Annotated in this window: 57 protein-coding genes and 1 tRNA gene (1 of these 58 running past the window's edge); 34 read left to right on the forward strand and 24 right to left on the reverse strand. The window is 40.2% G+C overall.

Annotated elements, in window-relative coordinates; all coding sequences use genetic code 11:
• Positions 1-57: 57 nt before the first annotated feature.
• Entirely contained in the window at positions 58-453 is a 396-nt protein-coding gene (locus ACFI34_RS13245; protein ID WP_462673836.1) for an MmcQ/YjbR family DNA-binding protein, read from the reverse strand.
• Between the two features lie 193 nt (positions 454-646).
• Between ACFI34_RS13245 and efpL the strand changes: the two genes are divergently transcribed.
• Together efpL and ACFI34_RS13255 are read left to right on the forward strand one after the other, a co-directional pair.
• Positions 647-1,219: an elongation factor P-like protein EfpL gene (gene efpL, locus ACFI34_RS13250; RefSeq protein ID WP_006793345.1), complete on the forward strand. Its 573-nt coding sequence runs from the start codon at positions 647-649 to the stop codon at positions 1,217-1,219.
• Positions 1,220-1,442: 223 nt separating this feature from the next.
• Complete coding sequence (locus ACFI34_RS13255) at positions 1,443-1,637, forward strand: hypothetical protein (protein ID WP_010555963.1); 195 nt, start codon at positions 1,443-1,445, stop codon at positions 1,635-1,637.
• On the opposite strand, the gene ACFI34_RS13260 is transcribed toward ACFI34_RS13255, so the two are convergent.
• Together ACFI34_RS13260 and ACFI34_RS13265 are read right to left on the reverse strand one after the other, a co-directional pair.
• Complete coding sequence (locus ACFI34_RS13260) at positions 1,634-3,892, reverse strand: putative bifunctional diguanylate cyclase/phosphodiesterase (protein WP_462673837.1); 2,259 nt, start codon at positions 3,890-3,892, stop codon at positions 1,634-1,636. The two genes, ACFI34_RS13255 and ACFI34_RS13260, sit on opposite strands and share 4 nt — an antisense overlap.
• A gap of 53 nt (positions 3,893-3,945) precedes the next feature.
• Positions 3,946-6,669, reverse strand: a complete 2,724-nt coding sequence (locus ACFI34_RS13265; RefSeq protein WP_462673838.1) for an insulinase family protein — start codon at positions 6,667-6,669, stop codon at positions 3,946-3,948.
• A gap of 190 nt (positions 6,670-6,859) precedes the next feature.
• Here ACFI34_RS13265 and sixA point away from each other — a divergent pair, with 190 nt between their 5' ends.
• From sixA to ACFI34_RS13280, 3 genes are read left to right on the forward strand one after another with little or no spacing between them, the layout of a single operon-like run.
• Positions 6,860-7,330, forward strand: a complete 471-nt coding sequence (gene sixA, locus ACFI34_RS13270; protein WP_462673839.1) for a phosphohistidine phosphatase SixA — start codon at positions 6,860-6,862, stop codon at positions 7,328-7,330.
• Between the two features lie 14 nt (positions 7,331-7,344).
• Positions 7,345-7,698 carry a RidA family protein gene (locus ACFI34_RS13275; protein WP_462673840.1) on the forward strand — a complete coding sequence of 118 codons (354 nt, stop codon included), beginning with the start codon at positions 7,345-7,347 and terminating at the stop codon, positions 7,696-7,698.
• 6 nt (positions 7,699-7,704) lie between these two features.
• Entirely contained in the window at positions 7,705-8,442 is a 738-nt protein-coding gene (locus ACFI34_RS13280) for an SDR family oxidoreductase (RefSeq protein ID WP_462673841.1), read from the forward strand.
• Position 8,443: 1 nt separating this feature from the next.
• Here ACFI34_RS13280 and ACFI34_RS13285 read toward each other — a convergent pair whose 3' ends face one another.
• Both ACFI34_RS13285 and smrB read right to left on the reverse strand, forming a co-directional pair.
• Positions 8,444-9,373: an AEC family transporter gene (locus ACFI34_RS13285; protein WP_462673842.1), complete on the reverse strand. Its 930-nt coding sequence runs from the start codon at positions 9,371-9,373 to the stop codon at positions 8,444-8,446.
• 27 nt (positions 9,374-9,400) lie between these two features.
• Positions 9,401-9,958: an endonuclease SmrB gene (smrB, locus tag ACFI34_RS13290; protein WP_462673843.1), complete on the reverse strand. Its 558-nt coding sequence runs from the start codon at positions 9,956-9,958 to the stop codon at positions 9,401-9,403.
• Between the two features lie 152 nt (positions 9,959-10,110).
• Between smrB and prmB the strand changes: the two genes are divergently transcribed.
• The 8 genes from prmB (at position 10,111) to ACFI34_RS13330 (ending at position 17,265) form a co-directional block, all read left to right on the forward strand.
• Positions 10,111-11,046: a 50S ribosomal protein L3 N(5)-glutamine methyltransferase gene (gene prmB, locus ACFI34_RS13295; protein WP_006793354.1), complete on the forward strand. Its 936-nt coding sequence runs from the start codon at positions 10,111-10,113 to the stop codon at positions 11,044-11,046.
• A 103-nt stretch (positions 11,047-11,149) separates the two neighbouring features.
• Positions 11,150-12,247 carry a chorismate synthase gene (gene aroC / locus ACFI34_RS13300; RefSeq protein ID WP_462673844.1) on the forward strand — a complete coding sequence of 366 codons (1,098 nt, stop codon included), beginning with the start codon at positions 11,150-11,152 and terminating at the stop codon, positions 12,245-12,247.
• A gap of 121 nt (positions 12,248-12,368) precedes the next feature.
• Positions 12,369-12,761: a DUF4112 domain-containing protein gene (locus ACFI34_RS13305; protein WP_462673845.1), complete on the forward strand. Its 393-nt coding sequence runs from the start codon at positions 12,369-12,371 to the stop codon at positions 12,759-12,761.
• A 68-nt stretch (positions 12,762-12,829) separates the two neighbouring features.
• Positions 12,830-13,477 (forward strand): glutathione S-transferase family protein, encoded by a 648-nt coding sequence (locus ACFI34_RS13310; protein ID WP_305397855.1) that lies wholly within the window; start codon positions 12,830-12,832, stop codon positions 13,475-13,477.
• A gap of 107 nt (positions 13,478-13,584) precedes the next feature.
• Positions 13,585-14,139 carry an elongation factor P hydroxylase gene (locus ACFI34_RS13315; protein WP_462673846.1) on the forward strand — a complete coding sequence of 185 codons (555 nt, stop codon included), beginning with the start codon at positions 13,585-13,587 and terminating at the stop codon, positions 14,137-14,139.
• Complete coding sequence (locus ACFI34_RS13320; RefSeq protein WP_462673847.1) at positions 14,129-15,292, forward strand: ATP-NAD kinase family protein; 1,164 nt, start codon at positions 14,129-14,131, stop codon at positions 15,290-15,292. Before ACFI34_RS13315 ends, ACFI34_RS13320 begins: the two co-directional genes overlap by 11 nt.
• Positions 15,289-15,564 (forward strand): YfcL family protein, encoded by a 276-nt coding sequence (locus ACFI34_RS13325; protein WP_006793362.1) that lies wholly within the window; start codon positions 15,289-15,291, stop codon positions 15,562-15,564. Before ACFI34_RS13320 ends, ACFI34_RS13325 begins: the two co-directional genes overlap by 4 nt.
• A 144-nt stretch (positions 15,565-15,708) precedes the next feature.
• Positions 15,709-17,265, forward strand: coding sequence for an AbgT family transporter (locus ACFI34_RS13330; protein WP_462673848.1), 1,557 nt, complete (start codon positions 15,709-15,711; stop codon positions 17,263-17,265).
• 227 nt (positions 17,266-17,492) lie between these two features.
• Here the strand turns inward: ACFI34_RS13330 and ACFI34_RS13335 are convergent, their stop codons facing one another.
• From ACFI34_RS13335 to ACFI34_RS13345, 3 genes are all read right to left on the reverse strand, one after another.
• Positions 17,493-19,295, reverse strand: coding sequence for a DEAD/DEAH box helicase (locus tag ACFI34_RS13335; RefSeq protein WP_462673849.1), 1,803 nt, complete (start codon positions 19,293-19,295; stop codon positions 17,493-17,495).
• 159 nt (positions 19,296-19,454) lie between these two features.
• Entirely contained in the window at positions 19,455-19,718 is a 264-nt protein-coding gene (locus ACFI34_RS13340) for a GrxA family glutaredoxin (RefSeq protein ID WP_010555975.1), read from the reverse strand.
• Between the two features lie 127 nt (positions 19,719-19,845).
• Complete coding sequence (locus ACFI34_RS13345) at positions 19,846-20,340, reverse strand: TlpA family protein disulfide reductase (RefSeq protein WP_462673850.1); 495 nt, start codon at positions 20,338-20,340, stop codon at positions 19,846-19,848.
• 300 nt (positions 20,341-20,640) lie between these two features.
• On the opposite strand from ACFI34_RS13345, the gene ACFI34_RS13350 reads away from it, so the two are divergent.
• Entirely contained in the window at positions 20,641-21,168 is a 528-nt protein-coding gene (locus tag ACFI34_RS13350; protein ID WP_462673851.1) for a redoxin family protein, read from the forward strand.
• Between the two features lie 309 nt (positions 21,169-21,477).
• Positions 21,478-21,924, forward strand: coding sequence for an Hsp20 family protein (locus ACFI34_RS13355; protein WP_462673852.1), 447 nt, complete (start codon positions 21,478-21,480; stop codon positions 21,922-21,924).
• A gap of 65 nt (positions 21,925-21,989) precedes the next feature.
• On the opposite strand, the gene ACFI34_RS13360 is transcribed toward ACFI34_RS13355, so the two are convergent.
• Positions 21,990-23,546, reverse strand: a complete 1,557-nt coding sequence (locus ACFI34_RS13360; RefSeq protein WP_462673853.1) for a cryptochrome/photolyase family protein — start codon at positions 23,544-23,546, stop codon at positions 21,990-21,992.
• Between the two features lie 163 nt (positions 23,547-23,709).
• A complete protein-coding gene (locus ACFI34_RS13365) occupies positions 23,710-24,171 on the reverse strand; it encodes a globin (protein ID WP_462673914.1) in 462 nt (153 codons plus the stop codon).
• Between the two features lie 391 nt (positions 24,172-24,562).
• On the opposite strand from ACFI34_RS13365, the gene ACFI34_RS13370 reads away from it, so the two are divergent.
• From ACFI34_RS13370 to ACFI34_RS13450, 17 genes are all read left to right on the forward strand, one after another.
• A tRNA-Met gene (locus tag ACFI34_RS13370) sits at positions 24,563-24,639 on the forward strand.
• A gap of 282 nt (positions 24,640-24,921) precedes the next feature.
• Positions 24,922-25,377 carry a ribosome maturation factor RimP gene (gene rimP / locus ACFI34_RS13375; RefSeq protein WP_006793371.1) on the forward strand — a complete coding sequence of 152 codons (456 nt, stop codon included), beginning with the start codon at positions 24,922-24,924 and terminating at the stop codon, positions 25,375-25,377.
• Between the two features lie 39 nt (positions 25,378-25,416).
• Positions 25,417-26,916 carry a transcription termination factor NusA gene (gene nusA / locus ACFI34_RS13380; protein WP_008128091.1) on the forward strand — a complete coding sequence of 500 codons (1,500 nt, stop codon included), beginning with the start codon at positions 25,417-25,419 and terminating at the stop codon, positions 26,914-26,916.
• Between the two features lie 25 nt (positions 26,917-26,941).
• On the forward strand, positions 26,942-29,599 hold the full coding sequence (gene infB, locus ACFI34_RS13385) for a translation initiation factor IF-2 (protein WP_006793373.1): 2,658 nt from the start codon (positions 26,942-26,944) through the stop codon (positions 29,597-29,599).
• 109 nt (positions 29,600-29,708) lie between these two features.
• Positions 29,709-30,155, forward strand: a complete 447-nt coding sequence (rbfA, locus tag ACFI34_RS13390; protein WP_462673854.1) for a 30S ribosome-binding factor RbfA — start codon at positions 29,709-29,711, stop codon at positions 30,153-30,155.
• Positions 30,156-30,169: 14 nt separating this feature from the next.
• Positions 30,170-31,114: a tRNA pseudouridine(55) synthase TruB gene (gene truB, locus ACFI34_RS13395; protein WP_462673855.1), complete on the forward strand. Its 945-nt coding sequence runs from the start codon at positions 30,170-30,172 to the stop codon at positions 31,112-31,114.
• Between the two features lie 109 nt (positions 31,115-31,223).
• Complete coding sequence (gene rpsO, locus ACFI34_RS13400; RefSeq protein ID WP_006793376.1) at positions 31,224-31,493, forward strand: 30S ribosomal protein S15; 270 nt, start codon at positions 31,224-31,226, stop codon at positions 31,491-31,493.
• Positions 31,494-31,823: 330 nt separating this feature from the next.
• The gene (pnp, locus tag ACFI34_RS13405) at positions 31,824-33,950 is read left to right on the forward strand and encodes a polyribonucleotide nucleotidyltransferase (protein ID WP_462673856.1); all 2,127 of its coding nucleotides are present in this window, start codon (positions 31,824-31,826) and stop codon (positions 33,948-33,950) included.
• Positions 33,951-34,162: 212 nt separating this feature from the next.
• Complete coding sequence (gene nlpI, locus ACFI34_RS13410; protein ID WP_010555983.1) at positions 34,163-35,041, forward strand: lipoprotein NlpI; 879 nt, start codon at positions 34,163-34,165, stop codon at positions 35,039-35,041.
• A 1-nt stretch (position 35,042) separates the two neighbouring features.
• A complete protein-coding gene (locus ACFI34_RS13415; RefSeq protein WP_462673857.1) occupies positions 35,043-36,152 on the forward strand; it encodes a hypothetical protein in 1,110 nt (369 codons plus the stop codon).
• A 200-nt stretch (positions 36,153-36,352) separates the two neighbouring features.
• The gene (locus ACFI34_RS13420) at positions 36,353-39,145 is read left to right on the forward strand and encodes a monovalent cation/H+ antiporter subunit A (protein ID WP_462673858.1); all 2,793 of its coding nucleotides are present in this window, start codon (positions 36,353-36,355) and stop codon (positions 39,143-39,145) included.
• On the forward strand, positions 39,145-39,498 hold the full coding sequence (locus ACFI34_RS13425; protein ID WP_006793383.1) for a Na+/H+ antiporter subunit C: 354 nt from the start codon (positions 39,145-39,147) through the stop codon (positions 39,496-39,498). Before ACFI34_RS13420 ends, ACFI34_RS13425 begins: the two co-directional genes overlap by 1 nt.
• Positions 39,495-41,012 carry a monovalent cation/H+ antiporter subunit D gene (locus ACFI34_RS13430; RefSeq protein ID WP_462673859.1) on the forward strand — a complete coding sequence of 506 codons (1,518 nt, stop codon included), beginning with the start codon at positions 39,495-39,497 and terminating at the stop codon, positions 41,010-41,012. The genes ACFI34_RS13425 and ACFI34_RS13430 overlap by 4 nt, the downstream gene beginning before the upstream one ends.
• On the forward strand, positions 41,012-41,548 hold the full coding sequence (locus tag ACFI34_RS13435) for a Na+/H+ antiporter subunit E (protein WP_462673860.1): 537 nt from the start codon (positions 41,012-41,014) through the stop codon (positions 41,546-41,548). The genes ACFI34_RS13430 and ACFI34_RS13435 overlap by 1 nt, the downstream gene beginning before the upstream one ends.
• Positions 41,542-41,811 carry a K+/H+ antiporter subunit F gene (locus ACFI34_RS13440; RefSeq protein WP_006793386.1) on the forward strand — a complete coding sequence of 90 codons (270 nt, stop codon included), beginning with the start codon at positions 41,542-41,544 and terminating at the stop codon, positions 41,809-41,811. The genes ACFI34_RS13435 and ACFI34_RS13440 overlap by 7 nt, the downstream gene beginning before the upstream one ends.
• Before the next feature lie 9 nt (positions 41,812-41,820).
• A complete protein-coding gene (locus ACFI34_RS13445; RefSeq protein ID WP_006793387.1) occupies positions 41,821-42,153 on the forward strand; it encodes a Na+/H+ antiporter subunit G in 333 nt (110 codons plus the stop codon).
• Between the two features lie 190 nt (positions 42,154-42,343).
• Positions 42,344-42,559: a TIGR02450 family Trp-rich protein gene (locus ACFI34_RS13450; RefSeq protein WP_462673861.1), complete on the forward strand. Its 216-nt coding sequence runs from the start codon at positions 42,344-42,346 to the stop codon at positions 42,557-42,559.
• A gap of 157 nt (positions 42,560-42,716) precedes the next feature.
• Here ACFI34_RS13450 and ACFI34_RS13455 read toward each other — a convergent pair whose 3' ends face one another.
• Positions 42,717-42,959, reverse strand: a complete 243-nt coding sequence (locus tag ACFI34_RS13455; RefSeq protein WP_006793389.1) for an RNA recognition motif domain-containing protein — start codon at positions 42,957-42,959, stop codon at positions 42,717-42,719.
• A 220-nt stretch (positions 42,960-43,179) separates the two neighbouring features.
• Here ACFI34_RS13455 and ACFI34_RS13460 point away from each other — a divergent pair, with 220 nt between their 5' ends.
• Positions 43,180-44,457: a VCBS domain-containing protein gene (locus tag ACFI34_RS13460; protein ID WP_462673862.1), complete on the forward strand. Its 1,278-nt coding sequence runs from the start codon at positions 43,180-43,182 to the stop codon at positions 44,455-44,457.
• 85 nt (positions 44,458-44,542) lie between these two features.
• Here the strand turns inward: ACFI34_RS13460 and lipA are convergent, their stop codons facing one another.
• From lipA to leuS, 13 genes are all read right to left on the reverse strand, one after another.
• Positions 44,543-45,508 carry a lipoyl synthase gene (gene lipA / locus ACFI34_RS13465; RefSeq protein ID WP_004585911.1) on the reverse strand — a complete coding sequence of 322 codons (966 nt, stop codon included), beginning with the start codon at positions 45,506-45,508 and terminating at the stop codon, positions 44,543-44,545.
• Complete coding sequence (lipB, locus tag ACFI34_RS13470; protein ID WP_462673863.1) at positions 45,505-46,158, reverse strand: lipoyl(octanoyl) transferase LipB; 654 nt, start codon at positions 46,156-46,158, stop codon at positions 45,505-45,507. Before lipB ends, lipA begins: the two co-directional genes overlap by 4 nt.
• 19 nt (positions 46,159-46,177) lie before the next feature.
• On the reverse strand, positions 46,178-46,456 hold the full coding sequence (ybeD, locus tag ACFI34_RS13475) for a DUF493 family protein YbeD (protein ID WP_006793392.1): 279 nt from the start codon (positions 46,454-46,456) through the stop codon (positions 46,178-46,180).
• Between the two features lie 169 nt (positions 46,457-46,625).
• A complete protein-coding gene (locus ACFI34_RS13480) occupies positions 46,626-47,789 on the reverse strand; it encodes a serine hydrolase (protein ID WP_008128128.1) in 1,164 nt (387 codons plus the stop codon).
• A gap of 100 nt (positions 47,790-47,889) precedes the next feature.
• Positions 47,890-48,654, reverse strand: coding sequence for a septal ring lytic transglycosylase RlpA family protein (locus ACFI34_RS13485; RefSeq protein WP_462673864.1), 765 nt, complete (start codon positions 48,652-48,654; stop codon positions 47,890-47,892).
• Complete coding sequence (gene rodA, locus ACFI34_RS13490) at positions 48,654-49,760, reverse strand: rod shape-determining protein RodA (RefSeq protein WP_006793395.1); 1,107 nt, start codon at positions 49,758-49,760, stop codon at positions 48,654-48,656. Before rodA ends, ACFI34_RS13485 begins: the two co-directional genes overlap by 1 nt.
• On the reverse strand, positions 49,757-51,637 hold the full coding sequence (gene mrdA, locus ACFI34_RS13495; protein WP_462673865.1) for a penicillin-binding protein 2: 1,881 nt from the start codon (positions 51,635-51,637) through the stop codon (positions 49,757-49,759). Before mrdA ends, rodA begins: the two co-directional genes overlap by 4 nt.
• Positions 51,638-51,646: 9 nt before the next feature.
• Positions 51,647-52,117: a 23S rRNA (pseudouridine(1915)-N(3))-methyltransferase RlmH gene (gene rlmH / locus ACFI34_RS13500; RefSeq protein WP_462673866.1), complete on the reverse strand. Its 471-nt coding sequence runs from the start codon at positions 52,115-52,117 to the stop codon at positions 51,647-51,649.
• A 37-nt stretch (positions 52,118-52,154) separates the two neighbouring features.
• The gene (gene rsfS / locus ACFI34_RS13505; protein ID WP_006793397.1) at positions 52,155-52,472 is read right to left on the reverse strand and encodes a ribosome silencing factor; all 318 of its coding nucleotides are present in this window, start codon (positions 52,470-52,472) and stop codon (positions 52,155-52,157) included.
• 55 nt (positions 52,473-52,527) lie between these two features.
• Positions 52,528-53,163: a nicotinate-nucleotide adenylyltransferase gene (gene nadD, locus ACFI34_RS13510; RefSeq protein ID WP_462673867.1), complete on the reverse strand. Its 636-nt coding sequence runs from the start codon at positions 53,161-53,163 to the stop codon at positions 52,528-52,530.
• A 24-nt stretch (positions 53,164-53,187) separates the two neighbouring features.
• The gene (gene holA / locus ACFI34_RS13515) at positions 53,188-54,225 is read right to left on the reverse strand and encodes a DNA polymerase III subunit delta (RefSeq protein ID WP_008128152.1); all 1,038 of its coding nucleotides are present in this window, start codon (positions 54,223-54,225) and stop codon (positions 53,188-53,190) included.
• On the reverse strand, positions 54,225-54,716 hold the full coding sequence (locus ACFI34_RS13520) for an LPS-assembly lipoprotein LptE (RefSeq protein ID WP_006793400.1): 492 nt from the start codon (positions 54,714-54,716) through the stop codon (positions 54,225-54,227). The genes holA and ACFI34_RS13520 overlap by 1 nt, the downstream gene beginning before the upstream one ends.
• 1 nt (position 54,717) lies before the next feature.
• On the reverse strand, positions 54,718-57,306 hold the full coding sequence (leuS, locus tag ACFI34_RS13525) for a leucine--tRNA ligase (RefSeq protein ID WP_462673868.1): 2,589 nt from the start codon (positions 57,304-57,306) through the stop codon (positions 54,718-54,720).
• 290 nt (positions 57,307-57,596) lie between these two features.
• Here leuS and ACFI34_RS13530 point away from each other — a divergent pair, with 290 nt between their 5' ends.
• Positions 57,597-57,671 carry the beginning of a zinc ribbon-containing protein gene (locus tag ACFI34_RS13530; protein WP_006793402.1) on the forward strand. It continues 384 nt past the right edge of the window, so the window shows 75 of its 459 coding nt (coding positions 1-75); the start codon lies at positions 57,597-57,599; its stop codon lies beyond the right edge, outside the window.

The raw sequence follows: 57,671 nt of genomic DNA on the forward strand, positions 1-57,671 counted from the left end.
TTTATATGCGGTTTTTTTGTGTCCTAACTAGGCTAAATAACAGGCTTATAAGTAAGCTTAATCAGCATTTAAATGTTGCGCTATCATGTTACGGTCTTTTTCAGGCATGTTTTCCACGACTAAATTAAACGAATTATCAATCATGCGTTCAATTTCACCTTGTGGGATTGAACCGTCTAAAATAACCGTATTCCATAGACGCTTATTCATGTGGTAGCCGGGGATAACCGCGGGGTAAATATCGCGTAACGAAAGTGCCTCGTCGGGATCGCACTTTAAATTAAGCCACCAAATCACTTCACCGCTTTCGTTAGTTTCACCATCGTTACCAACAGCAAGCGTGGCGAACATTTTATGATTCACTTTATAGACATCAACCTCTTGAGCAAATGGTTTGGTAACCAACACAAGCGGCTTTTTGATTAAATACTCATGTACTTTTATTTGATCCATGATCCATTCCTTGAAGTCATACTAGGTAGATACACCATAGCAGTTTTTTTATGAATTGATTATATGTATTTTAGTATAAATATAGATTTTACAAGTCAATACAAGGTATAAGCCGTTTTAGCTCACTTTATTGTTGAACAAAGTTCAGTTCGTGGTATGTTTCTGGCAATCAAAAAAATAATAGGATTTACACATGCCAAAGGCGAGTGAAGTAAAAAAAGGCACAGCTATTGAGTTTAATGGTCGTGTATTAGTAGTAAAAGATATTGTGCGCTCGGTTCCTCAAGGCCGTGCTGGTGGAAGCTTATACCGTATGCGTTTATACGATGTAGTGACCGGTGGCAAGGTTGATGAAACGTTCAAAGACAGCGATATGCTAACGCTTGCTGACTTAATTCGTCGTGAAGCTATGCTGTCGTATATAGATGGCGACGAATACGTGTTTATGGATAGCGAAGACTACACGCCGTATAACTTGAATAAAGATGCCATTAGTGAAGAAATTTTGTTCATCAATGAAGAAACCCAAGGTGTGCACGTTATTGTTATTGATGGAGCGCCAGTAGGGCTCGATTTACCTTCAAGCGTTGAGCTTGTTGTTGAAGAAACTGATCCGTCTATTAAGGGCGCTTCAGCCAGTGCTCGTTCAAAACCAGCACGCATGTCTACTGGTTTGAATATATCTGTTCCTGAGCATATTTCAACGGGCGATCGCATTCGTATCAATACGGTTGAAAACAAATTTATGGGGCGTGCTGAAAAGTAGCGCTCATCAAATTATTAATTAAATTAAAAATCAGCGGTTTTTATTTAGCCCACTAGGTTGCAAACCTCGCGCCTCGATTAAATAGCCGCTGATTTGAACAAAATTTAATCCAAAAGATCAACGGCCCTAAATACACTGCTTTTTTGTTAAAGGTGTATTGCTTTAAATTTAATCGAAGAAACGCTAAACTGCGCGCCAATTTAATTAGATAAGGTATGTGGTTTTGTGGTTTGTTTTACTTAGCAGTTTGTTTATCCCGCTTATGTACTTAGACACAATACAAAAAGGAATGCCCGTAAAGCGTTGGCTTGTGCTCAGTGCGCTGCTTGGTCCCTTGGCTTGGTTTTTATTTAACGTTCATTACAGGCGAGCCTGGTTGAGATATGTCGGTGTTAATACCTGCATGTGGCGCGCTTAGCTTATAGACGCCACATTACTTTTTTTAGAGCTAATTAAGCTTGGCGTTGCTTTACTTTGTTGTTGTTTTAAAAACTCAGTAAATTCGTCTTTAGATAACGGTTTTGAGTAATAATAACCTTGTACCGTTTCGCAATTAAGTGTTTTTAAAATGTCTATTTGATGTGCTTGTTCTACGCCTTCGGCCACGACATGCAAGTCAAGGTTGTGAGCAATCGTGACGATTGAATCGACCATATTTCGGCCGCGCTCGTTTTTCATATCATCAATAAACGCTTTGTCTACCTTTAGCGTATTTAGCGGAAACTGTTTTAAATAAGCCAAAGAAGAATACCCAGTACCAAAGTCGTCCATAGCTAAATGAATACCTCGGGCGCTTAACGAGCGCATAATATTAATGGCTTCGTTTGGATCATCCATTACTGTGCCTTCAGTAATCTCTAATTCTAAAAAGTACGATGGCAAAGCATTTTTTTGCAAAATAATATCAATACGCGACGTTAAATCGGGAAGGCTAAATTGCTTTGCCGATAGGTTAACGGCAACACGACCATTAAACAGTCCATCGTCCAGCCATTTTTTTACATCGCGACAGGCTTTGTTTAAAACAACTTCTCCAATATCTATTATTTGACCTGTTTCTTCAGCAATAGGGATAAATACGCCAGGACTTATTATTCCTTTTTTAGGAGTAATAAAACGGACTAACGCTTCCATGCCTGTTAACTTGCCCGTGCGTATATTCATTTTTGGCTGGTAGTAGACTTCAAAGTGATCTTCTTTCAAACCAAAACGCATTAGGTTTTCAATTTGTAAGCGTTTGACTGCTTGGCGGTTCATGGTGTCGTTAAAAAACAGGTAGCTATTACCTTTCTTTTTGGCATGGTACATTGCGGTGTCGGCATTTTTAAGTAGTACTTCGGGTGTGTTTCCATCTTCAGGAAACAACACAATACCGACACTTGAGGTAATAGCCAGCTCGTGCCCTGCCATTTTAAATGGGGTGGAAATAGCCGCTAAAAACTGTTTTGCAGTGCGAGTGATTACATGAAGGTCGTTCGTATTTGACATTACAAGTGCAAATTCATCGCCTCCCAAGCGATAAAATACATCGTTTTCGCGGGTGAGTTTATTTAATCGCATAGCAAGTTTTGCCAGTAAACTATCACCTAGTTGATGACCTAATGAGTCGTTTATTTTTTTAAAGTTATCTAAATCAAAAACAAGTAATGCATGGTGAGCGTCTTGCTGAACCAGTTTATGTAAGTTAGTAAAAAATAAATTACGGTTAGGCAGGCTTGTGGTGCGATCTCGATTTGATAAATTATGCAGCTGCGACTCTGCTTTTTTTCGCTCTGTTAAGTCGGAATAAACAACCACGTAGTTAGTAATTTGGTTTTGCTCGTTTTTAATTTCATCAATTGATATTTCTATTGGCAGCAATACACGCTCATTATTGCGCAGTTTAATTTCTTGCTGAATATGCTCAGTTTGGCGCACTACATCGATGATGTTTTCAACGTAACTTGTATCGTATCCAGGCAATTTAAAATCTTTATTTAGGTATTGTTCGCGCATACCACCAAATAACGTTAAAAAACTGGGATTTATATCGACTAATTTAAAGTTCTTATCGTAAATTGCCAGCGCATCAGTAAACGACTCAACACATTTAGCAAACAGATTTAATCGTTCTTCGGTTGATTTTAACTGTGAAATATCGCGAACAGTGCCTGTCATTCTGAGCGGGGCTAGATTTGCATCTTTTTCAATAACCTTGCCGCGGTCAAGCACCCAATGCCACTTGCCAAATGTATCTTTAATTCGGTATGTGGCTTCAAAAAAAACGCTTTGCTCTGCAAAATGTTTTTTTAGTAGATGCTCAACATGAGGAATATCTTGTGGGTGTATAAGGCCTTTATTTGGTGGGAAACCCATAATAGTGGGGGAGTGCATCATGTATTTATCGTTAATACGAATAACTTCGCCTGTTTTTATATTCCAATCCCACAAGGTGTCACCACTGCCTTCAACGGTACTTTTTAAACGTTTTTCAGAGAGGCGAAGTTGGCGACGAGAGCGCCTAAGCTTGTATATAACAAATAATAGGTATGGCAAAGCGAGCGCAATAATAGCGCTCGACAATAACAGCAGAGTGTCTGAATTGTATTTAAATGAAGACTCAAAGGCGTAAGTATCAAACGAGTAAGCAAGTAATACAGCGAATAGGTTTAGTTTTATTGTTTTTATTATCATTTTTTATTACTACTAATTTACTAATGACAATTTAAAACAAGGACATTCAAGAGTCAAAGAGAATGCGAGTAAACCGGTGTTTTTTGAGATTTATTAGCTTTAGCGTTACTTAAAAGCTCGTATCTTGGCCTATCTTCATCAAAAAGTACCAGAGCATAATCTTTAATTTCTTGTAGAGTCAGCATGTTCAGTGCACAAAGCAATCGTTTTTGCATATCAAAATTATGATCTCTATTACCTATAGCAAGCCATAATCGTTGTGAGCGTAAACGTAAGTTTTTGTCTTTTTCTGCAATATGCGTTTTTAGACCATGTTTTTGTTGCTGCCAGCTATGCTCGTCTAGCTCATTGATATTACTTAAATACTGATTCATAAAGTGAGTATGGCGATGCAGCAAGGTTTTTGAATCAAATTTAGGGGACTGTATATAAAAAGCAATGCCTGCCCGGGTGTTAAAAGGCGCGTAACCCGCACCAACCAAATAGCCTAACTGTTGTGTTGTGCGCAACTCGTTAAAGTAGTCTTGGTTTATTAAATGATTTAACGCCATCATTTTAACTTTTTCGTTCACGTCATTGGTTTGTGCCTGGTAATACACAACCATGGCATGATCGTTACACGGTAATTCAATTTCGTAACGTGTTGCTTTTTTTATTTCAAATAGAGGGCGTCTTAAATCGTCGATAGTTGTGGCATTCTGCAAATGTGCAGCCACCTTTTTTTGAAATTCTAAAGCATGATTTTCTTGCCAGTTACCATGTAAAAAAGACTCTACATGTAACGCCTTAAAAAAGTCTTGTCTAAATTCATTAAATTGCTGGAAACTTGTTGCTTTTAAAGCTGCTGCTAAATCGTTAGGCTGAGGATTCCAAGGCATTAGTTTTGCACCTAAAATACTAAACAGCTCACTAACAGGTTTGTTTTGGTTGCTGTTACGCCAATGCCTAACAAGTTGTTTTTTATACTCGGCAAAGCGCTTTGCACATATATCTACATTAAATAACGCATCTAAAAGTTCATCGACGAGTTCTAATTGGCTCGATGATAACCCTGCAGTATGTAGTGTAAGTCCTCCTTGGTGGGAGGTTAAATGATAACTTAAACCAGCCAGTTCTGCTGGGTAAAACTGTTCGCCAACGCTATCCATAAATAAATCGGTAAATAAACGTGTTAACGCCATGTGCTTTACGTCTTTTACCGCAAAATCAGAGTCCATAGCTAAATAAAAATGACCTTTCGCTACTCTAAATGTACTGTCTTGTTTAAACCAAAAATCAAACCCCGGTTCTTTTACCAAAAGTGTGGGTTGCTCTTGGGGCTTTTCTATTTCGAAAAGCTCAACCTCTTTAGTGAGATATGGGTTTGCAGTGGGTAGGTACATATCTTTAAGTGGTTTATTGATATCACTAAGGGCATCAAGCCAACTAGGTGATACTTTTTCTACTTTATAAGGTGTGTTGTACCACGCAGTTTTATGCTCGGGTTCTACGTCAGGGTGAATAAGTACAATACGCATATTGTTAGGTTTTAACCATTGCATTGCCATTTCGTGCGTTGCTTTATTAAAGCCTTCCATTAGGTAGTCACCTTGTACATAATTGCATTCGTCATAATGCTGCATATTGATGCTTAAACTACTTACCCAATCAATAAGTCGTGATTTTTCTTGATTATCAAACGCAATTTGTAAAAGATTCTTTTTGTCTTGATATAAGCGGGGTAGCTTTTCTGTGTTGGCATTAATTAAACATATGTACTCAAAAAGCATTTCGATAATATCTTCAAAATATTCTATACCCTCATCGGTAAGCGCCATGCTGACGTTAAAATCTTTAAAGTTACTGCCGTTAATGCCCCCTCCCGCTGAAAGGGCATTTATCCAACCTTGCTCTTTTAAAATAGAATACAGTGAGCCTTGCCCTTCGTAACCGAGTAAATGTGCAATAAAACTTACGGTTTTATGTCGGTAAAAGTCATCAATATTAGGCATTGCAAAACTAACGATCAGTTTTTGCATGTGTTTGTGTGGCTCTATATGTAATATTTTCCCTAGGTCTTGTTTTCGATAAAGTGGCTCCCTGATCTCAGGTTTTACAGATGCTTTATTTCCTAAAATTTGGCTAAAGTGAGCTTCAACCCAAGTTTGAAGAGTGTCTAGCTTTTCGTTTGCACATACAACTAATGTCATCCATTGTGCTTGGTAATGATCATTAAAAAAGTCACAAAGTTCGTCGCTAATGCAGCGTTCTCTGTCTGCGAGTGTTTGCAGGTTACCAACAGAAAATTTTGCGAAAGGATGCGCAGGGTTAACCGTTTCTTTATGGGCTTGATAAATGCGACGGGCATCGTCCTTAATTTTTAATTTAAATTCTGCATCTATGGCATTACGTTCTTTTTCTGTTTCATTAGCACTTAACAGAGGGGCAATAAAAAAGCGGCTAAATTGTAATAATGCGTGTTCAAATTCTTGATTGTTTATATCAAAAAAGTAGCAGCTGTGTTCTGTACCGGTCCATGCATTCGTATTTCCACCTGCTTGCGAAACAAAATTATTAAAACTTCCAGAGTCTGGAAATTGGTCTGTGCCTAAAAAAAGCATGTGCTCTAAAAAGTGAGCAAGACCTTGCCTATCAGCAGGATCGTCAAAGTGGCCAGCATTTACAGCCATTGATGCAGCAGCCTTTGTTGAATCTTTATCTTGCACAAGCAATACTTTTAGACCATTGTCCAGTGTAAGGGCGCGGTATGCTCTATTATCATTGCGGCTGATATTCAAATGGTGCTCCTGAAACTAAACGTTTACTTGATAACAACAGAGGATAACTTCAGGGCAGCAAGGGTGTGCTAAAAGATTTACCTGAATGTCGTGAAAGAACTATTTTAGAAAAAATAAGTTTATGTTGTTAATATAGCTGACAAGTGAGCAAACTGGCTACTATTTATATTCTTTAATCGGTTGATTTTTTATGAAAACAATCTTAATAATGCGCCACGGCGAAGCTGCACCTATGCAGGCCGATGATGCGGCAAGAAATTTAACCCAAGTGGGTCATTTAGAAGCAAAAAAAATGGGGCAGTGGCTTGCCAATACGCAAAAACCGGATGCATTGTTAGTTAGCCCTTACGTACGAGCTCAACAAACAGCAAAGGGGGTCGCTGAAAGCATCACGTTTAAATATAGCGAAACGTGTGCCGATATTACCCCGGAAGGCAAACCGCATGTTGCAGCTGATTACCTTGAAACACTCATTCAAATGCACCCCGAGTGTAACAGCTGGTTAATTGTAGCGCATATGCCAATAGTGAGCTATTTGGTTGATCAGCTTTGCCCTGGAAACATGCCTATATTTAATACAGGTGCTGTGGCTGTCATTCATTACAACGAAAATACGAATCGTAGCGAATATATAAATATAAACGCTCCTGCCGATTTATAAATTAAGAGACTAATATGACCATTGAACGTCTTCAAACCGGTGCGCGAATGAGCCGCATTGTAAAACACAACGGCACTGTTTATTTGTGTGGACAGGTATGCGCTGATGCTGAAAAGGGAATAACAGAGCAAACGCAAACCATGCTCGATAAAGTAGAAGCATTGTTAGATGAGGCCGGTAGCTCAAAAAAGCATATGTTAAGCGCAACAATTTATGTAAAAAGTATGGAATATTTTGCCGATATGAATGCTGTGTGGGATGCATGGGTACCAGAAGGTTATGCACCGGCACGCGCCTGTGTAGAAGCTAAAATGGCGCGCGGTGCGCTATTGGTCGAAATTTCGGTAGTGGCAGCGCTAAAGGACTAATTTTGTATGAACAAAGCGCGGGTGGTACTCATAACCGGTTCTAGCCGAGGTATAGGGGCAGCCACCGCTGTTTATTTTGCGCGCCACGGATATGATGTATGTATTAACTACAAGACCCGTTTAACTCAAGCAGAATACGTTGCTGATAGAGTAAGAAGTTATGGTGTACGAGCCGAACTAGTAAGGGCCGATGTATCTCAAGAGAGCGATGTTAGCGATTTATTTTCACGTATAGATAAAGTATTTGGCCGGCTCGACGTACTTGTAAATAATGCCGGTGTGCTTAAACCTCAAATGCCCCTGCTAAACATGGACGCAAAGCGAATTAACGAATTACTCACTACAAACATTACCAGCACATTTATATGTAGCCGAGAAGCCATAAAGCGTATGTTACCTGGTAGCAGTATTGTTAATGTGTCATCGGTAGCGGCTAAAACAGGTTCACCTAATGAATACATTGATTATGCAGCGACAAAGGGCGCTATTGATACATTGACCATGGGTCTCGCCAAAGAGGTTGCTTGCAAAGGCGTGCGCGTTAATTGTGTCAGGCCAGGCCTTATTTACACTGATATGCACACAGATGGTGGTGAAGAGGGGCGGGTAGAGCGGCTTAAAAGTAACCTTCCTCTGCGTAGGGGGGGGCAACCTGAAGAAGTGGCTGCTGCAATATACTTTTTAGCCTCACATTCTGCTTCATTTACCACAGGCACTTTTATTGATGTTGCTGGTGGCTTATAAATTAAAGTAAAACCGCTAACCAAAACGTTAAACTCACTACACTTAAAATAGTAGATAGCACCACCGCTCCTGCAAGCGTTGCTTCATGTTGTTTAATTTGACTCGCTATTAAATAGGCGTTTACGCCAACAGGTGAAGCACTTAATAAAACCAGTACGGTAAGTATTTGCGGGTCGAGCTTAAATATATACGACCCAATAAATAGTACGCCTGCCGGCAATATAATAATTTTTAAAATCGAGGCAATTAAAGCAGGTTGCCAGTTTGCTGCTATTTTATAAAACGCTAGGTTTGCGCCCAATACAAATAGTGCACAGGCAATTGCGGGGGTTGCTAATAATGCCAAACTGTCCGTTAAATTTTTAAATAATACAATGCCCGATACGTTAATGATTAAGCCACAACCAATACTTAAAACAATAGGGTTAAGCACCATGCTTTTGCCAAACTGTGGCCACGAGAACGAACTGCTATTGCCCTTTGCCCCAATTAAATAGGTCAGTGCAAATAATAAAGTGCTGTGGAAGGTGATGATCATAAAAGCAATGGCTATTTTCTCTTTGCCCAGCGATGCAATAATGATAGGAATACCTACCAACACCATGTTTGAGTAACTAGCCGCAAGACCAAATACGCCGTGTTTTTGGTAATTTTTACTTTTATTTATATTCAAATAAAATCGGTCGACTAAAATACCTAATCCAAAAATACACAAAACCGGCATATAAAAACTTAAAAATGCAGAAAGACTAATGCTTTGCTTTAAGTCTATTTGCGACATATTCAATAATAAAAAAGCCGGCAAACTTATGTAAAAAGTAAATTTACTCAGCCCTGTAATGTGCTGTTTGTTAAAAAACGAAAGCCGGCAACAGCCATAACCCAATGCGACAATGAATATAAGTGGAAAAATAATAGAAACAATATGCACGTAATTACTTCCTAGTAATGTGTTGGGTTAGCGTCTAAATTCATCGCTTTGTGGTAAGTTTATTAAAATAAGTACCGCGCCTTTACCACCGTATTCAAGTGGCGCTTGATGCATTGCAATAACGTCTGGATGCTGAACTAGGTACTGAGGAATTTTATGTTTAAGTATTCCTCCACCAATTCCGTGCACTACGCATGCACAGTAATAATGTTGCTTTTTACATTCGTGAATGAGTCCTGCTAATTCATCTTTAGCAATTTCTTTGTTTAAGCCATGCAAATCAAGTGTTAAATCAGGTGCAAAGTCACCTCGGCGTAATTGTTTGGGTAAATAAGTGTCGTGCCCTTCTTTTACGTAATTGACAGTGCCATGGGTGTCTATATCGGGAATATATTCATCTGAGAAATAAAATTCAGATTGAGCCTGCTTTTTTTGCTGGGCAAATTGCTTTGCTTGTGACACCTTAGGCTTTGTATCAAAACGATGAGTATCTTGTTTAAATACTTTAGCGCCTGTGATCGTTTGACGAAATAAGTCTATGTCGTCATTGCTTAGGGACGATGGTGATGGAGAGTCTTTTTTCATAACAATTACCTAAACAAAAAAACGTAAAAACGCAGCGCAAAAGGCGGTACAATACTTAAATGAGAGGCAATTGTAATTTGCTAAGCCAATATAGGCAATGCAATCGTCTTAAAGACTCAAAACAGTCAGTAAGCTAATACAGGTAAAAATATATGAGCGATTTACAAATTGAAGAAGCAACACTCGAAGAAGCTGTTGCAGAACTGTCAACTTTACATGACTGGTTACGTTGGACTACAAGCCAATTTGCAAGTAGTAGTATATTTTTTGGACACGGAACAGATAATGCGTGGGATGAAGCTGTGAGCCTGCTTTTACCAGCCCTTAGCTTACCCGTTGATGCACCAAAAGAATTAATGCATGCGCGCTTAACAAGTACGGAAAAAAACCGACTAGCGAGTCTTATTGCTGAGCGTATAAACGACTGCACTCCAGTTCCTTATTTAACTAACATTGCATGGTTTGCAGGTATGCCGTTTTACGTAGATGAACGTGTACTAATTCCTCGTTCACCATTTGCAGAACTTATTAGCAATCGTTTTACGCCTTGGCTTGTTGAGCCAAACTCGGTAAATCGTATTTTAGATTTATGTACAGGGTCGGGTTGTATAGCCATCGCACTTGCACAAGCATTTGAGCAAGCGCAAGTAGATGCTGTTGATATTTCGTATGAAGCGCTTGAAGTAACTGATATCAACATTAATGACTACATGTTAAGTGATCGAGTACTGCCTATTCAATCAGATGTATTTAGTGGCGTAGAAGGCCAAAAGTACGACTTAATTGTGGCTAATCCACCGTATGTGGATGCTGAAGACATGGCAGACTTACCGCGCGAATTTCACCATGAGCCAGAGCTAGGCCTTGCATCAGGGCACGATGGTCTTGATGTAACGCGTACTATTTTAAGCGAAGCCAGCAATCATCTAACCGATAACGGTTTGTTATTTGTAGAAGTGGGGAACTCTATGGTACATATGGATGCTTTATATCCAAATGCGCCATTTGAATGGATTGAGTTTGAACAAGGTGGTTTAGGCGTATTTGTTATTAGCAAAAAACAGCTAGATGAGTATTTTTCAAAATAACACGACTTGCTTTAGGTTAATATGAGCTAACTTAAACGTAAGTGAATACATGGCTGGGCATATTAGCCCAGCTAATGGTCGTCATTAGGAATGAGGAAAGTTAATGGCAGGTAATAGCATTGGACAGTTATTTAAAGTGTCCACTTTTGGAGAGAGCCATGGCGTTGCTTTAGGCGGCGTTGTTGACGGTACTCCCGCAGGTCTTGAATTAACAGAGGCCGACTTACAAATAGATTTAGATCGCCGTAAACCAGGCCAAAGCCGATATACCACGCAGCGCCGTGAGAGCGATCAAATAAAAATATTAGCAGGCGTTTTTGAAGGTAAAACAACCGGTACAAGTATTGGTTTATTAATCGAAAATACCGACCAACGTTCACAAGATTACGGCAAAATCAAAGATGTGTTTCGCCCAGGTCATGGCGATTACAGCTACTGGCACAAATATGGCCTTCGTGATTATCGTGGAGGAGGCCGCTCTTCAGCACGCGAAACAGCAATTCGCGTTGCGGCAGGGGCCATTGCTAAAAAGTACTTAAAACAATTTCATGGTATTGAAGTAAAAGCATGCTTGAGCCAGCTAGGGCCAATAAAAGCCGAAAGTTACGATTGGGATGAAGTTGAAAACAACTTGTTCTTTTTCCCTGATGCTAGCAAGCTAGAAGCACTTGACGAATATATGCGAGACCTTAAAAAACAAGGTGACTCAGTCGGCGCTAAAGTGAAAGTCGTGGCGAGCAACGTACCTGTAGGGCTAGGCGAACCTGTATTTGATAGGTTAGATGCTGAAATTGCGCATTCATTAATGAGCATTAACGCAGTTAAAGGTGTTGAAATTGGTGATGGCTTTGATGTAGTAGAGCAAAAAGGTTCAGAGCATCGTGATGAACTAACACCTGAGGGTTTTACATCTAATCATGCTGGTGGTGTGCTTGCAGGTATTTCTACAGGGCAAGACATAGTAGCGTCTATTGCGTTAAAACCGACGTCAAGTATTACTATCCCTGGTAAGAGCATTAATACAAGCAACGAAGCGGTTGAGATGATCACCAAAGGTCGTCACGATCCGTGTGTGGGCATTCGTGCCATACCCATTGCTGAGGCAATGATGGCCATTACGCTAATGGATCATTTATTGCGTCAACGCGGTCAAAACCCGCATGTAAACCACGAACACGGGCCTATTAACGGCTCTGTATAATGGTTTGAATTTAGTCACTATAAAAGCGCGTTTTTCGCGCTTTTTGTTTATGTAAAATAGTTAATGTAGTTTAAGGCGCAGTTCAACTTTACCGTTATATAATTTTCCACAGAGGTAAATTATGCAGAATTCAATTCAAACACACACTAAATACGCTAAACAAAAAGCAACCCTTGCGCGCCTTGCGCGTTTTAGCCAATTAACCGACAGTAGTATTCGTTTTCCTTTTACAAACTTTAGGTTTGGTATTGAGGCGGTGATTGGTTTTGTGCCCGTTGTAGGGGATGTGATAGGGCTTATTTTATCTAGTTACGTATTATTTGAGGCTCAAAAGTTAGGTATTAGCTGGCATGTTAAACTGCGGATAATTATTAATATGCTGATAGATTTTTTTGTCGGATCTATTCCTATTTTTGGCGATATATTTGATGCGTTTTTTAAAGCTAATACCCGAAATACACTCATACTGAAAAAGTATATTACTAAGCAACTAAATAAAAACAGTAACGAGTAATTTTTAGTATTTATTTTACGATTAATTAATGTACAGTTGGGAAGTTCGTTTTTAACAAGGAATAGGTAATGGAATTATTTATCGGCAATAAAAACTACTCAAGCTGGTCATTGCGCGCATGGTATTTAATGAGTAAATTTGAATTGGAGTTTGATGAAATTCAGCTTGTACTCGATACTCCAGACTTTTACAGCGAGTTAAAAAAACATTTTACAGTTCAAAAAGTGCCAGCATTAATTGATGGTGATTTACATGTGTGGGACTCACTTGCTATTTGTGAATACATTAACGATGCGTACCTTTCGCAAGTTGCCTGGCCTAAATACGTAACGCAGCGTGCAACTGCACGAGCTTTAAGCGCTGAAATGCACTCAGGCTTTATGGCTCTTCGAAGTGAAATGCCAATGAATATAAGGGCAAAGCGAAAAATTACACTTTCAGATGATGCTAAAAAAGACATCGCCCGCATCGACGACATATTTGCTAAACAGCAAGAAATTTACCCAAACCAGTGGATGTTTGGCGATTTTAGTATTGTTGATGCAATGTATGCCCCCATTGTACTGCGATTGAAAACTTATCAGGTAACCTTGTCTAAAGCCGCTAATAGTTATTGCCAACATGTATTAGCATGCCCTGTATTACAAAGCTGGATAACTCAAGCACTGCAAGAAACCGATATTGTTGATGCAGATGAAGCCGGGGTTGATTTATAAATATAGGTCAGTAAGCGACTTTTACTTTAGCTATAAAAGCCCGTACAATTCGTCTCGTTTTTAGTGCGCCAAAAGGCGCTTTAACCGAGACGAATTAGTCGTATTATATGCATCAAATCGCTGATCTTATTTCTATTTTCGAAAACACATTTTACCAAAGCCATAATACAAGGCTGATCAAAGGTGATTGTGAGCCCGTGTACCTTCCCGCAACACAAGACACCCCTTATCATCAAATTGTGTTTGCACATGGTTTTTATGCCAGTGCCTTGCATGAAATAGCCCATTGGCTGGTCGCGGGCATTGATCGTCGACAACAAGAAGATTACGGCTATTGGTATTGCCCCGATGGCCGCGATAAACACCAGCAGGCTGAGTTCGAAAGTGTAGAAGTCAAGCCACAAGCCATAGAATGGTTATTAAGCGCTGCTGCAGGTTTTTCTTTTAATGTATCGGTTGATAATTTAAATGGTGAGCAAACATGTCGCTTTGATTTTCAAAAGCGAGTGCACCAGCGTGTAATTAACTTGATTGAAAACGGATTTAATCCACGAACAGAATTACTATTAATTGCTCTTGCCAATTTTTACAATACACCATGGCCAATGACCGCAAAGCAGTTTAATTGGCAACATACTCAGGAGTTTTGTGATGCAGTTTAAATTAGGTTTAATTATAAACCCTGTAGCAGGATTAGGCGGAAGCGTTGCCCTTAAAGGAAGCGATGGAGCGCAAACCGCAGCAAAAGCTATTGAGCTAGGTGCACAGCCTAAAGCAAATAGCCGTACTAAAGCCGCACTCGAAGTACTACTTCCGTATAAAGAGCGTCTTATAATTTATACTGTAAATGGCGATATGGGCGAACACACTGCAAAAGCTTTAGGCTTTAAGGTAGAAGTTGTTTACAACACAGAAACTATAACCACCCCAGATGACACAGAGCAGGCTGCAAAGCTATTAAAAAATGCTGGTGTTGACCTAGTACTTTTTGCCGGAGGCGATGGCACAGCACGTAATGTGTGTCATGCCATTGAAGACACCGTTCCTGTACTTGGTATTCCTGCTGGCTGTAAAATCCACTCTGGCGTGTATGCTATTACGCCTAAAGCCGCCGGGCGTGTTGTTGAAATGCTCGTAAAAGGCGAGTTAGTCACTTTGGCTGATGCCGATGTAATGGATATTGATGAAGATGCTTTTAGACAAGGCACGGTAAAAGCAAAACGTTTTGGCGAGATGCAAATACCCAGCGAAGTACGTTATGTGCAAGCCGTTAAAAATGGCGGTAAAGAAACAGACGAATTAGTACTTTCAGATATAGCGGCCCACGTAGTGAGCGAAATGGACGAAGACACACTTTACATTATGGGTAGTGGCTCAACCGTAGAAGCTATAATGGAAGAAATGGGCCTTGAAAATACTTTGTTGGGTGTTGATTTAATAAAAGACCAAACCCTTATAGCCCAAGATTTAACAGCCGCTGAGTTACTAGAACTTACCCATGAGCAAAATACCAAACTTGTGATCACTTTAATCGGTGGACAAGGGCATATTTTTGGTCGCGGGAATCAGCAGCTAAGCCCTGCGCTTATCCGCGCTATTGGCAAAGAAAATATTATTGTTGTTGCAACTAAAACTAAATTACAAGCGCTGAATGGTCGCCCATTAATTTGTGACACAGGCGACAGTGAATTAGACGATGAATTAACAGGTTATATGAAAGTAACCACCGGATTTAACGACCATATTATGTATGCAGTAGGGCATCAATACCAAGATAAAACGGGTGCTATACAAAATCAGGAGATGAACAAGTGACTTTAGTAAACTATATTGACGCGGCCCAACAGTATTATGACGATTTAGTGATCAAAGCAACGGATGACGAATTATTTGCAGGCGGCTACTTACGGGGTCATTTTGATCTAGCTGTAGGCTATGCTGAAGTTGAGCAACTGACTATTAGTATTGAGCAGTTAAACGAAACAGTAGAGCAAAGCTTGGTCAAAGCTTACCGTAACGGTGAACTTAACGAAGAAGATAAAGCATTGGTTGTTCGCTTATGGGAAGAAGTGAAAGCGCTCGCTTAATAGCCAAATGAATAAAAAAGCACGATTATCTTAGGTAATCGTGCTTTTTTTGTTTAACGTTCCTAAAATAGCTTTTTACGTTAATTTACTGTTGCGTATTAATGCGATATTGTTACTTAAATAAATTTTAATGAGCGAAATACAATGAATAATAATCAAGATGCTTTACCTTCAGGAGTTGTTGCGCGCTTCTTGAACGTAGTTGAGCGGGTTGGTAATAAATTACCCGATCCAGCAATTATCTTTTTGTTTGCCATGTTATTAATATGGGGTTTGTCGTGGTGGTTCTCTGGCGTAAGTTTTGATGCAATCGATCCGCGAACTGGCGAAGCCATTATAATAAACAACATGTTAGCAAGTGACTCACTGGCTACGTTTTTATCTTCTATGGTTAAAACGTTTACAGGCTTTGCTCCTTTGGGGGTGGTACTTGTAGCTATGTTAGGTGTGGGTGTAGCAGAGCACTCAGGTTTTATTAACACTGGTCTTAAGCTAATGTTAAAAGTAACGCCAAAAAAGCTGTTAACGCCGTCTATTATTTTAGTTGCTATTGTAAGCCATACAGCGACGGACGCAGGTTACGTGCTTGTGATACCGTTAGCTGGCGTAATCTTTTATGCAGCAGGAAGGCACCCATTAGCCGGGATTGCAGCGGCATTTGCCGGTGTAAGTGGTGGCTTTGGCGCCAACTTTATTCCATCTGGAATAGACCCACTACTACAAAGCTTTACGCAAAGTGCTGCCCATATTATTAATCCTGATATGTCGATAAACCCGTTAAATAACTGGGCGTTTGCGTCGGCTTCAAGTCTGTTTATTGTATTACTAGGTTGGTATATCACCGATAAAATTATTGAACCTCGTTTACAAAATACGCCACTTGATGGAAACAGTGAAGATTTACCTGTTTTTGAAGATGCTCGAAGCGATGAAAAGCGCGCATTCTTCATAGCAAGCAGCGTAATGATTGCAGGCATTGCTTTACTTGCGTATGTCTCTGCTCCTGCTGACTCTGCAATGCGCAGTAGCGATGGCTCCTTAACTAACTTCCGTTCACCTTTGATGCAATCTATTGTGCCGTTGATCTTTTTGTTATTTTGGATCCCAGGCGCAGTATATGGCTTTACAGTAGGTACATTTAAAAGCTCTAAAGATATGATAGATGCCATGAGCAAGGCAATGGGCGGTATGGCTTACTACATTGTTATGGCATTCTTTTGTGCGTTATTTATTGCTGCCTTTAGCAAATCTAACTTAGGGGCATTACTTGCAATCGAAGGGGCGCAGTTATTAAAAGCCATGGCACTTCCAAGTTCGGTAACGGTGGTAGGTATTATATTTTTAACCGCATTCGTTAATTTATTTGTAGGCTCTAGCTCGGCAAAGTGGGCATTACTAGGGCCGGTGTTTGTGCCTATGTTAATGCAACTGGGTATTTCACCTGATTTAACGCAAGCGGCCTATCGTGTTGGTGATTCTAGCTCTAATATTATTACACCGCTTATGCCTTACTTTCCGCTGGTTGTAGTTTACTGTCAAAAATACGTTAAAAGTACGGGAATTGGTACGCTAATAGCGATGATGCTGCCATACTCGGTTGCATTTTTAATTGGTTGGAGCTTATTTCTACTCGGTTATTGGGCTTTGGGTATTCCGCTAGGGTTGGATGCAAGTTACGTGTATCCAGCTGTAGCGCCTTAACATAGAGCATTCGATACAATACAGTAAAAGCCTCACTATTAATAAAATGGTGAGGCTTTTTAGTTTTAATTAAATGATTTACACAGCAGTTAATAGTCGCTGCGTTTAGATGAAAATCATGGCTTACGGTTGTCAGTTACGCAGAACAGCTTGAACCATTACTTAAATTTCAGATACAAAAAAACCTTGGTACTTTCATACCAAGGTTTTTATTAAAGAACTGTTGCTTACTTAGCGGTAAAGCTAACTGGGCGACGTTCTTTACGAGGTCCGCTACGCTTATCACCGCGTGGGCCATCGTTACGCTTTCTATCACCAGATGGGCGTTCGCCACGTGGCTCAGCTGGGCCTTGATCTTGTGTAATTGTCATACCCATAGGGCGTTTACAAATAAACACTTTTTGGAAATGATCCAGTACATCTTTAGGCATGTTTTGCGGTAATTGAACCGTACTATGCTGATCGTGTAAACGAATATCACCAATAAACTTGCTTGATATATCAGCTTCGTTAGCAATTGCGCCAACAATATTCTTAACCTGAACACCATGCTCACGACCCACTTCGATACGGTAAGTATCCATAGGACCTGCATCACGGCTGTTACGCTCGCGAGGTTTACGCTCAGAACGTTCACCACCACGTTCGTTACGACGTCCGCGATCACCACGGTCATTGCGTGAATTGCGTTCATTTCGCTCACGTGGTTGAATCTTAACTTCTTCAACTTTAATTGGCGACTGTTGCTGCGCTAAACACAGTAAAGCACCCGCTAAGTTTTCAAGAGGAAGGTCAAGTTTTTCAGCCATGTTAGTAGCTACTTCGTTAAAGAAAGTAATGTCTTTGTTTTCAAGCGCAATACTTAATTTTGCTTGTAAGGCAGCGATACGTTTTTCTTCAACAACTTTGGCTGTTGGTAATTCAACCTGTGCAATTTCAGACTTAGTATGACGAATGATATTTTTAAGTAAGTAACGTTCGTTATGCTTAACAAATAAAATTGCTTTACCAGTACGACCTGCACGACCTGTACGACCAATACGGTGAACGTAGGCTTCAGAATCTTGTGGAATATCGTAGTTGATAACTAAGCTTAAACGGTCAACATCAAGACCACGAGCTGCTACATCTGTTGCAATAACAACATTTAGCATACCACTTTTTAAGCGATCAACCGTGCGTTCACGTGCTTGCTGGTTCATGTCACCGTTAAGTGGAGCAGCAGAGAAACCTTCGCGCTCTAATAACTCAGCAAGTTGAACTGTGTCGTTACGTGTACGAACGAAAACAATAGCACCTTCATATTGCTCAGCTTCTAAAAAGCGAACAATCGCTTTATTTTTATGTACGCTTGCATTCCAAAACACTTGCTCAACAGATGATACTGTCGAGTTACGCGCAGAAATATGAACCTGTTCAGGGTTATTCATATATTTGCTGCTGATGTTTTGAATTTGCTTAGGCATAGTCGCAGAGAAAAGACATGTTTGCTTTTCGCGCGGTGTTTTTTCCATGATGCTTTCTACATCATCGATAAAGCCCATACGTAACATTTCATCGGCTTCATCAAGCACAAGTGCCTGAAGAGCGTCAAACTTGATAGTGCCACGGTTAATATGATCGATTAATCGACCCGGAGTAGCAACAATGATTTGAGCGCCACGACGAAGTGCGCTTAATTGAATGCTGTAGCTTTGGCCACCGTATAGTGCTAATACTTCAACACCACGAGTACCTTTTGCATATTGTTCAAATGCCTCAGCAACTTGGATCGCAAGCTCACGTGTAGGTGTGAGTACAAGGATCTGTGGCTGTTTCACAGACGGGTCAATATTGTTTAGTAACGGCAGTGCAAATGCTGCGGTTTTACCTGTACCCGTTTGTGCTAGTCCCAGTACGTCCTTTCTTTCTAGCAATAACGGTATACATTGAGCTTGGATTTCAGATGGTGTCTTGTAACCCAACTCTTCAACTGCCTTCAAAATTGCAGGAGAAAGATTTAGAGATTCAAACGTGACTGGTTCTGACATTAATACGCCTCAACGAATTTAAAGAGGCGCGCATTATATAGGATTAGCGAGGCAAATGCTTGTATAAATTAAAACTAATTTGTATGTGCTTGATGTTGGTTGAAATTTAACCAGCCAAATAATTGGATTATTAAACTGGTTAACAAAATTGATACAAGATTACTTATACAAGCCTAGATTTTCTTTTGCGTAAGCTTCAAATTCGGTAAAACCGCCAATGTGACTTTGATCAACAAAAATTTGTGGAACAGTAGGGCAAGGTTTACCTGCTGACTTCTCTAAATCGGCTTTGCTTATGCCTTCTTTTATAATGTCGATGTAACGAAATTTAAAATCATCGCGCTCGTTGGCAAGTTGCTCTGCAACATCTTTGGCACGAACACAAAATGGGCAGCCTTCACGGCCAAAAATTACTGTAAGCATAGTGCTCTCCTTTATTTGATTCGATTTAGTTTAAATGATTAAAAAATATAATAAAGCGCAAAAAAGTGATTGTGCCATTCTATTATTGCGATGAACATTAATTTGACCGAGTCATGGACGGCATAATTCACCACGTCCTTGCCGCTATTCCTAATTGGGTTGAATAGCCCATTGCGTGTGCTGTTATCTGTAAATTTGCATTTATTACGTAGTAAGTTGGAAAAGCGCTTACTTTATAATTTGATTGGGTATATTGATTACCAAGAAGTATAGGGATATTAAGGTTTAGGTCATCTAGAAATTGAATAACCTGCTGCTCATTTTTATAATCAAGGGCAATACCAATTACATTAATGTCAGAGTCTATTAACGTGCTTTGTAAGTTGGGCATGCTATAACGGCATACCGAGCACCAAGGAGCAAAAAAATACACAATGGTTGTTCTCCCTTCAAGCTCTGCAATACTAAATCTTTCGTTATTTTTATCTAAAATAGGCAAGTTAAAATAAGGGGCAGGAGTATGGTTTGTTTCAAGTAAATTACGCGTTTGGTAGGCACTTGCTAAGTAAAACACGAGTATTGCTAAACTTAAATTTATTAACGTGCTACGTATTAATGCCATTGATTTTATCTGACCTATTTATAATTTAAAGCCAACCCTAACATAAATGCTAAGCAGCCACTGTTATTTGATAGGCAGAGCTTTAGCGTTTGCTTGTGTATCAAGCCCAGTTGCTAATAAAGCCTATGTTAAAGTTTCACTGCTTTACACAAATCAGGCCTTTAGCTAATAAGGTCTGCTGATTACGTTAGAAATTTCCTGATTACATTTTAATGGTTGAATTTATAACTTTAACCCTAAGCTCTATATTTGAGACGAACATATAGAATATGTTTTTTAACTGCAAAGGAGATCAAGATCATGAGCAATTATTTACAACCAGCAATGAAAATGCCTTCACTTAAAGTTAAAGATAATGAGAACAACCTTGTTGACGTGTCGGCTCGACAGACAGATTTACCCTGGAAAATGATAGTAATCTATCGCGGAAAGCATTGTCCATTATGTACTAAACAACTTAATGCACTTGCTAAAATGAATGATAAATTTAAAGATGCAGGGGTAGAGATTGCCGCTGTTAGTGGTGACAGTCACGCACAATTAACAGAGCATCTAAACGATTTACACGTTAATTTTCCTCTTTATAGTGGGTTATCATTAGCTCAAATGACTGATTTAGGCCTGTATATTAGTGAACCACGCAGTGAAAAAGAAACCGATCACCCATTTGCTGAACCTGCTATTTTTGTAATTAACGAGCATGATCAAATTCAGATACTAGATAAATCAAATGCACCTTTTTCACGCCCTGATTTAAATGATTTGTTGGCTGGCATTGAATTTATTCGCGAAAACGATTATCCAATTCGTGGCACATTAACACACTAATTAGCGATGAATACTTAGCGCTAATCTACAATACTGAACAACCATTTTGAGGCATTAAAAGCATTTGACTTTTTAATGCCTCAAAATGGGTTACTAATTTCACTAGTTTATAAAATGAGGAATTTTTTTAAATATTTTAATTTATTTACTTGAAAACATTTTTACCGTCCATATATAGTTTAGTAGGACGCCTGATGGGTCCTAAACTAAACTTAAACAATTGAAATTTATATTATTAATTTATATTTGTTAGTACTTGTTCAAATGAAAAGTGCAAACAAAATATCGCTTAAATATGAGGATATTATTATGCGTACAGTAGACTTATCACCACTTTATCGTTCATTCATTGGATTTGATCATTTAGCGTCTTTAATGGATGCTGCGGCGAATACAGATAAACAGCCGAGCTTTCCTCCTTACAATATTGAAGCACTCGATCAAGACAGATACCAAATCACCATGGCTGTTGCTGGGTTTAGCGACAATGAGCTAAGCATTGAGTCAGAAAATAACACATTAAAAGTAGCAGGTATAAAAGCAAATAAAGATGAAAACAAAGAACGTAAGTTTATTCATCAAGGAATTGCAGAACGCAATTTCGAGCGAAAGTTCCAGCTAGGAGACCATGTTAAAGTACTTGGCGCTGACTTAGCAAACGGTTTACTCACTATAGAACTCAAGCGCGAAATACCTGAAGCATTAAAACCGCGCAAAATTGAGATTGGCCAAGGACGTTTATTAGAAAATAGCTAATCTGGTTTTTAACAACATTTTTTCCCTGATTATTTGGCCGCCTCTTTTGAGGCGGCTTTTTTGTGTCATAAAGACTCAATGTTATTTATAAGGTGTGTAGCTTGATTAAGTGTGTCTTCACGTAATTCATCGCTTTGCTTATCCCAATTTCTATAAACCATGCCTATGCGTGGGTTTTTCTCTAGTTTTTCGCGGTGTGTTTGCATAAAACGCCAATATAAACTGTTCAGTGGGCAAGCTTTATCCCCTACTTTTTGTTTCACGTCGTATTGACAATTTTTGCAGTAGTCGCTCATTTTATTGACGTAATTACCACTTGCTGCATAGGGTTTAGTGGCAATAATTCCATCGTCTGCAAATTGGCTCATTCCACGTGTGTTAGGCATTTCTACCCACTCAATGGCATCTATGTAGACACCCAAGTACCAGTTATCAACTTCGTCAGGGTTTATTCCGCTAAGTAAGCAAAAGTTACCAATGATCATCAAGCGCTGTATATGATGAGCATAGGCAGTATCTAAGCTTTGCTTTAATGAGTGGCTCAAACAGTTCATTTTTGTATTACCATTCCAAAAATATTGAGGGAGCTTATTATTGGCTTTTAGTTGATTTTTAGTCGCGTAGTCGGGCATGTTTACCCAATAAACAGCACGAACGTATTCTCGCCAACCGAGTATTTGCCTGGTAAACCCTTCAACTTGTGAAAGAGATATTTCGTCAGGCCGCTGCTCGAATTCAGATATTACACGTTTGATTACATACAAGGGGTGAAGAAGTTTAGTGTTTAGGGCAAAAGAGAGCCTGCTATGGTAAAGACTGGTATTGTCTTTACTTTGATCTGTCATTGCATCTTGATACTTACCAAAATTGACAAGTAAATGCTTACAAAAGTATTCAAGAGATTCTTTGGCTTGCTTACGTGACGTAGACCATTCGAGTTTTCCTTCTTTAATTTCTCCAAAGTAAGCGATGTTGTGTTTTTTTAAACGAGCGAGGATATCACTTACATCGTTTTTAAATAATTTAGGCTCTGGGATAGATTTTAAGTCTTGCTTAGAGAATTTATTGCGGTTATTACTGTCGTAGTTCCATTTACCGCCAGCTGGCTTATCGTCCTCCATTAATAAATCATATCGTTTACGCATAGCACGATAAAAGTGCTCCATGGTCACGTGCTTATCTTTTTTGAATCGATCTTTAATATCGTTAAAGGGTAGTAAAAAATGCTCTGAGTCATATGCTGATACATTTATTTTGGATGATTGTTCAAAATCAGCTAATTGCGATTTTAACCTAAATTCGTCTGGGTATAAATATTCTATAGAAGAGCAGTTATATTCCTTAGCAACACGATTTAGCAGTGCGGGTAGGTGTTTATCTTCGTGTGTGTCGTCTAAGGTTAAGTGCAGTACATTGAAACCCGCAGATTTTAACGCAGTTGCAAAGTTTTCCATCGCATTAAAAAAAGCACAAAGCTTTTGCACATGGTGTTTAACGTAATTGGTTTCTTGTTTTAATTCTGCAATAAGGTAGAGAGCATCGTCCTCTTTACTTTTAAACCAAGAATGAGAAGGATTGAGTTGATCGCCTAAAATGAGTCTTAAGGTTTTGCAAGTTGCCATGATGAAACCAAAATGAAATTTGTACGAGGGTGTCTGCTTAATCGATCGCTGTAATATTAATAGCTAATTGTATAATTTAAGCTTTATTTAAATATTTGTTAATGAGTGTATACACACTCATCAAGCATCAATTTTGATATCAGTAGGCTCAATTAAAAGCGCTCTAGTTATTATTGCTTTGCTTTTGCTGCGAAAGTTGGCTTAAGCACACAACGTTAGAGATGTTAAACAGCGTATCATTCGTATAGCGTTCAAAGTAAGTAAGCACTTTGCGCCATGCTAAATGACTTTCTTCATTAAAAAACCGACCTAAATGCTCAACTAATGTTAAATAAAATATATCAGTCAGAGGTTTTATATCACTCTGCTGAATATTTAATTTTTTTAAAAACTGTAAGTGATGGCTCAAAAATGGGGCAACAGATGATGGGTTATCAATATTTTTGATTATGCGCTCTAAGGTACAGTATAAAATATAACTCTTCTCATTAAATTGCTCAGCGGTCAATATCTTCATTGATACATTAGATTGCTCGAGCTTTTTATGGAATCGCGCAGTAAATGCGTGAAAGTTTGGTTTTATGATACCCAGACTTTTTAACAAAACGGATTTTTGTGAATTCATCATAGCCTCACAGAAAGAAAAACTTATTTTTATAATTCTACTTACCATTATAGTTTACGTAACAAAAATTACACGTTTTTTTGATATAAAAGTATTAATTGTGTAATAGCTTGTGAGTTTTATACATTTAAAAATAAAATGAGTGGGGTTATCGATTCGTTTCTACTGCGTTTTCTATATTTAAACTGTAAACCATATATCAACAAGAATAGCTCTATACTCATAATAGGTATAATGAGTTATTTGTTTAGCGTCTTTAGGCACAATATTTAAAAAGTTATTCGTTATAATGGTTGCTAATTACCCCCAACATCCCTATAATAGCGGCCATTGTTTAGTGTGTTTTAAAACAACTAACAGCGATATTAAATCAAGGTTTGATATCTATTGGCGCGGGATGGAGCAGCCTGGTAGCTCGTCGGGCTCATAACCCGAAGGTCGTCGGTTCAAATCCGGCTCCCGCAACCAATTCTACTAATAAGTGAAAACTTATTATTTTATATCGCGCATTCTACGTAATGCGCGTTTTGCGTTTAAGCTAATGTAGTTTAATTTGGTCAGTTACTGACTCGCAACCAAGCTCGGCCTTAGGCCACACAGTTTTATGCTTTATTGGTGTGACGCCCCGCTTGGTTCGGGGCGTTGTTGTATCTGCACCTTTCTTAATTTATGGCGGTTGTCATTAAATTAAAATTTAAACTCAGTATTTTAGGGCTATTAGCCCTTTTTTTGTTTGTATGGAGGATTTTCGTGACAAAACTTGAACAAGATTTAGTAACCATGTTAACGCCTGCGGTAGAAATGTTAGGCTTTGAGTTACATGGTCTTGAATTTGTACAAGCGGGTCGCCATTCTACCTTGAGAGTATATATTGCTCATGAGGATGGGATCTCAGTTGATAACTGTGCGGACGCTAGTCGCCAAATTAGTGCGATTTTAGATGTCGAAGACCCAATTACAAATGAATATGATTTGGAAGTGTCGTCTCCTGGTGTTGATCGTCCATTATTCAAACAAGATCACTACGAGCAGGCGCAAGGAGAGGAAGTACGCGTGCGTACTAAGCTTCCACAAGACGGTCGTCGAAATTTTAAAGGCGATTTAATAGCAGTTAGCAGCGATATGATCACACTATCGAGTGATGGTGTAGAGCATTTGATCATGCTTAGTAATATAGAACGTGCGAATTTAATCGCAAAGTTTTAAATTCGAGTGCGAAGGAATAGGGCAAGCGAGGCATTACCCATGGCAAAAGAGATATTATTGGTTGCTGAAGCCGTTTCCAATGAGAAAGCGGTTCCAAAAGAAAAGATTTTTGAAGCATTAGAGTTCGCATTAGCGACTGCGACAAAGAAAAAACACGATGGTGAAATTGAAGTACGTGTATCAATTGACCGTAAAACAGGTGATTACGATACGTTCCGCCGCTGGCAGATTGCTGAAGTATTAGAGGATGGTTCATTAGAAAATCCTTACAGCGAAATAACATTAGAAGCTGCGCAGGTTGAAGAGCCTGACTTACAGCTTGGTGATTTTGTTGAAGAGCAAATTGATTCAATTAAATTTGACCGCATCACAACACAAATGGCTAAGCAAGTAATCGTACAAAAAGTACGTGAAGCTGAGCGTGCTTTAGTGGTTGACGCATATAAAGATCAAGTGGGTGAGTTAGTAACAGGTGTTGTTAAAAAAGCAACGCGTGATTCAATCGTACTTGATTTAGGCAACAACGCTGAAGCAGTTATTTACCGTGATGACATGCTACCACGCGAAAACTTCCGTCCAGGCGACCGTATTCGTGGTCTCTTATACGAAGTTAAGCCAGAAGCACGTGGCGCACAGTTATTTGTAACGCGTTCTAAGCCAGAAATGCTGATGGAATTATTCCGCATTGAGGTGCCAGAAATTGGCGAAGAAATGATTGAACTTCGCGCTGCTGCACGTGATCCAGGTTCGCGCGCTAAAATTGCTGTTAAGTCAAACGACAAGCGCATTGATCCAATTGGTGCGTGTGTTGGTATGCGTGGAGCTCGTGTTCAAGCTGTTTCGTCTGAACTTGGTGGTGAGCGTGTTGATATCGTTCTTTACGATGACAACCCTGCACAATTTGTTATCAATGCAATGTCGCCAGCTGAGGTTGCTTCAATAGTAGTAGATGAAGACACTCATTCGATGGATATCGCTGTAGAAGCCGATAATCTAGCACAAGCAATTGGTCGTAATGGTCAAAATGTTCGTTTAGCAAGCCAGTTAACTGGTTGGGAACTAAACGTTATGACTGTTGACGAAATGCGTACTAAAAATGAAGCAGAATCAGATAAGTTACTTAACTTATTTACTGAAAATTTAGATATCGATGATGAGTTTGCAACCTTACTTATCAACGAGGGTTTCTCAACACTTGAAGAAGTGGCGTACGTGCCAGCCTCTGAGTTTTTAGAAATTGACGGTCTTGACGAAGAAACGGTGGACGTTCTACGTTCACGCGCTAAAGATGCATTAACAACTAAAGCACTTAAAACGGAAGAAAGCTTAGAAGGCGCAGAGCCAGCTGAAGACTTACTTGCGCTTGAAGGCTTAGAGCGTCATCTAGCATTTGTAATGGCAAGTAAGGGTGTTGTAACACTTGAAGACTTGGCTGAGCAAGGTATTGACGAGCTAGTTGATATCACAGAGCTTTCATCTGAACAAGCAGGTGAGCTGATTATGGCTGCACGAAACATTTGTTGGTTTGCAGACGAGTAATTTATTAACGGAGGTATTACACACTATGGCAGAAGTAAATGTTGAAAAACTAGCCGGCGATATAGGTACAACTGTTGATAAATTGCTACAGCAATTTTCGCAAGCGGGTATCACTAAGCAGGCAACTGATAATGTAACTGAAGCTGAAAAAGCAACGTTACTTGATCATTTAAGCAAATCACATGGCGGCACGGGCTCTGAAGGCCCTGCACGCATGACTTTACAGCGTAAGAGCAAAAGCACATTAAATGTGACTGGCTCTACAGGTAAAGCGAAGGCGGTTCAGGTTGAAGTTCGCAAAACACGTACATACGTGAAGAAAAGCGCTATGGAACAAGAGCAAGAGCAGCAACGTCTAGCCGCTGAAGAAAAAGCCCGTCTTGAAGAGCAGCAAAAAGCTGAACAAGCTGCCGCTGAGTTAAAGGCAAAACAAGAGGCAGAACGTAAAGCGAAAGAAGACGCTGATCGTAAAGCCAAAGAAGAAGCTAAACGTAAAGCAGACGCTGAACGTAAAGCGAAACAAAAGCAGATGACCCCAGAGCAAAGTGCTAAGTCTGAGAAAGATCGCATCGAAGCTGAGCGTCTGCAAAAAGAAGCAGAAGAGGCCGCATTGAAGAAAGCTGAAGAAGAAGCGAAACGTCAGGCAGAAGAAGCAAGAAAACTAGCTGAAGAAAACTCAGCTCGTTGGAAGAAAGAAGAAGAAGAGCGTAAGAAGCGTGAAGAAACAGCAGATCACCACCTTACGACTTCAACTTACGCACGTGAAGCAGAAGATGTAGCTGATGCTCGCGAAGAGCAAGGCTCTCGCCGTGCAAAGAAAAAGAAAAAAGCGCCAGCAAAAGATAAGTTTGCAGCGTCTAAGGGTAAAAAAGGTAAGCTAAAAGCACCTGCTTCATTGCAGCATGGTTTCCAAAAACCAACAGCTGATGTTAAAAATGAAGTACGTATTAGTGAAACAATTACAGTTGCTGAGCTTGCATCACGCATGGCTGTTAAAGGCGCTGAAGTTGTAAAAACAATGATGAAAATGGGTGACATGGTTACGATTAACCAAGTTATTGACCAAGAAACTGCGCAACTTGTAGCAGAAGAAATGGGCCACAAAGTTATCATCGTTAAAGAAAACGAATTAGAGCAAACAGTACTAAATGACCGCCACGAAGATGGCAAGTCTGAGCCTCGTGCGCCAGTTGTTACTGTTATGGGTCACGTTGACCATGGTAAAACATCAACGCTTGATTACATCCGTTCAGCAAAAGTTGCTTCAGGCGAAGCCGGTGGTATTACGCAGCATATTGGTGCATACCATGTTGAAACAAATGGCAACATGATCACATTCTTAGATACTCCGGGTCACGCCGCGTTTACATCAATGCGTGCTCGTGGTGCTAAAGCAACTGATATTGTAATCCTAGTAGTTGCAGCCGATGATGGTGTAATGCCACAGACTAAAGAAGCGGTACAGCATGCTCGCGCAGCGGGTGTTCCTTTAATCATTGCTGTGAACAAAATGGATAAAGAAGGCGCAGATCCAGATCGCGTTAAGAACGAGCTAGCACAGCTTGACGTTATCCCAGAAGAATGGGGCGGCGACACGCAGTACGTTCATATCTCAGCTAAAACAGGCTTGGGTATTGATGAACTACTTGAAGCAGTACTTATGCAATCTGAGCTATTAGAACTAACTGCACCAAGTCAAGGTATGGCTGCAGGTGTTGTAATTGAATCGCGTCTTGATAAAGGCCGTGGTCCAGTAGCGTCTATCCTTGTTCAGTCAGGTACACTTAACCAAGGTGACATTGTATTATGTGGTCTTGAGTACGGCCGTGTTCGTGCTATGCGTGATGAAAACGGTAAAGATATCAAGTCTGCAGGTCCTTCTATTCCAGTAGAGATTTTAGGTCTATCTGGTATCCCTGCAGCCGGTGATGAAGCAACTGTAGTTAAAGACGAGCGTAAAGCGCGTGAAGTTGCATTATACCGTCAAGGTAAATTCCGTGATGTTAAATTAGCACGCCAGCAAAAAGCGAAACTTGAAAACATGTTTACTAACATGGCTGAAGGTGACGTTTCTGAAGTTAACGTGGTACTTAAAGCAGACGTTCAAGGTTCTATCGAAGCGATTTCTGATTCACTAACTAAGCTTTCTACTGACGAAGTAAAAGTGAAGATTGTGGGTTCTGGCGTTGGTGGAATCACAGAAACAGATGCAACGCTTGCTGCGGCATCTAACGCGATTGTTGTTGGCTTTAACGTTCGTGCTGATGCATCTGCACGCAAAGTGATTGATTCTGAGAACCTAGACTTACGCTACTACAGCGTTATTTACGCTTTAATCGAAGAAGTTAAGCAAGCGATGTCAGGTATGCTTGCACCAGAATTTAAGCAAGAAATTATTGGTCTTGCTCAGGTTCGTGACGTGTTCAAATCACCAAAAATTGGCGCAATTGCAGGTTGTATGGTGACTGAAGGTGTTATTAAGCGCAGCGCGCCTATCCGTGTACTACGTGATAACGTGGTTATATACGAAGGCGAACTTGAATCGCTTCGTCGCTTTAAAGACGATGTGCAAGAAGTGCGTAATGGTATGGAATGTGGTATCGGTGTTAAGAACTACAATGACGTACGTGTTGGTGACCAAATCGAAGTATTTGAAACAGTTGAAGTACAACGTACTCTATAATTGTTAGCTCACTAAACAAATAAATGGGGGCTTAGCCCCCATTTGTGTATCTATTACTTAATTAGCTTATTATTAAATTTCAATAAGTTACATTTTTAGGACAAGTTTCATGAGAGAATTTTCTCGCACTGATCGTGTTGGCCAGCAAATCCAAAAAGAAATTGCTGTGATTTTACAACGCGAAATTAAAGATCCGCGCTTAGGCATGGTGACAGTGTCTGCGGTAGAAGTATCGCGCGATTTATCTTATGCAAAAATTTTCATCACTGTGTTTAACACAAAAGATGAAGATGCAGCAAAGCAAAGCGCAAAAGTACTTAACGAAGCTACGGGCTATATTCGTTCGCTTTTAGGTAAGCGTATTCGTGCTCGTATTATGCCAGAGCTAAAGTTTGTGGTTGATAATTCATTAATGGAAGGGATGCGTATCTCTAACTTAGTGGACACAATCATCAGAGAAGATAACGCAAAACACGTCAATGAAGACGATAGTAGTGTTGATGATGCGTCGGACTCAGGTGACAACATTAAACAAGCAGATAATAAAGATAGCTAAGAAGGCATATAGCGATGGCAAGACGCAGTAAAGGCCGTGCAATAGACGGGATTTTGTTGTTAGATAAACCCAAAGGTATTTCGTCAAACAAGGCATTACAGCAAGCAAAAGGTATATATTTTGCCCAAAAGGCGGGGCACACAGGTGCACTCGATCCGCTTGCTACCGGTATGCTGCCAATCTGTTTTGGTGAAGCGACTAAGTTTACTCAGTTTTTACTTGATACCGATAAAACCTATGTTGTGCGTGCTAAGTTAGGTGAAAGAACAACAACATCAGATTCTGATGGTGAAATAGTTCAGACGCGAGATGTAAATGTAACTGTTGATCAATTAAAGCGAGAAATTTCAGCGTTTTTAGGTGAATCTGATCAGTATCCATCGATGTATTCTGCACTTAAGTATGAAGGGAAACCTTTGTATAAATATGCGCGTGAAGGGATTGAAGTTCCTCGAAAATGCAGAAAAATAAATGTATTTAGCCTAACGCTTGATGAGTTTGATGAAGCGAATAATGAAGTACAAATGACAGCTCACGTTTCTAAAGGGACTTACATTCGTACTATTGTTGATGACTTAGGTGAAAACTTAGGCTGTGGTGCCCATGTAATTATGCTTCATCGCTCAGCTGTTGGCCATTACCCCAAAGATAAAATGGTATCGATAGAGCAGCTAGAATCGTTATTAAGTAAAGCAAAAGAGGAAGAAACTGTTCCGTCAACCTACCTTGACGAACTGCTTTTGCCAATGGATACCGCTCTAGTTGATTTACCGGTTGTGGAAATCACTAAAGAGCAGGGTGTTTCATTTAGCCACGGGCAAGCTGTAGTACTTGGTAAAGAATTACCTGATGGTGCAATAAAGGTATTAGCCGATGGTGTGTTTATAGGCACAGGCGAGAAAAACCCTGATGGCCATTTAAAATCAAAACGCGGTCTATCAAACCAGCAGGCAGAGTAAAGTTTAACTTGTAGTTATTATTATACTTGGTAGAATACGCCCGCTTAATCGTTTTGGCTGAATTAGTGATCGGCTAAGACACCTTTTAAATTTAATTTTTGGAGTTACTATGTCACTAAGCAATCAAGAAAAAATCGATATCATTGCTAAATTCGCACGTGCTGAAGGCGACACTGGTTCACCTGAAGTACAAGTAGCATTACTTACTTTTGATATCAATAAGCTTCAAGGTCACTTTGCTGATCACAAGCATGACTTCCACTCACGTCGTGGTCTGCTTCGTAAAGTAAGCACTCGCCGTAAATTGCTTGATTACCTTAAAGGTAAAGATATCTCGCGTTATACTGCACTAATCAAAGAGCTTGGCCTACGTCGCTAAGAACTTGATTACGAGAAAAGGAGCTTTTTAGCTCCTTTTTTTGTGCCTGAAATTTAACAAATTACATCGCAATGTCACCTTTAAAGCTATCTGTAGTCCCTCTCATTAATTCAAGCCAAATAGATGGCAAACACACAAACTAAAACTGTTTGCTGGACTCGCATTTTTACGTGGCTTTGGTATATACTGTGCGCGTAGATAAAAAGGTTTATCTACGGTTATTAACATCATTGCCAATTGTAGTACTTAATTGATTTCCAACTGAATACAATTATGTACTGTAATTGGTACTTTGATGGAACACTTATTTAGATTTAAAGGATATTTTAAGTGCAAGCAATTATAAAAGAATTTCAACTAGGTCAACACACTGTAACCCTAGAAACAGGTGCAATCGCACGTCAAGCAGACGGCGCAGTACTAGCAAGCATTGGCGATACGTCAGTACTAGTAACGGTTGTTGGTAAGCGTGAAGCACAGCCAGGTCAAGACTTCTTCCCACTAACAGTTAACTACCAAGAGCGTATGTACGCTGCAGGTCGTATCCCAGGTGGTTTCCTTAAGCGTGAAGGTCGTCCTAACGATGGCGAAACACTAATTGCACGTCTTATTGACCGTCCAATTCGTCCACTTTTCCCAAATGGTTTCGTAAATGAAGTACAAGTTATTGCAACTGTTGTATCTGTAAATCCTGAAATCCAACCTGATATGGTTGCGATGATTGGTACATCAGCAGCACTTGCTATCTCTGGCATCCCATTCAGTGGTCCAATTGGTGCAGCTCGTGTTGGTTACATTGGTGGTGAGTACGTTCTTAACCCAACGTTAAAAGAACTTGAAGAGAGCCAACTTGATTTAGTTGTAGCGGGTACTGATAACGCAGTACTTATGGTTGAATCAGAAGCAGACGTACTTTCTGAAGACGTAATGCTAGGCGCGGTTGTATACGGCCATGAGCAATCACAGTCTATTATCAATGCTATTAACGAATTTAAAGCAGAAGCAGGCAAGCCTACTTGGGATTGGACTGCACCTGAGAAAAACGTGTCTCTTGAAGAGAAAGTAGCTGAACTTGCGGCTGATAAAGTAGGCGAGGCTTACCGTATTACTGATAAAGTAGCGCGTAAAGAAGCACTTGGCGTAGCTAAAGATGCAGTAATTGAAGCACTTTCAAGCGATCTTACTGAAGGCGAAACGCTTGATAAGCAAGAAGTGGGTAAAGTATTCGGTTCACTTGAGAAGAAAATTGTTCGTGGCCGTATCGCTGCAGGCGAAAAACGTATCGATGGTCGTGAACCAGATATGATCCGTGCACTAGACGTAATGACTGGCGTATTACCGCGTACTCACGGTTCTGCTATCTTCACACGTGGTGAAACACAAGCATTAGTAACAGCAACGCTTGGTACAGAACGTGATTCACAGTTAATCGACGATTTAACGGGCACGCATAAAAACCACTTTATGCTTAACTACAACTTCCCTCCATTCTGTGTAGGTGAAACTGGTTTTGTTGGTTCTCCTAAGCGTCGTGAAATTGGCCACGGTAACCTAGCTAAGCGTGGTATCCAAGCAGTAATGCCAACATTGACTGACTTCCCATATTCAATCCGTGTTGTATCTGAAATCACTGAATCAAACGGTTCATCTTCAATGGCATCTGTGTGTGGTACATCACTAGCACTTATGAACGCGGGTGTTCCAATTAAAGCCTCTGTTGCAGGTATTGCTATGGGTCTAGTTAAAGAAGACGAGAAATTCGTTGTTCTTTCTGACATCTTAGGTGATGAAGATCACTTAGGTGACATGGACTTTAAAGTAGCGGGTACTACTAACGGTATCACTGCATTGCAAATGGATATCAAGATTGAAGGTATCACACAAGAAATCATGCAAATTGCGCTTAAACAAGCAAAAGCAGCACGTTTACACATATTAGAAGTGATGGATGAAGCGATTTCTGCTCCTTCTGAAGAGCTTTCAATGTTTGCTCCGCGCATTTACACAATGAAAATTCCACAGAAGAAAATTGCTGAAGTTATTGGTAAAGGTGGCGCTACTATTCGTCAACTTACTGAAGAAACAGGCACAACAATTGAAATCGGTGATGACGGTACAATCAAAATTGCCGCTACTGACGGTGAAAGCGCTGCAAATGCAATCAGCCGCATTGAGCAACTAACAGCAGAACTTGAAGTAGGTACTATCTACGAAGGTAAAGTTGTACGTATTGTAGATTTCGGTGCGTTTGTAAATATTCTTCCAGGTAAAGATGGTTTAGTGCATATTTCTCAAATTAGCACAGAGCGCGTTAATAACGTTGCTGATCACCTTAGCGAAGGTCAAGAAGTTAAAGTTAAAGTACTAGAAGTAGACCGTCAAGGTCGTGTACGTCTTAGTATTAAAGAAGCAATGGAATCAGCTGCACCAGCGGCAGATGCGTCAACTGATGCTTAATTGCTAATACTTAATCCAGATATTTTCTGGATAATATAAAAGGGGGCTGTTTAGCCCCTTTTTTTATGCTTTAATGAGGGACTTGAATTTAAACAAAGATTATTCAAGGAAGCTAAATTACTTACGATGATACACAACAGTGTATGTGCAACTATGAACCAAATCATTCGTCGTCAGTCATAAGGCTACCAACCTTGGTATTAAGGATTTTAATGATTTTCAAACACATTGCTTTGGCGTCTTTTGCTATTTTGTCTTTAAGCGCTTGCCAAACAACAACCCAATCAGAATCAGCACCTGTAGTAAACGTGCCTTTCACTGCGCCCTTAGCGTCTGATTTTCGCAGTGAAATAGCTATTGCACGTTATTCAGAATTACTTAATAGAGCTGATTTAACGCCAGAGCAACAAGCAAAGTTATATTACGACCGCGGAGTGCTGTTCGATAGTTTAGGCATGACCACTTTATCGCGCATTGACTTTAACCGTGCGGTAAAACTTAAGCCTGACTTAGCTGAGGTGTATAATTTTTTAGGTATTCAACACACATTAATGCAGCAATATGAAAAAGCATATGAGCTTTTTGATTCTGCGTTAGAGCTAGATGAAGAACACGAATACGCTTACTTGAACCGCGGTATTGCGCTTTATTATGGCGATAGGCCCAGTATTGCAAAAACAGACTTCAGTCAATTTTTAGCGCGTTCTCCTAATGACCCTTATCGCGTATTGTGGGTGTATTTAGCACAAGCTAAATTAGACAAAGATTCAGCAGTTGCTGAACTAAAAACTAACTCTAAAGCGCTTGATGACTCGCAATGGGCATATCAGTTAATCTCACTTTTTGCGGGTGATATGAGTGAGCATACATTTTTATCTGGCGTAAGCGATGGCGTTAAGTCAGAGCAAGAATATGCCCAGCGTTTGTGCGAAGCTTATTTTTACTTAGCAAAGTTACACCAAGCAGCGGGTGATACCTATGTTGCCGCTGATTATTTTAGATTGGCACTATCTACCAATGTACATGAGTTTATAGAATATAAATATGCTCGCTTAGAGCTTGAACTTTTAATGGAAGCAGACGCAAGTTAGTGTGTTAAGAACAACATTAGCATTACTTTTTAGCTTGTTGGTTGCAGGGTCGAGCAACAGCTATGGTGGTATTGGCTTTTGGCAGGTATTAAATGCCAAAGCCGAACCGCTACAATTATATTGGCAGTTTCCTCGCTACTTTTTAGCAAATATAAATAAGCTGCCTAAAAATACTCTTGGCTTGCTTGCTAGGCACCACATACCTTCTGCTCAATACGAGTATTCTTTACACCTGATCAAAAAAGACCAAGCTGAAGCAGCAAAGTTATTTTGGCGACAGAGTTTACCAAAAATAAATAACTATCAGCTTGCCAAGTTAGCCCAGCAATTACTTGTTAATAAGCAGTGGGACGATCTTAAATTATTAAACACGTTAGGCTACCTAGAGCCTGGTTTTGTATTAAATCACCTTAATTTACACAATGGTGTTATTCACACACAGATCCCCAAGCCATTTTTGCACTCATTGGACTTTTTATCGTTAAACTCTACTATTGCGGTAAATAGAAAATGCCAGTTTAATGTTTTAACGATGAGCGATCATCGAAGAGGACTTTATAAGTTATCGGCATTAATCAAAACTTATAATAAAAACCCCGAGCCAAGACAGGATGTCTTTTGTTTTAGTAAGCCTGTGTATGTGGGTGGTGCTTTAAAGTGCAATAATAGCATGAGCGAAGCGGCTAATTGTGATTGGCAATCTACTTTAATAAATAAACAATTTTTAAGAAAATTCGATTTTGTAGTGATAATGCCTAAATATGGAAGTGCTAATGTTAGCCGAGGCATTATGCAATTAAATTCAGACGCCAATTATGGGATTTTCTTGCATGAGCTAATGCACTTTAATGGCTTTGAAGATGAGTATGTTCTACCCAAAGCTAAGCAGGCTTGGTTGTGTAAAATGAGAGGCTTAGTTGCTCCTAACTTGTATATTGCACAAAAAGATGAAAAATCACCAAAAGGTTGGCATAGAAGTAAAAGCTGTCAGAGTGGCGGTGTAGCCTACAAACCAAGTAAAGACTGGTCAATTCTAGAATATCAGCAGATAAAGCTCTCTGATCAATACAGGGCCCTTTGGTTAGCACATATAGATAAAATTAAGCCTTAATATGTCTATAACCATTGGTTTTTAAGCCCCTATTTTCTAACTTAAAATTAACTCAACATGCTTCGCTTTTTATAGACAAAATATGTGTTATTGAGTATAACTATTACCATTAATGTCGTTTAAAAACAGGCAGTAAAAGCATCACTTAATGTATAAAAGTGGCGCCCTGATAAACTTATGATTATAAAAGGCCCTACATTATGACTTTGCTCTGGATACCCTTGTTATCCTTGATTGGCAGTGTTATTTCTGCATTCACAGGCAAACTTTCTCGCAATCAAAGTACATTTGCTACTGTGCTTGCACCGTTAACCGCTTTGGGTATTACTTTATACCATGCACCAGCGGTTCTTGCCGGTGAAACTATCCGCTATTCCTTAGCGTGGATCCCCTCTATTGGTCTTGATTTATCGCTTCGTATAGACGGTTTAAGCCTCTTGTTTATGTTTATGATATTAGGCATCGGTTTGCTTGTTATTGTATATACACGTTATTACCTCAGCGCCAATGACTCAATGGCTAAGCTTTATAGCTACTTAATGTTATTTATGACAGCAATGCTAGGCATTGTTATGTCTAATAACGTTATACAGCTATGGCTATTCTGGGAATTGACCAGTATCAGTTCTTTTTTATTGATAAGTTATTGGTGGCATAAATCTGAAGCGCGTAAGGGCGCGCGAATGGCTTTAGCCGTAACGGGTGCGGGTGGTTTAGCATTACTTGGCGGGTTAATGTTGCTAGGTGATATTGTTGGCAGTTATGACTTAGATGTTATTTTGGCAAGTAAAGCTATTATTCAATCTCATGATTTATACGAGTTAGCACTTGTTTTAGTATTGCTGGGTGCATTTACTAAATCAGCTCAGTTTCCGTTTCATTTTTGGCTACCTCACGCTATGGCGGCACCTACGCCCGTTAGCGCTTACTTGCACTCAGCAACTATGGTTAAAGCTGGTATCTTTTTACTTGCGCGCTTTTATCCAGCTTTAGCTGGAACCGAAATGTGGTTTTTATTAGTTGGTTTAACTGGCTTAGCTACATTGTTATTTGGTGCTTACATAGCGTTATTTAAGCACGATTTAAAGGGGTTACTTGCGTATTCGACAATTAGCCATTTAGGTTTGATCACGCTATTGCTTGGCCTTGATACCGAGCTTGCAACGGTTGCAGCTATATTCCATATAATTAACCACGCAACATTTAAAGCGTCGTTATTTATGGCTACCGGTATTATTGACCATGAAACAGGCACGCGTGATATGCGTAAACTTAATGGTATGTGGCGATTTATGCCTTATACCGCAACTCTTGCAATGGTTGCTGCTGCAGCTATGGCGGGCGTACCTCTACTCAATGGTTTCTTATCTAAAGAAATGTTTTTTGCCGAAACACTACATCAACAAGTACTTGGATCTATGTCATGGTTAATACCGGTACTTGCGACGGTGGCAGGCGCATTTGCAGTAGCCTATTCAGCACGCTTTATTCACGATGTATTTTTTAACGGCGACCCAATAGACTTACCGCGAACACCGCATGAACCTCCACGCTATATGCGTGTGCCAATAGAAATACTGGTTGTTCTGTGTATTTTGGTGGGTATTTTCCCAAGCTTTACTGTTGATAGTATTTTATCTGCGGCGTCATTAGCGGTGTTAGGGGAAGCGATGCCAGAGTACAAGTTAACAATTTGGCATGGTTTTAATCTACCGTTACTGATGAGTGCAATGGCCGTTGTAGGTGGTTTGTTTATTTACGTGAATCGCAAATATTTATTTCAATTTCAGGCATCACTGCCCACACTTAATGCTAAAAAAACCTTTGAACGTGCAGTGCTGAGTGTAGTTGCATGGTGTCAGAGTAAGATTAACAGCACTGAGAATGGTTCTTTACAGCGCTATTTGGTTATTATGCTGGGTGTCGTATTACTTTGTGCCGGTTGGCCATTATTTGAAATGCAACAATTAGCTGGCAGTATGCCGCGCACACCTGTTGATGTGCATAATGCGATTGGTGCTGGTTTGTTAATAATTGGCGCAATAGCCACCGTTATTTGGCACAGATCGAGAATGGTCGCACTGTTGATGCTGTCTATTGTAGGCTTGATGGTGTCGGTTTTATTCACTCGTTTTTCTGCGCCAGATTTAGCGTTAACTCAGCTTACTGTTGAGGTAGCCACTATTATATTGCTTATGCTTGCGTTGTTCTTTTTACCTCAGCATACACCTAAAGAGTCTAGCTCGTTACGAGTACTGCGCGACTTAGGAATTGCCTCTACTATTGGTATAGTGGTTGCGAGTATTTGTTATGCGATATTAACGCGTCCGTTAAATTCTATTTCTGATTACTTTGTCGCTAATGCCAAAACAGGTGGTGGCGGTACAAACGTGGTTAACGTTATTTTGGTCGACTTTAGGGGTTTTGACACCCTAGGTGAAATAACGGTACTGGGTATAGCCGCATTAGGTATATTTAAAGTGCTTTCACGTATTCCATTATTTATGCCTGCCAGTGATAGCGAGGGGCGCCCATGGGCGCGTGAGCGTTACCCAATATTACTTGCAAGTATTTCACAAAGCTTATTGCCTTTGGCGTTGTTAGTATCAGCGTATATATTCTTGCGTGGTCACAACTTACCAGGTGGTGGTTTTATTGCTGGTTTGGTTACGTCAATTGCTTTCATATTGCAGTACATGGCACATGGCTCTAACTGGATCACCGAGCGTTTTGACATCAACTACCGTAAAATTATTGCCTCGGGAATAGGTATCGCAATGTTTACCGGTGTGGGTAGCTGGTTCTTCGGTCGACCATTTTTAACCACTTGGTTTGATTACTTTGATATTCCGTTTGTAGGTAAAACAGAACTTGCTAGTGCAATTGTGTTTGACCTTGGCGTGTACCTCACCGTAGTAGGTGCAACATTAATGATTTTAGCCAGTTTGGGTAATATGACTTCCGATGCCCCTAAAAAAGAGGTGAATATTTAATGGAGTTATTATACGCATCGTGCGTTGGTGTATTAGTTAGCTGCGGTATATTTTTACTGTTGAGAGCACGGACGTTTCCTGTAGTACTAGGTCTTACCATGATTTCGTATGCAGTAAACTTATTTTTATTTTCATCGGGGCGTTTAACTATAAATAAAGCAGTGGTACTTGGTACCGGAGCAGATTACGCCGATCCACTTCCTCAAGCCTTGGTTTTAACCGCAATTGTAATTGGTTTTGCAATGACAGCATTTGTGGTTATTTTGGCTATTCGTGGACGTGCTGATTTAGGGAGCGATCATGTTGATGGAAGCCCAGTTAAATCAGCTGCTGTAGTTAAGGAGCAAAAATGATTCAACATTTAGCATCCTTACCTATTTTATTACCTATGCTTGCAGCGGTTATTTTGTTACTTCCACCGTGTGGTAAAAGTGTAAAAATTCGCCGTTACGCATCAAATGCTATGGCGCTTATTACGTTTGCTGTCAGTGTGTTTTTATTAACGCATATTTACAATACGGGTATCAGTGTTTATGCCATCGGTGATTGGTCAGCCCCCTACGGAATAGTACTTGTGGCTGATAATTTATCAACGTTACTCGTAGCGCTAACCTCGTTTTTAGGACTTGGAGCCATTTTATATGGCAGTGCAGGCGATGATGAAAAAGGGAGCTTTTATCACCCACTGGTTCATTTTTTAGTGCTGGGTGTTAATGGCGCTTTTTTAACGGGCGATTTGTTTAACCTGTTTGTATTTTTTGAAGTTTTACTTATTGCATCGTATGCATTGCTTATGCACGGTGGCGACAAACAGAACACACGTGCAGCGCTACAATATGTCATTTTAAATTTAGTGGGCTCAAGCGTATTTTTAATAGGTTTAGGTATTTTATATGGCGTATTAGGTACATTGAATATAGCTGATATGGCGCAAAAGGTATCACAGCTTAATGGCGACGATGTATTTATTGCTAAAGCCGGTGGTTTATTACTACTTATTGTATTTGCTTTAAAAGGCGCATTATTGCCCCTACATTTATGGCTTCCAAATACCTATGCAAGCGCTAAACCTGTTGTTGCAGCCTTATTTGCTATTATGACTAAGGTGGGCGTTTATGCCATGCTGCGTGTTTACACCGTTATATTTGGTGAACAGGCGGGTGCACTTGAGCATATGGTACAACCTTGGCTTTGGGGGTTAGCGATTGCAACTATTGTGGTTGGCGCCATGGGCGCTATTGCTGCGCAAGATTTGCGTAAGTTAACCGCTAATTTAGTGTTAGTGTCGGTAGGTACATTAGTTGCGCTAGTGGCTTTACAAAATGTAAATGCAACGGCTGCATTGTTGTATTACTTAGTGCATTCAACATTAGTGAGTGCTGCGTTATTTTTACTAGCTGACTTAATTGCTAAGCAACGTGGAAAAGTTGCCGACAGGCTTGTTGGTGGGCGTGCAGTTAAACAGCCGCTTTTACTTGGGGCATGTTTTGTTGTTGCCGCTTTAACAGTAGTAGGTATGCCACCACTATCGGGCTTTGTTGGTAAAATATGGATACTAAAATCGACGTTAAATAGTGAGCAGGCATTAGTATTTTGGCCAGTGTATTTAGTGACAAGCTTTGCACTGTTAGTGGCACTTTCTCGGGCGGGTACAAGTTTGTTTTGGGAAAGAAAAGATAAACGCAGTGAAAGCGCAGACTGCGCTGATGCAAACCCATTACAAGTAACAGTAATAATAGGTTTACTTGCTTGTTCGCCGCTGTTAGTTATTTTCGGTGGGCCGATTAGCGAATACATGATAGGCGCTGCTACGCAATTACATGATATTAGCGGTGGCATAAATGCTGTACTAAAAGGAGGCATGTAATGAGACTGCAAGCCCGTTTTCGTTGGTTACCAACACCATTTCGTAGTTTATTTTTGTTTATAGTATGGTTGTTGCTTAACAATAGTGTATCGGTTGGTCATATTGTACTGGCAACATTTTTTGCTATTTTTATTCCTATTTTAAGCTTCTCGTTTAGAGATCCTCAGCCGCTTATATTAAAGCCAGGGCTAGCTCTAAAACAATTTGTTATTGTACTTTACGATATTATTGTAGCTAACTTACAGGTTGCGTTATTAATTGTTGGGCCTTCTAAAAAATTACGCCCCGCATTTATTAAAGTCCCCTTAGACTTAACACACGATATGCCGATTACAATTTTAGCAAGCAGTGTGTCGTTAACACCCGGTACTGTAAGTGCGGAGGTGTACCCTATTCCTGAATCGTTAGCACATGGCGAGAAAATGACACAGCGTTATTTGCTCATACATGTACTTGACCTTGATAATGAAGCCGAGCTTATCAAGCATATTAAAAAGCGTTACGAAGCTCCATTAAAGGAGATATTTCAATGTTAGATACCGTATTACTTATCGTTTTTGCCATGATAGGGCTCTCTTTATTACTTAATTTGTGGCGCCTTATTATAGGGCCCTCGATACCTGATAGAGTTTTAGCCCTTGATACTATGTATATTAATGTTATTGCACTTATTGTTTTATACAGCATAAGCATGGGAACAGGCTTGTATTTTGAGGCCGCATTATTAATAGCTATGCTTGGGTTTGTAAGCACTGTTGCGGTGTGTAAGTATTTACTACGTGGCGATATAATTGAATAGGGTGGCAAGATGATTAGCGAGTGGGTTGTATCAATTTTATTGTTATTTGGCGGCACGTTTATTTTAATTGGCTCGTTAGGCTTATTAAAACTGCCAGATTTTTTTATGCGTTTACATGGCCCAACGAAGGCCACCACGTTAGGTATGGCAAGTATATTAATTGCCGCGATGGTATTTTTTGCAAACTCTGAAACGGGTTTAAGCGTTAAGGAAATATTGATCACTATATTTCTATTAATTACCGCGCCAATAAGTGGCTATATGTTAATTAAGTCGGCTATTCATCACAAACTTAAGCCAAAAGAGGGCACAAAAGGCCTAGACAATATTGAAGATGATTAAGCTTTATTAATTATTACACTATTTAGGTAGTGTCATAGCAATGAGCGTTCTTAAACCGAATAAAGAAATTTATTCGGTTTTTTTGTAACTGTAGAAGTCGTTGACGCTTTTATTTAAGAGTGATTAATTGAGCTTGAGAACATAATTGTGCGTATTAAGCCTTACAAATTGATAAGAAACTTTAAATTTTATGAATAGCCTAAACCCAAAAAAATTACTGAATAGCAAGTGGACTGCAACACCTGCCATTAATAAAGAAAAGCACTTTGTAATTGTAGAAGTAGAGTACGATGAAGAGGCTAATGTAATAGCCTGTATTACTGAGTCGGTGTTTTCTAAAAACCAATACCCAATTAGCTGGCGCGATCTTAAAAACACAGAAAAATGGCGTCAAGGCTGGAAATAGTTTTAATAAATTTATATAAATTAATGGATTGAACTTTAAACATATGGTTAAAGCAGTTTAAAACCATCAATTTTAGGGAAGATAAGATTGATAAAAAGTAATACCAACAATAAAAAACCAGCATTTAGCTGGTTTAAAAAAAGTGTTTAGCTAACAGCTATTTTTCATCTGCGTATTTTACGCGAATCTTACTTTTATCAACGGTTAATTGATTAAGTGCTTTAATAGCGCTTTTGCTTTCAATATCGTTTGGCATTTCTACAAAGGCAAATCCTTTAGATTGGCCGGTTTCTTTATCGAGAACTAAGTTACAGGTAGTCACTTTGCCGTGCGCTGAAAACAATGTACGAAGATCTTGCTCTGATGTAGTGCGAGATAAGTTACGAACTAATAATTTCATATTTAACCTAAATAATGGTATCGGGTAGATTATCTCAAGTAACTTGGTTTTAACCTAATTATATTTTTAGCATCGTTACTTCTATTAGTTTAAAGCACTTAATTAGCCCTTAAAGCGAATAATGAGTTATTGGTAATAAATAACTAGTTATTAAAATTAATAATTGGTAAGTTATATTTTTAAAAGTTTACTTACCATTAATGTGTTGGGTTAGTTTGTTATGTCGATATTTCGTTTGAGTGTATTAAATATCTATACTGTTTGCTTTTTAAGTTTTTCATTATTGGGCTGTGGGAGTTCAAGTTCGAAAAATGAGTTGGTCAGCACTGAGCTGTTGGTACAATCTGCCGCAATTATCAGTGGTGAAATATCAGCAAATATAGAAAACAATCGTCAAAGTGCAGTCGTGGGTGAGCTTTCTATAACAGATGAGCAACCTGGTGAGGCGGTGTTTATTACTCAGACGAGCAGTCAAACACGTTATGGTATATTTAATCTTTCAAGTAATGGTAGTTGGTCTTACACCTTGGACCTCGCTAACACAAACGTGACCGCTTTAGATATCGGTGACACATTACTTGATGAAATAGTAATTAGCTCTGCGGATGGCACTAAAGCGACAATAAGCATTACTGTTGTTGGCGTATTACAGCCAGATAATTTTGAAGTAAGCGATGAAACAACCCTAAATGCTGATGGCGTTAATTTAGGGCTAAGCGCTTATACCTTGATAGAAAGTGTATTTAGTGAAGGCTCAATTGAATCGCCTGATATGTATAGCGGGAATCACGAAGGTGTTATACATATAGTGGAAGATACAGACGCTATTGTAGGTAATCACTTTGTATTTTTAGCTCATCGCGATGAAGACCAAGATAAAGACAAAGGCCCGAGTGATCGTCAGCGTAACGAAATTAAGTCCTATGATAAATCGCCCCCGGCAACGCTTGCTTTTGAAAATGAAACCGTACAATACAACTGGAAGTTTAAAGTAAGTAGTGAACTTGAGTTAACGAGTAAATTTAGTCATTTTTTTCAAATAAAAGCTCGGAACGAGAGTAACGACAACACCAATGGCAACGACGACCAGCCTATTATTACACTCTCTGGGGCGCAAAAAAACAGTACAGGGAATCAACTACAGGTGCGTTATAGCGCAGGTTTTGACGAAAACGGTAACAGCACAGGACTTGATAAAAACCTCATAGAAACAGATTGGTCACTGATAACCGATGAGTGGATACAGGTTTTTGTTCAAGCCACATTTAGCGAGGAGGGGCAATTTGAGATGACCCTTACCCGCTTAAGCGACAATGAAGAACTATTGAATATAAACGAGCAAAACATAGATATGTGGCGAGGCGTTAGCGATGATGACTTTGCACGCCCTAAATGGGGGATTTACCGCTCAATAGTAGAGACCGATAGCCTTCGCGCTGAAGAAGAGCAAGTACTATTTGCTGATTTTGTAATTAAAAAAGGTGTTTTAACAAAGTAGCCGAAAGAATGGATGTAGAACACTCACAAAAAAGCCCTTAACAATTTAATTGGTAATGGCTTTTTTAATGCGTTATAAAAAGTAATTATTTTACTTCTTTACCTGCAGCTTGTTGGTCAGCGTGATAGCTTGAGCGTACAAACGGGCCAGAGGCTGCATGAGTAAAGCCAATTTCATCCGCGTACTCTTTTAATGCGTCAAATTCCGCTGGAGGCACGTAACGTTTAACTGGCAAGTGATGCTTAGAAGGTTGTAAATATTGCCCAACGGTTAGCATGTCAACGTTATGAGCACGTAGATCACGAAGTACTTCTTCTATTTCGCTAATCTCTTCACCTAAACCAACCATTAAGCCTGACTTAGTTTTTACCTCTGGGTGCGCTTCTTTAAAGCGACGAAGTAATTCTAATGACCATTTGTAATCGGCACCTGGGCGCGCAAGTTTGTATAGACGCGGTGCTGTTTCTAGGTTGTGGTTGAACACATCAGGCGGTGTCTCAATTAAAATTTCAAGAGCACGGTCCATACGGCCACGGAAATCGGGTACTAAAATTTCGATGGTAATGGTTGGGTTGTGCTTACGAATTTCACGGATACAATCGGCAAAGTGCTGTGCGCCGCCATCACGAAGATCATCACGGTCAACCGAGGTAATTACCACGTAGCTTAGCTTCATGTCTTTAATTGTTAGTGCAAGCTTTTCAGGCTCTGCTGCATCAGGTTTTAATGGGCGACCATGGGCAACATCACAAAATGGGCAACGACGCGTACAAATAGCACCTAAAATCATAAAGGTTGCTGTGCCGTGGTTAAAACACTCTGATAGGTTAGGACACGAGGCCTCTTCACATACTGAATGTAAGCCATGCTTTCGCATTGCTTGTTTAATACCATCGATACGCTCAGTTGATTTAGGTAAGCGAATTTTAAGCCACTCTGGCTTGCGCAACATTTCGGTTTTTTCTGTTGGTAAAACTTTAACGGGGATCAACGCCATTTTTTCTGCGTCGCGTAGTTTTACACCTGGTTCCATTTTGACTGGTTTATTCATTCGTTTTCAAACCCTTCAGTATGCTTAACCTGTGCTGCATTAAGCTTTTTTATCATGTGTTTTACGAGTCCTTCACCTGCGCTTTGTAGGTTTTGAGGACCCTCTAATTCTTTTGTTTGCACCATATTCATACCGGCATAACCACACGGGTTGATGCGTAAAAACGGGCTTAGGTCCATGTTAACATTTAATGCTAAGCCATGAAATGAGCAGCCGCGGCGAACTCTTAAACCTAATGATGCAATTTTGCTGTCGTTGACGTAAACACCCGGTGCGTCGGCTTTAGCGTATGCTTCTATATCGTATTCAGCAAGCGACTCAATAATGCACTCTTCAAGCCAGGTTACAAGCTCTCGTACACCAATTTTTAAGCGGCGCAAATTAAATAATACATACATCATTTGTTGGCCAGGGCCGTGATAAGTTACCTGACCGCCGCGATCAACTTTAATCACTTCAATGTCGCCTGGGGCGAGTAAATGCTCGTCTTTTCCTGCTTGGCCTTGAGTAAATACACTTTCGTGCTCTACAAGCCAAATTTCATCTGGAGTGCTGTCATCTCGGGTGTCGGTAAAGTCTTGCATTTTTTGCCAAATTGGCATGTAACGCTGACGACCTAGTTGGCGTACGATCAAGGTGTTTTCGTTCACAACAAATCTCAATTATGGCTTAAAGCATGTGACGTACGTCATCGATATTACTGATCACGTTGTAAATTTCTTCAATGTGCTTCCCGCTTGTCACCGTAGCCACTAGCGTTACAGACTCATAATTACCTTTACTGCTCGGTTTTACTTTTGGTGCGTAATCACCAGGAGCAATAGGTTGTAATTTTGCTAATATTTGATCTGTCAAATTAACGTTGGCTAAACCCATAATTTTAAATGTAAATGGGCAAGGGTACTCTAGGTACTCATCAAATTTAGTATTTTTAACTGGTTGAACCACGTTAGTGACTCCTCATACAAAAGTGTGAACTCTATGTAAAGCACGAAGCTTAATACAGATAGGCGTTTAGCAGTGATGCATATATGGGGCGCATTCTAGCATTTTTCAAGCAAAAAAAAACGCCCCACAATGGAGGCGCTTAAATTATATATGCTTAGTTATTTACAAATTATTGCATGATCTGTAAACGTAAGTAGTCATAAATTTTACTAAAGAAGCTGCCTTCTTCCACTTCTTCAAGTGTCACTAGTGGGTATTGCGCAATGTCTTCCCCTTCTAGTTGCAAGAATAAAGTGCCTACTTTAGTGCCTTTAGCTAATGGCGCTTCAAGGGTGTTGTCTAGCTCAAAGTTAGCTTTTAGGTTTTTATGCTGACCACGTGGAATAGTGATAGGTGTGTCTTCTAAAATACCTAACGATACATTTTCTTTGTTACCCATCCAAATGCGCTGCTCTGCAAAGCTGTCGCCCGCTTTGTAAGGTGTAATTGTTTCAAAAAAGCGAAAGCCGTAGTTAAGTAGTTTTTTGCTTTCTACTTTACGTGCACGCTCGCTTGAGGTGCCCATAACAACAGCAATTAAACGCATACCATTTTTAGTGGCTGATGTAACTAAGCTGTAGCCAGCTTCAGATGTGTGGCCTGTTTTTATGCCGTCAACGTCTAGGCTTTCATCCCATAATAACGAGTTACGGTTATATTGTTTAATACCGTTGTAGGTGTATGATTTTTCTTTATAAATAGCATACTCTTCAGGTACATCTCTGATAAGTGCGGCGCTTAGCGTGGCCATATCACGTGGTGTAGTATAGTGCTCATCAGTATCAAGGCCATGGCTATTAATAAAGTGGCTGTTAGTCATACCTAATTTAGCAGCGTGAGCATTCATTAAGTCGGCAAAAGCGCTCTCACTGCCTGCTATGTGCTCCGACATAGCAACACAGGCGTCGTTCCCTGATTGAATAATAATGCCATGATTGAGCTCATCAACACTAATTTGCTTACCCACTTCGATAAACATTTTTGAAGACTCTGGGAAGTTTTTTGCCCATGCTTTTTCGCTGATTGTAACCATGTCGGTAGGGGCTATGTTACCGACTTTAATTTCTGTACCAATTACATAACTGGTCATCATTTTAGTTAAGCTTGCTGGCGCAAGTTTAGTATCGGCTTCGCCTTCAGCAATAACCTTACCTGTTGTAAAGTCGACTAAAAAATAACCCTTTGCATTAACTTGAGGTGGTGCCGGAATAATTTGGGCGCTGGCTGAAAATACGGCGGCTGAACAAACTAAGCCACATACACCTTTGAGGATTTTATGTTTAATTGATTTCATCATACTCATTAATGGTTAAAGTTAAAAATTCGCGTTATGCCATTCTATACCCAAACACCCCTGAGATGCGAGCGTCGTTGGGCTTGTTTGGGTACTTGTCTTACTGAGTGTAAAGCAAGAACGCGTTTTGAAATTGATTTTGTTTTAATTTTTTTAATACTTTTTCTGCGTGCTGCGCGTTTTTTATTGGCCCTAAATGCAGTCTATAAATAGTGTCTTTTTTAACAATATTTGTAGGTAATTTGTATTGTTGGCGTAAACGCTGTGCAAGGGCTTCAATATTTGCCAATGTGCTGCCTGCAGCTACTTGAATATACGTTTTATTAGCAGCAGAATTCGAAAGCGTAACCGCTTCAAGCTTAACCTTTGCTGTACCATGTTTGTAATAGCCAAGCTTGTATGCGGCTGCATAGGAAAGGTCAATAATTCTGTCATCGTGAAAAGGCCCACGGTCGTTTACGCGTACAATGACTGACTTACCATTTTGCGTGTTTGTAACGCGAACAAAACTAGGCAAAGGCAATGTTTTATGCGCTGCGGTCATGGCAAACATATCGTATATTTCACCATTTGAAGTGTGGTAGCCGTGAAATTTTCGGCCGTACCACGATGCGATGCCTTCTTCTTTATAACCTGTTTCGTCAAGCATTGGGGTGTAACGTTTACCGAGTACCTCGTAGGGGCGAGAAGCACTGGCACTTTTTTGCACCTCGGTAACTATGGCGTCCTGCATTTCAAGCGCAGTTGGCGCACGCAGTGGGGCTGAATCATGGCGCATATGGTAACGCCCACTCGAACCACTACTACAGGCACTGACAGTAATAGCGAGTAAAATGGTTATGAGAGTTTGAGCGTAACGTTGCATTATTTTAAAAGCATCCTTTTGTCTGTCGCAATCGACATAATAATACCAAAGCCGGCCATTAGCGTAATCATCGATGTGCCACCATAACTTATCAGGGGTAAGGGCACACCAACAACAGGTAGTAGTCCTGATACCATGCCAATATTTACAAATATATAAACAAAAAAAGTTAAAGTCAGTGCGCCAGCTAACAGCTTTCCAAATGCGTCTTGTGCATTTACTGCAATATATAAGCTGCGGCCAATTATAAACAAGTACAAACTAAGTAAAACGCAGACACCAAATAAGCCAAACTCCTCACTTAATACCGAAAAAATAAAATCGGTATGACGCTCTGGTAAAAACTCAAGTTGTGATTGTGTACCTTGCAACCAGCCTTTACCTTCGACACCGCCAGAACCAATGGCTATTTTAGACTGAATAATATGATAACCCGAGCCAAGAGGGTCGCTCTCCGGATCTAAAAATGTTAGTACGCGTTGTCGCTGATAAGCATGCATACCGTACTGCCAAAATGGCCATGCTGCTAAGGCAACCGCTGCACTTAAAAAGCTAATTAATCGCCAGCTCAACCCTGATAAAAAAAGTACAAATATGCCAGAGCTTGCAATCAGTATTGATGTTCCTAAGTCTGGTTGCTCTTTAATTAATAATGTTGGCAGCATTACTATCGCAAAGCCAAAAATTAAGTGTAGTGGTCGTGGTGGTAAATGTTTACGGCCAATATACCAAGCTACCATCATAGGTACTGCTAGCTTCATTAATTCTGAAGGTTGAAAGCGAGTTAACCCCAAATCAAGCCAACGTTGCGCGCCTTTAGAGCTCACACCAAATAACAACACACCAACCAGCATTAATAACCCAACGCAGTACATCGGTATAGTGAGTCTTTTCAGTGTCGCGGGAGGAATTTGTGCAAGTACTACCATGGCAATGATGGCCACACCCATCCGCGTCATGTGTCTTATCATCATCGCTGACTCTTGGCCACTTGCGCTGTACACAACCGTAATGCTTCCAGCCATCATAAGTAAAATGGCAATAAGTAAAGGCAAATCTAAATGCATACGCATCCAAATAGAGCGCTTGTCATGCAGGGCGGTCATAGGGTGTTATTCCTTGCCAGTTCAACAGGGTTAGCTGCAAAGTAATAATCCATTAACTGTCTGGCAATAGGGGCGCCAACCGTGCTGCCACCACCATTATTTTCAACAACAATAGACACAACTATTTGAGGATTATTGTAAGGGGCAAACCCCACATAAATGGCATTATCGCGTTGTCGCTCTTTAAGTGATTCTGCATCGTATTTTTCACCTTGTGCAATGCTCACAACTTGTGCCGTGCCCGTTTTACCTGCAGGGTCGTAGTTTACGCCCTTAAACGCTTTGTGGGCGGTGCCTGTGACTTTAGTTACGGTATTATGCATAGCATCAATGGCTATACGCCAATTGTCAGGATTGTTCAGTACTACAGGTGGCTTTTCTTCATTATTTATTTGCGTCACATCGTCCTCTTTTTTAGCCACTTGCGCGAAGTGAGGAGGGTGGTTAACCCCTTTGTTTACGAGTATGTTGGTTGCATTTGCAATTTGAATGGGTGTTGCGGTCCAATAGCCTTGGCCAATGCCTACAGAAATTGTGTCGCCAGGCCACCATGACTCTTTAAATCTATTTTCTTTCCATTCTTTTGAAGGCAATATCGCGGTGGTTTCTTCGTGTATATCTATACCCGATAGGTCGCCAAAACCAAAATGCGCCATAAAATTACTAATTTTTGTAATGCCTAATCGGTACGCGGTATCGTAAAAGTACGTATCGCACGACTCTTCAATGGCTTTGTATACATCCACATGGCCATGCCCCCAACGTTTCCAGTCGCGCCATTTGTGCTCTACGTTTCGTATTTCAAAAAAGCCCGGATCCCACATGGTTGTCCCTTCCGTCACCATGTTTTCTTCAAGTGCTAAAATAGCCATATGCGGTTTAATGGTGGATGCTGGTGCGTATCGGCCTTGGGTAGCCCTATTAATGAGTGGGCGATCTGGGTTAAGAAGTGCCTTATAATTTTTACTGCTAATACCATGTACAAATAAATTGGGGTCGTAGCTTGGGTTCGAATATAGCGCAAGTATTCCGCCATCTTTTGCATCCATTACGACAACCGCACCGCGCATGTCTTTGAGTGCATGTTGGGCTATTTGTTGCAGGCCGATATCGAGCGTTAACACTAAATCACTACCTGGCTGTGGGGGAAGCATACTCAGGGTGCGAATAACACGACCACGGTTATTAACTTCTACACGTTGCGAACCGACTTGACCATGTAAAAGTTGCTCGTAGTATTTTTCAATACCGAGTTTGCCAATATCGTGGGTTGCACGATAGTTTGTGGCTTGGCCTTCTTGTTCGAGCTTGTTCAGCTCTTTTCGGTTTAGCTTTGCAACATAACCTAGGGCATGAGTAAGCGTGTCGCCGAATGGGTAATAACGTGCTAAACGGGCCTCGATACTAAACCCGGGGAATTTATGCTGGTTAACCGAAAATGTAGCAACATCGGCTTCATCAAGGCGCGCTTTAAGTACTTGCGATTTAAAACGGCGCGTGTTTTTTATATCTTTTAAAAAATCTTGTTTTTCTTGTTCTGTAATCGTGATTAGTTGGCTTACTTGCTCAAGTGATTCTTCAAGGTTATCAACCTCCTCGGGGATCACCTCGAGATTATAAACGGGTTTGTTCTCGGCAAGCAGTACACCGTTTCTGTCGTAAATTAAGCCGCGATTAGGTGCAATAGGAATAACTTTAATACGGTTGTCGTTGGAGCGGGTTTGATAATCTTGGTGGTCTTTTACCTGAATGTTGTAAAGATTAGTAATTAAAACAGCTACTAACCCTAATACAAAAACAAAACCCACAAATGCACGCCGTGCAAACAAATTAGCTTCTGCGGAGTGATCGCGAATAGTGGGTCTTTGTTTTAGCATAGCAAGGCGTTACTCGCGATGATAGGGATGATTATTATTTAAGCTCCAGCCCCTATATAGGCTTTCTGCAACAATAATTCGCACCAATGGGTGTGGTAGTGTTAGGTTCGATAACGACCACTTTTGCTCCGATGCAGCAATGCATTCTGGAGCAAGTCCTTCAGGGCCGCCAATAAGTAAACTTACATCGCGGCCATCGAGTTGCCATTTTTCCATGTTTTTAGCAAGTTGGTGAGTATCTAGCGCTTTGCCAGTGACTTCTAGCGTAACAATACGATTGCCTTTAGGAATAGCGGCTAATGTTTTTTCGCCTTCAATATGTAAAATACGCTTTATATCGGCATTTTTGCCACGTTTACCGGCGGGTATTTCAATTAGCTCTAAAGCCATATCCTTGGGAAAACGGCGCTGGTATTCAGCAAATCCCGCTTCTACCCACGCTGGCATTTTTGTACCAACAGCAATCATTTGTATTTTCACGAATAACTTCCAAGCGTTGCTTTTAACAAGTGGGTGGTTAGCCCCACAGTTTTTCTAGATCGTAATAGCTACGTGCTTCAGTTTGCATCACGTGTACAACCACATCGCCTAAATCAACCAGTGCCCATTCGCCGTCATTTTCGCCTTCATAACCTAATGGCTCTGAATCTGCATGACGTGCTTCTTTTGCTAAGTGGTCGGCGATTGATTGAACGTGGCGTTTAGACGTGCCAGTGCAAATTACCATGTAATCGGTAATGTCTGATTTATCAGTTACGTCTATGTCAACGATGTCACGCGCTTTCATATCGTCAATTTTATCCATTGCAAAGGCGAGTAGTTGTTTTGAATCCAAGGTTTTGTCTCAATTTAAAAATTTAATGGCGCATATTTTAACACGCTAGGCATTTTTAAGCATCAATTTGATAAAGCTGATGCATTTGTATGTAATGACTAACGGCATCGGGTAATAGTTCATTCTTTTTGTTACTTTTTTTAAGATCATCACGAATAGAACTAGAAGCTGCATCAAGCATCTTACCTGGTAAAAAGTAAAGTTTACCACCTAAATGCTCTGTAATAAGAGCGGGGTCATCCACGAGGGCATGCTGCATGTAGTGCTTAAGCTCACCTGCTACCTGACAACTCTGCGCTGGTCGTTGATACACCACAATATGGCAAAGCTCAGTAATTGTTTGCCATTCAAACCACTTATTTAGTGAATTAAATGAATCCATTCCAATCAAAAATAATATAGGTGTACTTGGGTACTCTTTACGAAGTTCTTGCAGGCTAAGTAATGAGTATGATGGGCCTGAACGATCTAGCTCTCTTAAATCGAGTGCAAAATTAGGGTACGGTTTAATCGCCGCATTGAGCATATTAACACGATGTTCTGTGCTTATACCTGGTGCCGCTTTGTGGGCAGGAAGTGCGCAGGGCATAAAATACAATGTGCTTAAATTAAATGCGCTTACACATTGCTGAGCCATATTAATATGGCCTAGATGAACGGGGTCGAAGGTGCCACCAAAAATAGCAATCATTTTTCTGTCCAACAGGTTAAGCAACTAATTAAGGCTGTGACACGGCATAGGAATATCGAGCGGTTGACAAAACTTAATACAAATATGTGCAAGTGCCTGATAAGGAGCAATTAAGTTGCCTTGTTTATAGCTTGCATCAAATAAAGCAATGTCACTATTAATTTGCTCAAGTACAGTAATATTTAGGCGATTAACTGCATTTTGCACCGGCCCTTGCTGATTTTTCCAAATGGCATTTTGTTTAAATAAGCTGGCGATTGGCTCACCATTTAACAATCCCAATTGCACATTCATCAAGGTGTTGAGCTCTTTTGTAATCGCCCACAATATACTCACAACTTCAGTGTTGTCACTGGCTAGTTTGTTCAAAACTTTAATGGCTTGCTTGGCATGACCATTTAATAAGGCATCGCTTAAATCAAAAATATCAAATTTGGCTTGATTTAATAGCCCTTGCATAACCAATTGCTGGGTAATAAGTGCGTTGCCATGCAGTAAGGAGAGCTTTTCAAGTTCCTGAAAACACGCTAATAAATTACCTTCTGTTGCATTGATAAGGCTTAATTTGGCATCATTTTGCATGTTAAGAGCCAAGCGTTGACATTGCTCATCAAGCCATCGTTTTACGTGCGAGCCAGTCAGTGGATAACAAGGTACAAATACACCTTGTTTGTCGAGTGCTTTAAACCAGGCACCGCGTTGTACTTCTTGGCTCGCTTTTGCACCTTTAATAATTAGTATCGTGTCGGGGTTAACAAGCTCAACGACACGCTTAAAGGTATTACTACCAATTACACCGGGCTTTTGCTGGTTTAGGTCAAACTCAATAATAGTGCGTGCACTAAATAACGACATGCTTTGATATTGCGCTATTATTTCCTGCCAATCAAACCCTTGCATTAAAGTAAATTTAATTACTTCATCAAAGCCTTGTGCTTTGGCAGTATCGCGAATTAGCTGAACACACTGTGCTTCTTGAAAAGGCTCTTCACCAAAAACTAAGTAAAAAGGTTTTAAGCCTTTGTTTAATTCGTTAGGTAATTGATTAGCGTAACAGCGCATTACAGTTGCGACAGCTCTCTAACAATACGACGACTTGCTTGCTTACGAATTTCGTTAATTAGCAGCTCTAGCTCTTTGGCTTTGGCAAGTGCGTTATCGGGGTCGTCTTGATAATTTCTATAAAGCTCAAAGCGTTTTTCTATAGCATCTTTATTGGGGTGTTTTAGAACATATGAAACGCCATAGGCAAGTTCGTATTCAGCAACCTGGCCATTTTTAAATAACGACAACGTTTGGCGTTCTATGGTTTCTTTACGTAAATACAGCTGCGCTACGTTTTTAGATGAAGAGGTAAGTTCAACTTCACTTGCTAACAGCTCTTTTTGTAACTGTTCAAATAAAGCTGATTTTTCGTCATCACCAATAAGCGTAATGAGTTTTAGGTTATCAGGCAGGCTTGACGCTTGCTTTAAGTGAAACCCACAACTAGATAACAAAAAACAGACTAGCGCTAAGGCTAGCCCGTTTTTAATGGCCTTAAATACAGCCATATTAGTTAGCAACCACGTTAAGTAGTTTACCTGGCACGTAAATGATCTTACGAATGGTTTTACCATCAGTAAATTTAGTTACGTTTGCTTCTGCAAAGGCAAGTGTTTCTACTTGTTCTTGTGATGCATCTGCTGCCACAGTTAGCTTAGCGCGAAGTTTACCGTTTACTTGAACGATGATGAGCTTTTCATCTTCAACCAGGGCTGATTCGTCAACTATTGGCCATGCTGCATCTAAAATATCACCGTCTTTACCTAGTTCTTCCCACAACTCATGAGATAAATGTGGCGTAATAGGGGCAAGCATAATGATTAACGCTTCAAGTGCCTCGTTTGCAATGGCAATGTCTTGTGCATCATTAAGTGGCGCTTTAATTAACTTATTAGACAGCTCCATGATGGCAGCAATTGCCGTGTTAAACGTTTGACGGCGTTCAACATCATCGCTTACCTTTGCAATGGCTTTGTGTAATTCGCGACGAAGTACTTTTTGTGGGTTAGTAAGCGCAGACTTTTCAAGTGCTTGGTAACCTGCTGCTTTCACGTCTACTGCATATTTCCATACACGTTTTAAGAATCGGTGTGCGCCTTCAACGCCAGAGTCTGACCATTCAAGTGTTTGTTCTGGTGGTGCAGTAAACATCATGAATAAACGCACTGTATCAGCACCGTATTGTGCAATTACTTGTTGTGGGTCTATACCGTTATTTTTAGACTTAGACATTTTGCTCATGCCTGAAGAAAATACTGGTTCGCCATCTTCCTTGTGCCATGCTTTAGTAACTCGACCTTTCTCGTCAGTTTCTGTTTCAACATCGCTTGGTGAAATCCAAATATCACCACCTTTCTCATCTTTACGATAGAACGTTTCAGCCAATACCATGCCTTGACATAGTAAGCGGTCAAATGGCTCGTCTGAATTTACTAAACCAAAGTCACGTAATAGTTTATGGAAAAAGCGTGAGTACAATAAGTGTAAAATTGCGTGTTCAATACCACCTATGTATTGGTTTACAGGTAACCAATAGTTAGCGGCTGCTGGGTCTAACATGCCTTCGTCGTAACGTGGGCTACAGTAACGTGCGTAATACCAAGACGATTCCATAAAAGTATCGAAGGTGTCAGTTTCGTGAGTAGCAGGTACGCCGTTTACTGTGGTTTTAGCCCACTCAGGGTCTGCTTTTATTGGTGATGTTACACCATTCATTACCACGTCTTCTGGTAAGCGAACGGGTAACATATCTTCTGTTGCAGCAAGCTCGTTGCCGTTTTCGTCGCTCAGCATTGGAATTGGAGAGCCCCAATAACGTTGGCGGCTAACACCCCAGTCACGTAAGCGGAAGTTTACTTTACGCTCACCCACACCTAGTGCTTCTAGTTTGTCGGCAATCGCATTAAACGCTGCTGAAAAGTCTAATCCGTCAAATTCGCCAGAGTTTACTAATTCACCTTTTTCGGTGAATGCTTCTTGCGCTAGGTTTACTTCAAGGTCTGAGCCTTCAACAGGCGCAATAACTTGTTTAATATCTAGGCCGTATGCATTTGCAAACTCAAAATCACGTTGGTCGTGTGCAGGTACTGCCATTACCGCGCCAGAGCCGTAATGCATAAGCACAAAGTTAGCCACCCAAATAGGCACTTGCTCGCCTGTTAATGGGTGAGTTGCGTAAAAGCCTGTTGCAATGCCTTTTTTCTCCATTGTTGCCATATCTGCTTCGGCTACTTTGGTGTTTTTGCATTCTTCAACAAACATTGCAATCGCATCGCTGTTTTTAGCGGCTTCTTGGGCAATAGGGTGGCCACCGGCAACGGCGAGATAAGTTACACCCATGAAGGTATCTGGGCGAGTGGTGTATACGCTAAACTTTTCGTTGTTATCGGTACGCGTAAACTCAATGTCTAAACCTTCAGAGCGGCCAATCCAATTGCGCTGCATGGTTTTAACTTGCTCAGGCCAGTCGTCTAATTTGTCTAAATCGTCTAAAAGCTCTTGTGCGTAGTCGGTAATCTTAATAAACCACTGTGGAATTTCTTTTTGCTCAACCACAGCGCCAGAGCGCCAACCGCGACCGTCAATAACTTGTTCGTTAGCCAGTACAGTTTGATCAACCGGATCCCAGTTTACGGTCGACATTTTTTTGTACACTAAGCCTTTTTCGTAAAGCTTAGTAAAAAACCACTGTTCCCACTTATAGTACTCTGGGTGACACGTTGCAATTTCACGATCCCAATCGTAACCAAAACCTAATTGCTTAAGTTGGTTACGCATGTAATCAATGTTTTCGTAAGTCCACTTTGCAGGCGCTGTTTTATTTTTAATAGCGGCGTTTTCTGCTGGTAAACCAAACGCATCCCAACCCATAGGCTGCATTACGTTTTTGCCTTGCAGGCGCTGGAAACGAGAAACAACATCACCAATGGTGTAGTTACGCACATGACCCATATGCAGTCGACCACTCGGATAAGGGAACATAGAAAGACAGTAATATTTTTCTTTGCTCTCATCTTCAGTGACTTTAAATACTTGGTTTTCTTCCCAGTAGCTTTGTACTTTTGACTCTATATCTTGCGGGTTATATTGCTCTTGCATCTACGATTCCAGACTTCTTGCAAACTAATAAAAAATTGCCGATAGGATAACCCAAATAAAGCACTATTCACAGCGTCAAAAACACCGTTTTGCTAAATTGTAACCTTCATGTCAGGTTAACCTATACTTATCTATGTTAAACGTCAGGCGTGTTGACCTGTGTAGATTGAAATTTGCTCAGTTTAGGGTTTTCTAACCACAGTATAAAATGTCACTTAGTGGCCTGAGCAAAGATTCATAAATATTGCGTCAATCCAACTCGTTTATTAGCAATTTTGAAGGAGTACATAATGGCAGATTATAAAGCATGGCTTAGTGATTTAAGCGCGTGGCTAAAAGACATCAAAGATCATGAGGTAAAAGAT

The sequence above is a fragment of the Pseudoalteromonas sp. PSi26 genome (genome assembly GCF_054960575.1).

What these genes read in the sequence shown, in the direction of transcription:
- rpsO (WP_006793376.1), top strand. Translation starts at nt 31,224, where the DNA reads ATGTCACTAAGCAATCAAGAAAAAATCGATATCATTGCTAAATTCGCA.
- rbfA (WP_462673854.1), top strand. Translation starts at nt 29,709, where the DNA reads ATGAGAGAATTTTCTCGCACTGATCGTGTTGGCCAGCAAATCCAAAAA.
- ACFI34_RS13450 (WP_462673861.1), top strand. Translation starts at nt 42,344, where the DNA reads ATGAATAGCCTAAACCCAAAAAAATTACTGAATAGCAAGTGGACTGCA.
- ACFI34_RS13260 (WP_462673837.1), bottom strand. Translation starts at nt 3,892, where the DNA reads ATGATAATAAAAACAATAAAACTAAACCTATTCGCTGTATTACTTGCT.
- ACFI34_RS13335 (WP_462673849.1), bottom strand. Translation starts at nt 19,295, where the DNA reads ATGTCAGAACCAGTCACGTTTGAATCTCTAAATCTTTCTCCTGCAATT.
- ACFI34_RS13355 (WP_462673852.1), top strand. Translation starts at nt 21,478, where the DNA reads ATGCGTACAGTAGACTTATCACCACTTTATCGTTCATTCATTGGATTT.
- nlpI (WP_010555983.1), top strand. Translation starts at nt 34,163, where the DNA reads ATGATTTTCAAACACATTGCTTTGGCGTCTTTTGCTATTTTGTCTTTA.
- ACFI34_RS13305 (WP_462673845.1), top strand. Translation starts at nt 12,369, where the DNA reads ATGCAGAATTCAATTCAAACACACACTAAATACGCTAAACAAAAAGCA.
- ACFI34_RS13315 (WP_462673846.1), top strand. Translation starts at nt 13,585, where the DNA reads ATGCATCAAATCGCTGATCTTATTTCTATTTTCGAAAACACATTTTAC.
- ACFI34_RS13420 (WP_462673858.1), top strand. Translation starts at nt 36,353, where the DNA reads ATGACTTTGCTCTGGATACCCTTGTTATCCTTGATTGGCAGTGTTATT.
- smrB (WP_462673843.1), bottom strand. Translation starts at nt 9,958, where the DNA reads ATGAAAAAAGACTCTCCATCACCATCGTCCCTAAGCAATGACGACATA.
- ACFI34_RS13275 (WP_462673840.1), top strand. Translation starts at nt 7,345, where the DNA reads ATGACCATTGAACGTCTTCAAACCGGTGCGCGAATGAGCCGCATTGTA.
- ACFI34_RS13345 (WP_462673850.1), bottom strand. Translation starts at nt 20,340, where the DNA reads ATGGCATTAATACGTAGCACGTTAATAAATTTAAGTTTAGCAATACTC.
- ACFI34_RS13485 (WP_462673864.1), bottom strand. Translation starts at nt 48,654, where the DNA reads ATGCAACGTTACGCTCAAACTCTCATAACCATTTTACTCGCTATTACT.
- ACFI34_RS13310 (WP_305397855.1), top strand. Translation starts at nt 12,830, where the DNA reads ATGGAATTATTTATCGGCAATAAAAACTACTCAAGCTGGTCATTGCGC.
- ACFI34_RS13320 (WP_462673847.1), top strand. Translation starts at nt 14,129, where the DNA reads ATGCAGTTTAAATTAGGTTTAATTATAAACCCTGTAGCAGGATTAGGC.
- rodA (WP_006793395.1), bottom strand. Translation starts at nt 49,760, where the DNA reads ATGACCGCCCTGCATGACAAGCGCTCTATTTGGATGCGTATGCATTTA.
- ACFI34_RS13340 (WP_010555975.1), bottom strand. Translation starts at nt 19,718, where the DNA reads ATGCTTACAGTAATTTTTGGCCGTGAAGGCTGCCCATTTTGTGTTCGT.
- ACFI34_RS13280 (WP_462673841.1), top strand. Translation starts at nt 7,705, where the DNA reads ATGAACAAAGCGCGGGTGGTACTCATAACCGGTTCTAGCCGAGGTATA.
- ACFI34_RS13365 (WP_462673914.1), bottom strand. Translation starts at nt 24,171, where the DNA reads ATGAATTCACAAAAATCCGTTTTGTTAAAAAGTCTGGGTATCATAAAA.
- nusA (WP_008128091.1), top strand. Translation starts at nt 25,417, where the DNA reads ATGGCAAAAGAGATATTATTGGTTGCTGAAGCCGTTTCCAATGAGAAA.
- ACFI34_RS13350 (WP_462673851.1), top strand. Translation starts at nt 20,641, where the DNA reads ATGAGCAATTATTTACAACCAGCAATGAAAATGCCTTCACTTAAAGTT.
- lipA (WP_004585911.1), bottom strand. Translation starts at nt 45,508, where the DNA reads ATGAATAAACCAGTCAAAATGGAACCAGGTGTAAAACTACGCGACGCA.
- infB (WP_006793373.1), top strand. Translation starts at nt 26,942, where the DNA reads ATGGCAGAAGTAAATGTTGAAAAACTAGCCGGCGATATAGGTACAACT.
- ACFI34_RS13440 (WP_006793386.1), top strand. Translation starts at nt 41,542, where the DNA reads ATGTTAGATACCGTATTACTTATCGTTTTTGCCATGATAGGGCTCTCT.
- ACFI34_RS13445 (WP_006793387.1), top strand. Translation starts at nt 41,821, where the DNA reads ATGATTAGCGAGTGGGTTGTATCAATTTTATTGTTATTTGGCGGCACG.
- ACFI34_RS13435 (WP_462673860.1), top strand. Translation starts at nt 41,012, where the DNA reads ATGAGACTGCAAGCCCGTTTTCGTTGGTTACCAACACCATTTCGTAGT.
- ACFI34_RS13460 (WP_462673862.1), top strand. Translation starts at nt 43,180, where the DNA reads ATGTCGATATTTCGTTTGAGTGTATTAAATATCTATACTGTTTGCTTT.
- prmB (WP_006793354.1), top strand. Translation starts at nt 10,111, where the DNA reads ATGAGCGATTTACAAATTGAAGAAGCAACACTCGAAGAAGCTGTTGCA.
- ACFI34_RS13330 (WP_462673848.1), top strand. Translation starts at nt 15,709, where the DNA reads ATGAATAATAATCAAGATGCTTTACCTTCAGGAGTTGTTGCGCGCTTC.
- ACFI34_RS13245 (WP_462673836.1), bottom strand. Translation starts at nt 453, where the DNA reads ATGGATCAAATAAAAGTACATGAGTATTTAATCAAAAAGCCGCTTGTG.
- aroC (WP_462673844.1), top strand. Translation starts at nt 11,150, where the DNA reads ATGGCAGGTAATAGCATTGGACAGTTATTTAAAGTGTCCACTTTTGGA.
- efpL (WP_006793345.1), top strand. Translation starts at nt 647, where the DNA reads ATGCCAAAGGCGAGTGAAGTAAAAAAAGGCACAGCTATTGAGTTTAAT.
- ACFI34_RS13360 (WP_462673853.1), bottom strand. Translation starts at nt 23,546, where the DNA reads ATGGCAACTTGCAAAACCTTAAGACTCATTTTAGGCGATCAACTCAAT.
- truB (WP_462673855.1), top strand. Translation starts at nt 30,170, where the DNA reads ATGGCAAGACGCAGTAAAGGCCGTGCAATAGACGGGATTTTGTTGTTA.
- ACFI34_RS13455 (WP_006793389.1), bottom strand. Translation starts at nt 42,959, where the DNA reads ATGAAATTATTAGTTCGTAACTTATCTCGCACTACATCAGAGCAAGAT.
- nadD (WP_462673867.1), bottom strand. Translation starts at nt 53,163, where the DNA reads ATGATTGCTATTTTTGGTGGCACCTTCGACCCCGTTCATCTAGGCCAT.
- mrdA (WP_462673865.1), bottom strand. Translation starts at nt 51,637, where the DNA reads ATGCTAAAACAAAGACCCACTATTCGCGATCACTCCGCAGAAGCTAAT.
- ACFI34_RS13425 (WP_006793383.1), top strand. Translation starts at nt 39,145, where the DNA reads ATGGAGTTATTATACGCATCGTGCGTTGGTGTATTAGTTAGCTGCGGT.
- ACFI34_RS13430 (WP_462673859.1), top strand. Translation starts at nt 39,495, where the DNA reads ATGATTCAACATTTAGCATCCTTACCTATTTTATTACCTATGCTTGCA.
- ACFI34_RS13520 (WP_006793400.1), bottom strand. Translation starts at nt 54,716, where the DNA reads ATGGCTGTATTTAAGGCCATTAAAAACGGGCTAGCCTTAGCGCTAGTC.
- holA (WP_008128152.1), bottom strand. Translation starts at nt 54,225, where the DNA reads ATGCGCTGTTACGCTAATCAATTACCTAACGAATTAAACAAAGGCTTA.
- ACFI34_RS13480 (WP_008128128.1), bottom strand. Translation starts at nt 47,789, where the DNA reads ATGAAATCAATTAAACATAAAATCCTCAAAGGTGTATGTGGCTTAGTT.
- sixA (WP_462673839.1), top strand. Translation starts at nt 6,860, where the DNA reads ATGAAAACAATCTTAATAATGCGCCACGGCGAAGCTGCACCTATGCAG.
- leuS (WP_462673868.1), bottom strand. Translation starts at nt 57,306, where the DNA reads ATGCAAGAGCAATATAACCCGCAAGATATAGAGTCAAAAGTACAAAGC.